The 56,171-nt window shown below is 65.8% G+C and carries 53 protein-coding genes (2 of these 53 cut by a window edge); 23 read left to right on the top strand and 30 right to left on the bottom strand.

What is annotated here, in order from left to right; all coding sequences use genetic code 11:
• The 4 genes from M2650_RS06620 to M2650_RS06605 all read left to right on the top strand — a co-directional run.
• Positions 1–333, top strand: the final stretch of a protein-coding gene (locus tag M2650_RS06620) for a bifunctional folylpolyglutamate synthase/dihydrofolate synthase (RefSeq protein ID WP_249472669.1). Its footprint begins 1,068 nt before the window's first position; 333 of the gene's 1,401 nt are visible here — the last part of the coding sequence; its start codon lies beyond the left edge, outside the window; its stop codon occupies positions 331–333.
• 62 nt (positions 334–395) lie between these two features.
• Positions 396–1,382 carry an SPOR domain-containing protein gene (locus M2650_RS06615; protein ID WP_249472666.1) on the top strand — a complete coding sequence of 329 codons (987 nt, stop codon included), beginning with the start codon at positions 396–398 and terminating at the stop codon, positions 1,380–1,382.
• Between the two features lie 47 nt (positions 1,383–1,429).
• Positions 1,430–2,902, top strand: coding sequence for an amidophosphoribosyltransferase (gene purF, locus M2650_RS06610; protein ID WP_249472664.1), 1,473 nt, complete (start codon positions 1,430–1,432; stop codon positions 2,900–2,902).
• A gap of 159 nt (positions 2,903–3,061) precedes the next feature.
• Complete coding sequence (locus M2650_RS06605; protein ID WP_425602505.1) at positions 3,062–3,865, top strand: ferritin-like domain-containing protein; 804 nt, start codon at positions 3,062–3,064, stop codon at positions 3,863–3,865.
• A 144-nt stretch (positions 3,866–4,009) separates the two neighbouring features.
• Here M2650_RS06605 and lpxH read toward each other — a convergent pair whose 3' ends face one another.
• The gene (gene lpxH / locus M2650_RS06600) at positions 4,010–4,747 is read right to left on the bottom strand and encodes a UDP-2,3-diacylglucosamine diphosphatase (RefSeq protein ID WP_249472662.1); all 738 of its coding nucleotides are present in this window, start codon (positions 4,745–4,747) and stop codon (positions 4,010–4,012) included.
• A 185-nt stretch (positions 4,748–4,932) separates the two neighbouring features.
• Here lpxH and gltX point away from each other — a divergent pair, with 185 nt between their 5' ends.
• The gene (gene gltX / locus M2650_RS06595) at positions 4,933–6,348 is read left to right on the top strand and encodes a glutamate--tRNA ligase (RefSeq protein ID WP_249472661.1); all 1,416 of its coding nucleotides are present in this window, start codon (positions 4,933–4,935) and stop codon (positions 6,346–6,348) included.
• Between the two features lie 31 nt (positions 6,349–6,379).
• A complete protein-coding gene (locus M2650_RS06590; protein ID WP_249472659.1) occupies positions 6,380–6,868 on the top strand; it encodes a Fur family transcriptional regulator in 489 nt (162 codons plus the stop codon).
• A gap of 102 nt (positions 6,869–6,970) precedes the next feature.
• Here the strand turns inward: M2650_RS06590 and M2650_RS06585 are convergent, their stop codons facing one another.
• The 3 genes from M2650_RS06585 to M2650_RS06575 form a co-directional block, all read right to left on the bottom strand.
• Positions 6,971–8,212, bottom strand: a complete 1,242-nt coding sequence (locus M2650_RS06585; protein ID WP_249472657.1) for an MFS transporter — start codon at positions 8,210–8,212, stop codon at positions 6,971–6,973.
• A complete protein-coding gene (locus tag M2650_RS06580) occupies positions 8,209–8,607 on the bottom strand; it encodes a MarR family winged helix-turn-helix transcriptional regulator (RefSeq protein WP_249472655.1) in 399 nt (132 codons plus the stop codon). Before M2650_RS06580 ends, M2650_RS06585 begins: the two co-directional genes overlap by 4 nt.
• A 327-nt stretch (positions 8,608–8,934) precedes the next feature.
• On the bottom strand, positions 8,935–11,106 hold the full coding sequence (locus M2650_RS06575; protein WP_345779843.1) for a TonB-dependent receptor: 2,172 nt from the start codon (positions 11,104–11,106) through the stop codon (positions 8,935–8,937).
• Positions 11,107–11,178: 72 nt separating this feature from the next.
• On the opposite strand from M2650_RS06575, the gene M2650_RS06570 reads away from it, so the two are divergent.
• Complete coding sequence (locus M2650_RS06570; protein WP_249472651.1) at positions 11,179–11,586, top strand: MerC domain-containing protein; 408 nt, start codon at positions 11,179–11,181, stop codon at positions 11,584–11,586.
• A 92-nt stretch (positions 11,587–11,678) separates the two neighbouring features.
• Positions 11,679–11,873 (top strand): 30S ribosomal protein THX, encoded by a 195-nt coding sequence (locus M2650_RS06565; RefSeq protein ID WP_249472650.1) that lies wholly within the window; start codon positions 11,679–11,681, stop codon positions 11,871–11,873.
• Positions 11,874–12,948: 1,075 nt separating this feature from the next.
• Here the strand turns inward: M2650_RS06565 and M2650_RS06560 are convergent.
• Entirely contained in the window at positions 12,949–14,142 is a 1,194-nt protein-coding gene (locus M2650_RS06560) for a dipeptidase (protein ID WP_249472648.1), read from the bottom strand.
• Between the two features lie 34 nt (positions 14,143–14,176).
• Positions 14,177–15,409, bottom strand: a complete 1,233-nt coding sequence (gene hutI / locus M2650_RS06555) for an imidazolonepropionase (protein WP_249472646.1) — start codon at positions 15,407–15,409, stop codon at positions 14,177–14,179.
• Positions 15,410–15,575: 166 nt separating this feature from the next.
• On the opposite strand from hutI, the gene M2650_RS06550 reads away from it, so the two are divergent.
• Positions 15,576–16,835: a formimidoylglutamate deiminase gene (locus tag M2650_RS06550; protein ID WP_249472644.1), complete on the top strand. Its 1,260-nt coding sequence runs from the start codon at positions 15,576–15,578 to the stop codon at positions 16,833–16,835.
• Positions 16,836–16,918: 83 nt separating this feature from the next.
• Here M2650_RS06550 and M2650_RS06545 read toward each other — a convergent pair whose 3' ends face one another.
• Together M2650_RS06545 and M2650_RS06540 are read right to left on the bottom strand one after the other, a co-directional pair.
• Positions 16,919–17,347: a hypothetical protein gene (locus M2650_RS06545; protein ID WP_249472642.1), complete on the bottom strand. Its 429-nt coding sequence runs from the start codon at positions 17,345–17,347 to the stop codon at positions 16,919–16,921.
• 34 nt (positions 17,348–17,381) lie between these two features.
• Positions 17,382–18,626 (bottom strand): alkaline phosphatase family protein, encoded by a 1,245-nt coding sequence (locus M2650_RS06540; RefSeq protein WP_249472640.1) that lies wholly within the window; start codon positions 18,624–18,626, stop codon positions 17,382–17,384.
• Between the two features lie 55 nt (positions 18,627–18,681).
• On the opposite strand from M2650_RS06540, the gene M2650_RS06535 reads away from it, so the two are divergent.
• The gene (locus M2650_RS06535) at positions 18,682–19,236 is read left to right on the top strand and encodes a DUF4440 domain-containing protein (protein ID WP_249472638.1); all 555 of its coding nucleotides are present in this window, start codon (positions 18,682–18,684) and stop codon (positions 19,234–19,236) included.
• A gap of 187 nt (positions 19,237–19,423) precedes the next feature.
• Here M2650_RS06535 and M2650_RS06530 read toward each other — a convergent pair whose 3' ends face one another.
• The 3 genes from M2650_RS06530 to M2650_RS06520 all read right to left on the bottom strand — a co-directional run bounded on the left by M2650_RS06530 (position 19,424) and on the right by M2650_RS06520 (position 22,373).
• A complete protein-coding gene (locus M2650_RS06530) occupies positions 19,424–19,975 on the bottom strand; it encodes a methylated-DNA--[protein]-cysteine S-methyltransferase (RefSeq protein WP_249472635.1) in 552 nt (183 codons plus the stop codon).
• The gene (locus M2650_RS06525) at positions 19,926–21,431 is read right to left on the bottom strand and encodes a DNA-3-methyladenine glycosylase 2 (protein ID WP_249472633.1); all 1,506 of its coding nucleotides are present in this window, start codon (positions 21,429–21,431) and stop codon (positions 19,926–19,928) included. The genes M2650_RS06530 and M2650_RS06525 overlap by 50 nt, the downstream gene beginning before the upstream one ends.
• Positions 21,432–21,605: 174 nt before the next feature.
• A complete protein-coding gene (locus tag M2650_RS06520; RefSeq protein ID WP_249472631.1) occupies positions 21,606–22,373 on the bottom strand; it encodes a ThuA domain-containing protein in 768 nt (255 codons plus the stop codon).
• A gap of 62 nt (positions 22,374–22,435) precedes the next feature.
• On the opposite strand from M2650_RS06520, the gene hutU reads away from it, so the two are divergent.
• Together hutU and M2650_RS06510 are read left to right on the top strand one after the other, a co-directional pair.
• Positions 22,436–24,100, top strand: coding sequence for a urocanate hydratase (hutU, locus tag M2650_RS06515; RefSeq protein ID WP_249472629.1), 1,665 nt, complete (start codon positions 22,436–22,438; stop codon positions 24,098–24,100).
• Positions 24,101–24,186: 86 nt separating this feature from the next.
• Entirely contained in the window at positions 24,187–25,323 is a 1,137-nt protein-coding gene (locus M2650_RS06510; RefSeq protein ID WP_249472627.1) for a TIR domain-containing protein, read from the top strand.
• A 417-nt stretch (positions 25,324–25,740) separates the two neighbouring features.
• On the opposite strand, the gene M2650_RS06505 is transcribed toward M2650_RS06510, so the two are convergent.
• Entirely contained in the window at positions 25,741–26,385 is a 645-nt protein-coding gene (locus tag M2650_RS06505; RefSeq protein ID WP_249472625.1) for a hypothetical protein, read from the bottom strand.
• A 385-nt stretch (positions 26,386–26,770) separates the two neighbouring features.
• Between M2650_RS06505 and M2650_RS06500 the strand changes: the two genes are divergently transcribed.
• Positions 26,771–29,902, top strand: a complete 3,132-nt coding sequence (locus tag M2650_RS06500; protein ID WP_249472623.1) for a LysM peptidoglycan-binding domain-containing protein — start codon at positions 26,771–26,773, stop codon at positions 29,900–29,902.
• 195 nt (positions 29,903–30,097) lie between these two features.
• Here the strand turns inward: M2650_RS06500 and M2650_RS06495 are convergent, their stop codons facing one another.
• The 3 genes from M2650_RS06495 to M2650_RS06485 all read right to left on the bottom strand — a co-directional run bounded on the left by M2650_RS06495 (position 30,098) and on the right by M2650_RS06485 (position 31,998).
• Positions 30,098–30,553 carry an SRPBCC family protein gene (locus M2650_RS06495; RefSeq protein ID WP_249472622.1) on the bottom strand — a complete coding sequence of 152 codons (456 nt, stop codon included), beginning with the start codon at positions 30,551–30,553 and terminating at the stop codon, positions 30,098–30,100.
• A 93-nt stretch (positions 30,554–30,646) separates the two neighbouring features.
• On the bottom strand, positions 30,647–31,096 hold the full coding sequence (locus tag M2650_RS06490; RefSeq protein WP_249472621.1) for a GFA family protein: 450 nt from the start codon (positions 31,094–31,096) through the stop codon (positions 30,647–30,649).
• 146 nt (positions 31,097–31,242) lie between these two features.
• Positions 31,243–31,998 (bottom strand): nuclear transport factor 2 family protein, encoded by a 756-nt coding sequence (locus tag M2650_RS06485; RefSeq protein ID WP_249472620.1) that lies wholly within the window; start codon positions 31,996–31,998, stop codon positions 31,243–31,245.
• A gap of 364 nt (positions 31,999–32,362) precedes the next feature.
• On the opposite strand from M2650_RS06485, the gene M2650_RS06480 reads away from it, so the two are divergent.
• Positions 32,363–33,805, top strand: coding sequence for an MATE family efflux transporter (locus tag M2650_RS06480; protein WP_249472618.1), 1,443 nt, complete (start codon positions 32,363–32,365; stop codon positions 33,803–33,805).
• A 196-nt stretch (positions 33,806–34,001) separates the two neighbouring features.
• On the top strand, positions 34,002–34,766 hold the full coding sequence (locus M2650_RS06475; RefSeq protein WP_249472616.1) for a TorF family putative porin: 765 nt from the start codon (positions 34,002–34,004) through the stop codon (positions 34,764–34,766).
• 242 nt (positions 34,767–35,008) lie between these two features.
• On the opposite strand, the gene M2650_RS06470 is transcribed toward M2650_RS06475, so the two are convergent.
• Together M2650_RS06470 and M2650_RS06465 are read right to left on the bottom strand one after the other, a co-directional pair.
• A complete protein-coding gene (locus M2650_RS06470) occupies positions 35,009–35,374 on the bottom strand; it encodes a DUF1428 domain-containing protein (protein ID WP_249472614.1) in 366 nt (121 codons plus the stop codon).
• Between the two features lie 193 nt (positions 35,375–35,567).
• Positions 35,568–36,158 carry an NADPH-dependent FMN reductase gene (locus M2650_RS06465; protein WP_249472612.1) on the bottom strand — a complete coding sequence of 197 codons (591 nt, stop codon included), beginning with the start codon at positions 36,156–36,158 and terminating at the stop codon, positions 35,568–35,570.
• 82 nt (positions 36,159–36,240) lie between these two features.
• Between M2650_RS06465 and M2650_RS06460 the strand changes: the two genes are divergently transcribed.
• The 4 genes from M2650_RS06460 to M2650_RS06445 all read left to right on the top strand — a co-directional run bounded on the left by M2650_RS06460 (position 36,241) and on the right by M2650_RS06445 (position 38,930).
• Entirely contained in the window at positions 36,241–36,612 is a 372-nt protein-coding gene (locus M2650_RS06460; RefSeq protein WP_249472610.1) for a winged helix-turn-helix transcriptional regulator, read from the top strand.
• A 9-nt stretch (positions 36,613–36,621) separates the two neighbouring features.
• The gene (locus tag M2650_RS06455) at positions 36,622–37,299 is read left to right on the top strand and encodes a GNAT family N-acetyltransferase (RefSeq protein WP_249472608.1); all 678 of its coding nucleotides are present in this window, start codon (positions 36,622–36,624) and stop codon (positions 37,297–37,299) included.
• A gap of 215 nt (positions 37,300–37,514) precedes the next feature.
• Positions 37,515–38,579 (top strand): COG3904 family protein, encoded by a 1,065-nt coding sequence (locus M2650_RS06450; protein ID WP_249472606.1) that lies wholly within the window; start codon positions 37,515–37,517, stop codon positions 38,577–38,579.
• A 78-nt stretch (positions 38,580–38,657) separates the two neighbouring features.
• On the top strand, positions 38,658–38,930 hold the full coding sequence (locus M2650_RS06445; RefSeq protein ID WP_249472605.1) for a hypothetical protein: 273 nt from the start codon (positions 38,658–38,660) through the stop codon (positions 38,928–38,930).
• A gap of 120 nt (positions 38,931–39,050) precedes the next feature.
• On the opposite strand, the gene M2650_RS06440 is transcribed toward M2650_RS06445, so the two are convergent.
• Positions 39,051–39,467 (bottom strand): nuclear transport factor 2 family protein, encoded by a 417-nt coding sequence (locus M2650_RS06440; RefSeq protein ID WP_249472603.1) that lies wholly within the window; start codon positions 39,465–39,467, stop codon positions 39,051–39,053.
• Between the two features lie 243 nt (positions 39,468–39,710).
• On the opposite strand from M2650_RS06440, the gene M2650_RS06435 reads away from it, so the two are divergent.
• Complete coding sequence (locus M2650_RS06435) at positions 39,711–40,871, top strand: AAA family ATPase (protein ID WP_249472601.1); 1,161 nt, start codon at positions 39,711–39,713, stop codon at positions 40,869–40,871.
• Positions 40,872–41,016: 145 nt separating this feature from the next.
• On the opposite strand, the gene M2650_RS06430 is transcribed toward M2650_RS06435, so the two are convergent.
• From M2650_RS06430 to M2650_RS06415, 4 genes are read right to left on the bottom strand one after another with little or no spacing between them, the layout of a single operon-like run.
• Entirely contained in the window at positions 41,017–42,390 is a 1,374-nt protein-coding gene (locus M2650_RS06430) for a matrixin family metalloprotease (protein WP_249472599.1), read from the bottom strand.
• Positions 42,387–43,013 carry a hypothetical protein gene (locus M2650_RS06425; protein ID WP_249472597.1) on the bottom strand — a complete coding sequence of 209 codons (627 nt, stop codon included), beginning with the start codon at positions 43,011–43,013 and terminating at the stop codon, positions 42,387–42,389. Before M2650_RS06425 ends, M2650_RS06430 begins: the two co-directional genes overlap by 4 nt.
• The gene (locus M2650_RS06420) at positions 43,010–44,734 is read right to left on the bottom strand and encodes a S8 family peptidase (protein ID WP_249472595.1); all 1,725 of its coding nucleotides are present in this window, start codon (positions 44,732–44,734) and stop codon (positions 43,010–43,012) included. Before M2650_RS06420 ends, M2650_RS06425 begins: the two co-directional genes overlap by 4 nt.
• Before the next feature lie 10 nt (positions 44,735–44,744).
• Complete coding sequence (locus M2650_RS06415) at positions 44,745–46,265, bottom strand: trypsin-like serine peptidase (RefSeq protein WP_249472593.1); 1,521 nt, start codon at positions 46,263–46,265, stop codon at positions 44,745–44,747.
• Positions 46,266–46,539: 274 nt separating this feature from the next.
• On the opposite strand from M2650_RS06415, the gene M2650_RS06410 reads away from it, so the two are divergent.
• Positions 46,540–48,117 carry a hypothetical protein gene (locus M2650_RS06410; RefSeq protein WP_249472591.1) on the top strand — a complete coding sequence of 526 codons (1,578 nt, stop codon included), beginning with the start codon at positions 46,540–46,542 and terminating at the stop codon, positions 48,115–48,117.
• Between the two features lie 155 nt (positions 48,118–48,272).
• Here M2650_RS06410 and M2650_RS06405 read toward each other — a convergent pair whose 3' ends face one another.
• Positions 48,273–50,609 carry a TonB-dependent receptor plug domain-containing protein gene (locus M2650_RS06405; RefSeq protein ID WP_249472589.1) on the bottom strand — a complete coding sequence of 779 codons (2,337 nt, stop codon included), beginning with the start codon at positions 50,607–50,609 and terminating at the stop codon, positions 48,273–48,275.
• Positions 50,610–50,809: 200 nt separating this feature from the next.
• Here M2650_RS06405 and M2650_RS06400 point away from each other — a divergent pair, with 200 nt between their 5' ends.
• Positions 50,810–51,940, top strand: a complete 1,131-nt coding sequence (locus M2650_RS06400) for a phytase (protein WP_249474251.1) — start codon at positions 50,810–50,812, stop codon at positions 51,938–51,940.
• On the opposite strand, the gene arsH is transcribed toward M2650_RS06400, so the two are convergent.
• The 7 genes from arsH to M2650_RS06365 form a co-directional block, all read right to left on the bottom strand.
• A complete protein-coding gene (arsH, locus tag M2650_RS06395; RefSeq protein ID WP_345779842.1) occupies positions 51,937–52,650 on the bottom strand; it encodes an arsenical resistance protein ArsH in 714 nt (237 codons plus the stop codon). The genes M2650_RS06400 and arsH overlap by 4 nt on opposite strands.
• 1 nt (position 52,651) lies before the next feature.
• Positions 52,652–53,095 carry an arsenate reductase (glutaredoxin) gene (gene arsC / locus M2650_RS06390; RefSeq protein WP_249472587.1) on the bottom strand — a complete coding sequence of 148 codons (444 nt, stop codon included), beginning with the start codon at positions 53,093–53,095 and terminating at the stop codon, positions 52,652–52,654.
• Positions 53,092–53,763 carry an aquaporin gene (locus M2650_RS06385; protein ID WP_249472585.1) on the bottom strand — a complete coding sequence of 224 codons (672 nt, stop codon included), beginning with the start codon at positions 53,761–53,763 and terminating at the stop codon, positions 53,092–53,094. The genes arsC and M2650_RS06385 overlap by 4 nt, the downstream gene beginning before the upstream one ends.
• Entirely contained in the window at positions 53,760–54,263 is a 504-nt protein-coding gene (locus M2650_RS06380) for an arsenate reductase ArsC (RefSeq protein WP_249472583.1), read from the bottom strand. The genes M2650_RS06385 and M2650_RS06380 overlap by 4 nt, the downstream gene beginning before the upstream one ends.
• A 37-nt stretch (positions 54,264–54,300) precedes the next feature.
• The gene (locus M2650_RS06375) at positions 54,301–54,645 is read right to left on the bottom strand and encodes an ArsR/SmtB family transcription factor (RefSeq protein ID WP_249472581.1); all 345 of its coding nucleotides are present in this window, start codon (positions 54,643–54,645) and stop codon (positions 54,301–54,303) included.
• A gap of 195 nt (positions 54,646–54,840) precedes the next feature.
• Positions 54,841–55,209 (bottom strand): YkgJ family cysteine cluster protein, encoded by a 369-nt coding sequence (locus M2650_RS06370; protein ID WP_249472579.1) that lies wholly within the window; start codon positions 55,207–55,209, stop codon positions 54,841–54,843.
• Positions 55,206–55,856, bottom strand: a complete 651-nt coding sequence (locus M2650_RS06365) for a class I SAM-dependent methyltransferase (protein ID WP_249472577.1) — start codon at positions 55,854–55,856, stop codon at positions 55,206–55,208. The genes M2650_RS06370 and M2650_RS06365 overlap by 4 nt, the downstream gene beginning before the upstream one ends.
• A gap of 239 nt (positions 55,857–56,095) precedes the next feature.
• Between M2650_RS06365 and M2650_RS06360 the strand changes: the two genes are divergently transcribed.
• On the top strand, positions 56,096–56,171 hold the 5' end (the start) of the coding sequence (locus M2650_RS06360) for a hypothetical protein (RefSeq protein WP_249472576.1). It continues 194 nt past the right edge of the window; only the first 76 of its 270 coding nucleotides appear in the window; it begins with the start codon at positions 56,096–56,098; its stop codon lies beyond the right edge, outside the window.

Raw genomic sequence — 56,171 nt, 5'->3', positions numbered from 1 at the left:
TGGCTGCGCTCGCCGCCGCATGCCGGCCGCACGCTCGCCGTATTCGCCGCCTTGGGCGATAAGGACGTGGCCGGCGTCGCCGCCGCGATCGGCGGAGGCATAGACGGCTGGTTCCTGGCCGGTTTGGCTGACGTCAACCCGCGCGGTCTGGACGTCGATGCGTTCGCGCAACGCCTGCAGGCCACCGCAGCCGGTGCCGGGGCGCGGCACGCGACCGTGCCGGAGGCGTTGGCGGCGGCGATGGCGCGGGCGCGACCGGGCGACCGCATCTTGGTCTTCGGTTCTTTCCACACCGCCGCCGCGGCGATCCTCGCGCTCGAACCGCGCGGTTAATTCGGGACTCGGCCGGCGCAGGTATAATTCGCGCGGCGATCCGCCGTTCCTTGCGAGCCCCGATGGAACCTGCCCTGAAACAGCGCCTGTGGGGCGCCGTGATCCTGGTCGCGCTGGCGGTGATCTTCCTGCCGATGCTGATCCAAGGGCCGGCACCCGACAGCGGCGTATCGGACGTGCCGCTGACCATGCCCGATGCGCCCGCAGGCCAGTACGAAACCCGCGAGTTGCCGCTGGTGACGCCCGGCGAGGCGCCCGAAGGCGGCGCTGTCGGTTTGACGACGACCACCCCCCATCCCGATGCCGCCGATCCGGCGACGCCAGCCGCGCCTGGCAGCGCAGCCTCGACGGCCCAGTCGGCTGCTGCCGAATCCGTCAGCAAGCCCGTGCCGCTGGGCGCCGACGGCGTGTCCGAGCCTGCCGCGCTGCCCGCGGAAACCACATCGGCTCCCGCCGCAGCGCAGCTGCCTGCGCCTTCGGCCAGCGGCGATTACGCCGTGAACCTGGGCAGCTTCGCCAGCGCCGCCAACGCCGAAGGCGTGGTACGCGCGCTCAAGCAGTCGCAACTGCCCGGTTATAGCGAGCCGTCCACGGTCAACGGCCGCAGCGGCTATCGCGTCCGCGTCGGGCCTTATGCCACCCGCGCCGATGCCGAGGCCGCGCGCCTGCGCGCGCAACAGTCGCGCGGCGACCTGCGCGGCAGCGTGGTCGTCCTGGACGCCGAACCCTTGGCAAGCAAGCCTTCGCCCCCATCTACGGTGCAGCCTGCAGCGGCCAAGCCGGTCGCGAGCGCGCCTGCGCCGGCCGCCGCGGGCACCGGATACGCGGTCCAATTGGGCGCGTTCAGCAAGGCGGCCGAAGCCAATGCCATGCGCGACCGCCTGCGTGCGGCCGGCTTCAGCGCCTTCGTCGAACAGGTCAATACCGACAAGGGCATGCTGTCGCGCGTCCGCGTCGGGCCGGTAGTCGGCCGCGGCGAGGCCGACCAGCTCAAATCGCAAGTGAAAGCCAAAACCGGTATGGACGGCATCGTCCGCCCGCATCCTTAATCGTCATTCGGCAGTGGCGGCGCGTCGGCGCCGCGGAGAAACGGAACATGTGCGGCATCGTCGGTATCGTCGGGACCAGTGAAGTCGCCGCTGCGCTTTACGACGGCTTGACCGTGCTCCAGCACCGCGGCCAGGACGCCGCCGGCATCGCCACCGCCGACGGCTCGCACCTGCGCGTGCACAAGGGCAACGGACTGGTGCGCGACGTGTTCGACGCCAAGGCCATGCGCCTGCTCGAAGGCCGCGTCGGCATCGCCCATTGCCGTTATCCGACCGCCGGCAGCGAAGGCCTGGACGAGGCGCAGCCGTTCTACGTCAACTCGCCCTACGGCATCGCGCTGGCGCACAACGGCAACCTGGTCAATACCGACGCGCTGCGGCGCGAGGTGTTCGAGCAGGACCGCCGAAACGTCAATACCGAATCCGATTCGGAAGTGCTGTTGAACGTGTTCGCGCACGAGTTGGACACGCAGAAGGCGCTGACGCCCGAATCGGTCTTCAAGGCCATCGAAGGCGTCAATCGCCGCGCCAAGGGCGGTTACGCCGTGGTCGCGACCGTGCTCGGCCTGGGCCTGGTCGGGTTCCGCGATCCGCACGGCATCCGTCCGCTCGTGCTGGGCAAGCGCAATACGGAGAACGGGACCGAATACGCCATCGCCTCCGAATCGGTGGCGCTGGACATCCTCGGTTTCGAGCGCATGCGCGATGTCGCCCCGGGCGAAGCCGTGGTGGTCACCGCGCGCGGAGAATTGCACACGCGGATCTGCGCCGAGAATCCGCAGCACACGCCGTGCATCTTCGAATACGTCTATTTCGCGCGGCCCGACTCGATGATGGACGAGATCTCCGTGCACAAGGCGCGCATGCGCATGGGCGTGACCCTGGGCGAGAAGATCCTGCGCGAGCGGCCCGACCACGACATCGACGTGGTGATCCCGATCCCGGACACCTCGCGCGACGCGGCGCTGGAAATCTCCAACCTGCTGAACGTGAAGTACCGCGAGGGCTTCATCAAGAACCGCTACGTCGGCCGCACCTTCATCATGCCGGGGCAGGGCGAGCGCGCCAAATCGGTCAAGCGCAAGCTCAACCCGATCCCGCTGGAATTCCGCAACCGCGTCGTGCTGCTGGTCGACGATTCCATCGTCCGCGGCACCACGTCGAAACAGATCGTGCAGATGGCGCGCGATGCCGGCGCGCGCAAGGTGTATCTGGCTTCCGCGGCGCCGCCGGTGCGCTATCCGAACATCTACGGCATCGACATGCCCTCGTCGGAAGAACTGGTGGCGCACGGCCGCAGCGAGAAGGAAATCGAAGAACTGCTCGGCTGCGATTGGTTGATCTACCAGGACTTGTCGGATCTGGAATCCGCGGTCGCCGGGCCCAAGTTCCCGGGGCGCAAGTTCGACAGTTCCTGCTTCAGCGGCGAGTACGTGACCGGCATCGAGCCGGGGTATTTCGAGCGGATCCAGCAGTTGCGCTCGGACGAGGCGAAGAAGAAGCGGCGGGTCGCCTCGTAACTTCCATTTCCTTCATCCCAGCGAAAGCTGGGATCCCTTTTGCTTCTTTGCTTTGCTTTAGCCGTCATCCCCGCGAAGGCGGGGATCCAGCGACTTTGCACTTGATGAAACCAAGATCAAAATGGGCCCCAGCTTTCGCTGGGATGACGGGATAGGGAAGTGGCGCCCATTTTTGAGGTTGCAGCTGAATGCCTGGATTCGGCGACATGCGAAAGCAAGGCCGCCGCGACCTTCGCTGCGGCAGCTTCTTTCGCTAACGGGGAATTGGCGATTCCGGCGGATTCCCCCTCGCCGAACCCGATATGCATGCCCGGCCGCCCGCCGAAACCGGCGCTGGTGCACCCTCGCGACCTCCCCAAACGTGGCCTGGGCACGCCCGAAGGCCGCGCCGCGTTCATCCACGCCATCGCGCATATCGAATTCAACGCCATCGATCTGGCCTGGGACGCGGTCTACCGTTTCCGAGGCATGCCGCAAGCGTACTACGCCGACTGGGTAAGCGTGGCCAACGACGAAGCGCGCCATTTCGTCATGCTGCGCGATCGCTTGCGGCAACTCGGCTACGACTACGGCGATTTCGATGCCCACAACGGGCTGTGGGAAATGGCGGAGAAGACCGCCCACGACGGCCTGGCGCGGATGGCGCTGGTGCCGCGGGTGCTGGAAGCGCGCGGTCTGGACGTGACGCCTGGCATGATCGTCAAGCTGCGCGCGCTCGGCGACGATGCGACCGTCGCCATCCTGGAAACGATCCTGCGCGAGGAAGTCGCGCACGTCGCCGCAGGCTCGCGCTGGTTCCGCTGGTTCTGCGAGCGCGCCGGCGTCGAGCCTGAAACGCGCTTCCGCGAATTGCTGGCCGAGTACGCGCGCGGCGTGCTGCGTGCGCCGTTCAATATCGAAGCGCGCAGCGCGGCAGGTTTCGGCGAGGATGAGCTGAAGGCCCTGCAGCAACTTTCCGGCTGACCGTTGTGTCGGCTTCGCAGAGCGGAGCTTGCTCCGCTGCTCTCGCTTTCGTAGGTGCGAATTTATTCGCACGCTTTTCCGGGCATGAATCAAGAGCGTGCGAATAAATTCGCACCTACAAAAAAGCAGCGGGCCAGCTCAGCTCTAAAAAGCTAGGGCGCTCAACGCGGCGCCCGCGGCATCGACCCGCAACACCGATCCTTGCGTATACCAATCGCCGAGCACGATGCGGCGATACGGTTTTCCTGCGATGTCGAGCTCATGCACCGCCGGCCGATGCGTATGCCCATGGATCAGCGTGTCGATGCCGTAGCGCGCGAACGTGTCGGCGACGGTGCGCGGCGAGACATCGGTGATCGTTTCCATCGTGCCCGCGTCGCGCAGTTCGCCCTGGCGCGCCTTGCTTGCGGCGCGCGCCTGTTCGGCGAATGCGAGCCGCGCGGCCAAAGGCTGCGCCATGAACTGCGCCTGCCAGGCCGGATCGCGCGTCTGCGCGCGGAATTGCTGATAGGCGGTGTCGTCGGTGCAGAGCAGATCGCCGTGCATCAGCAGGGTAGGGCGGCCGTACAGCATGATCACGGCCGGATCGGGCAGGATCGCCATGCCGGCGCGGCGCGCGTAGCCGTCGCCGATCAGGAAATCGCGGTTGCCGCGGATGAAGCTCGCCGGCACGCCGCTTTCGACGAGCGCCGCGAGCTTATCGGCGACGAAAGTGCCGGCCTCCGAAGGGTCGTCGTCGCCGACCCAGGCCTCGAACAGGTCGCCCAGGATGTACAGCGCGTCGGCTTGGCGGGCTTCGCCGTCGACGAATTCGCCGAAGAGTCGGGCGATGTCTGGGCGCGCGGGGTCGAGGTGAAGGTCGGAAATGAACAGAGTGGTCATCTGTCCATTGTAGGGCGGAGCTTGCGCCGCTGCTTTCGCTCTTGTGGGAGCGGCTTTAGCCGCGAGCTTTCTTCCTGCATGTCGCTGCGATCCGTGGAAAGCTCGCGGCCAAAGCCGCTCCCACAAGAGCACCAGCTCGGGCCGGGTCCGGTAAAATGGGCGCAATCCGCACTTCTGGCCTCTGCATGACCTGCCGCACCCGCTTCGCCCCCAGCCCCACCGGCTACCTGCACATCGGCGGCGCGCGCACCGCGCTGTATTGCTGGTTGGAAGCGCGCCGCCGCGGCGGGCAGTTCATCCTGCGCATCGAGGACACCGACCGCGAGCGCAGCACGCAGGCGGCGATCGATGCGATCCTGCAGGCAATGGACTGGCTGGGCCTGGATTACGACGAAGGCCCCATCTACCAGACCCAGCGTCTGGACCGTTACCGCGAAGTGGCCGAGCAGCTGGTCGCTTCCGGCCACGCCTATTACGCCTACGAGACCAAGGAAGAGCTCGAAGCGATGCGCGAGAAAGCGATGGCCGCGGGCGAGAAGCCGCGCTACAACGGCGCTTATCGCGACCGAAACGAACCGTATCGGGAGGATCCGAACCGCGTGATCCGCTTCAAGAACCCGGTCGGCGGCACCGTCGCGTTCGAGGACAAGGTCAAGGGCCGCATCGAGTGGAGCAACGACGAGCTCGACGACCTGGTGATCTTCCGTTCCGACGGCTATCCCACGTACAACTTCGCGGTGGTAGTCGACGATCTGGACATGAAGATCACCGACGTCGTGCGCGGCGACGACCACGTCAACAACACGCCGCGCCAGGTCAACATCTATCAGGCGCTCGGCGCGCCGGTGCCGTATTTCGCGCACCTGCCGATGATCCTCGACCCGGAAGGCGCCAAGCTGTCCAAGCGCACCGGCGCGGCGGATGTGATGCAATATCGCGACGAGGGCTATCTGCCGCATGCGCTGCTGAATTACCTGGTGCGGCTGGGCTGGTCGCACGGCGATCAGGAAATCTTCTCGATCGATGAGATGACCGCGCTGTTCAAACTGGAAGACGTCAATTCCAAGGCTTCGCGCCTGGATCCGGCCAAGCTCGGCTGGCTCAACCAGCAATACCTGAAGAACGACGATCCGAACGACGTCGCCAGGCATCTGGAATGGCATCTGCGCAACGAAGGCTACGACCTGGCGCAAGGCCCGGCGCCGGCCGATGTCGTTGTCGCGCTTCGCGACCGCGTGCAGACGCTGAAGGAAATGGCGGCGCGCGCGGCGGTCTGGTACCGGCCGCTGGAGCAGTACGACGATGCCGCCGTCGCCAAGCACCTCACGTCGGCCGCGACCACGGCGCTGGCCGATGCGCGCGATCGCCTGTCGAAACTGCCGGCCTGGACCGCCGAAGCCGTCGGCGCCGCTTTGCACGCGACCGCCGAGGCGTTGGGCGTCGGCATGGGCAAGATCGCGCAACCGTTGCGCGTGGCCATCACCGGCACCCAGGTCAGCCCCGATATTTCGCACACGGTTTATCTGGCCGGGCAGGCCGAGGCGGTGAAACGCATCGACGCGGCCCTGAAACGCATCGTCCCGGCCGCCGGAACGGCTTGAGTCCGGGCGTCGACGCCACCATTATTCCGATATGGCCAGCCACGCCTGCATCGATCCCAAGCATCACGTCCACGACGCCTCCGGCTTCGTGCACGCGGTCGAGCGCGCCTGCCACGAGCGCGGGCTGCGCCTGACGCCGATCCGCGCGCGCGTGCTGGGCCTGATAGCCGACGGCGGAAAGCCGCTGAAAGCCTACGACCTGCTCGAACAGGTCCGCAGCGGCGAAGGCGCCGGCGCCGCCGCGCCGCCTACCGTGTATCGGGCATTGGATTTCCTGTTGGCCAACGGCTTCATCCACAAGCTGGAATCGGTCAACGCCTTCGTCGCCTGCCATCATCCGAACACGGCGCAGCATTCGGTGCCGTTCCTGATTTGCGACCAATGCCACAACGCGGTGGAACTGGAAGACGAACACGTCGTCGCCCAGCTCGACGAGCGCGCCCGTGCGCTGGGCTTCATGCCGCAGGCGCAAACGCTGGAAGTGCACGGCTTGTGCGCCGATTGCGCCCGCGCCGCCTGAAACCCGGCTTTTCGTAGGAGCGGCTTCAGCCGCGAGCTCTTTCCATCAGATCGCGGAATCTTGAAAGAAAGAGCTCGCGGCTGAAGCCGCTCCTACGAAAAGCTATGCCGTTGCGACGGCGCTGCGCACGATCCGCGTCTCGCGTATCGGCAGGTTCGCCACCGCCGCCAGCAGCGCCAGCACCATGTCGGCGTACCACATCCAGGTGTAGTCGCCGAAGCGCTCGATCACCAGGCCGCCGACCCAAGCGCCGAAGAAGCCGCCGATCTGGTGCGAGAACAGCGTCAGCCCGAACAGCGTGCCCAGGTAACGCGGCCCGAACAGCTTGCCGACCAGGCCCGCGGTCGGCGGCACCGTCGCCAGCCAGGTCAGGCCCAGGCCCGCGGCGAACACGTAGAACACGACCGGCGTCGGCGGCGACACGAGGTAGATCGCGATCATCGCCGCACGGCTGGCGTACATCAGCGCCAGCAGCGACTTCATCCGGTAGCGCTGGCCGAGCCAACCGGCGGCGAGGCTGCCGCCGACGTTGAACAGGCCGATCAGCGCGAGCGCCGTGGCCGATACGCCTTCGGACAATCCGCATAGCGCGATCTCGCTGGGCAAGTGCGTCACCAGGAAAGCGATGTGCACGCCGCAGGTGAAGAAACCCAGATGCAGCAGCCAATAGCTGCGGTCGCGCGCAGCGACGCGCAGTTGCTCGCGCAATCCGATGTGGCTTGCGTCCGTGGCAGCGGCGGCCGCTGCAGCGGGCGAGGGCGGTGCCTTGCGCGAGCGCAACGGCCATGCCAGCGGCAGCGTGGCGAGCGCGGAGACCGCCAGCGCCCACATGCCGGCCGCCCAGCCTGCGGCGCTGATCACCGCTTGCGCGAACGGCGCGAACAGGAACTGGCCGAAGGAGCCGCCGGCATTGATTACGCCGGCCGCCATCGAACGTTTCTCCGCGGGAATGCGCTGCGCGGTGGCGCCGATGAGTATCGAGAAACTGCCCGCGCCTGCGCCGGCTGCGCCAAGCAGGCCCAACGTGACCAGCAGACCCCACGACGAAGCGAACGCCGGCGTCAGCGCCATGCCCGCAGCCAGCAGGACGCCGCCGGCGACAAGCACGCGTCCGGAACCGCGCTGGTCGGCCAGCGCGCCGAACACGGGCTGTACGGCGCCCCAGACGAACTGGCCTACGGCCAGCGCGAAACTGATGTCGACGATGCTGAGCCCGGTGCTCTCGCCGATCGGTTTCACGAACAGCCCGAGCGATTGGCGCACGCCCATGGTGATCATCAGCATGGCGCCGGCGGCCAGCACCAGCGGCCAGACGGAGGCGCTGCGTTGTATCGACGCGTTCATCGTGCGTCTCCGGATTGCAGCCGGCGCAGGGCGGAATCGAGCTGCGCATGGAGTCTTTGCGTGCCTGCGCTGCCGATCAGGCCTTCGATCTCGTCCTGCGCCTCGCGCCACAACGGTTTGGCCTTGGCGATCGCGCGCCGGCCGGCGGCGGTGACCTTGATCACGCGCCGCCGCGCATCCTCGCCGGCCGCGATATCCACCCAGCCGGCCGCGGCGAGCGGTTTCAGGTCGCGGGTGAGGGTGGTGCGGTCCATGCCCATTTCCCGCGCCAGTTCGCCGATGGCGCGCGGTTCGATGCCGGCGCGGCGCAGCAGCGAGTACTGGTTGATGTTCAGGCCGGCGGCCGCGAGCGCGCGGTCGTAGCGCTGCGTCATCAGCCGGGTCAGCTTGCGCATGCGGAAGCAAGTGCAGGGGGTCGGGGCGAGGGTAGGTTGGGGCATGTTCCAGGCCAGCCGCAGGTTATATGTGCATATACACCTATATAGCATGAACCACAAGAACTGCCGGAACGGCGTTCGCTTTTCGTAAGAGCGGCTTTAGCCGCGAGCTCTTAACTGACCGCGGGCGTCTCCCAAGAGCTCGCGGCTAAAGCCGCTCCTACGAAGAGCCGCATCCAAAAAAAGAAACCGGGCGAAGCCCGGCTCGTGAATCCATCAAGAGGTCCGCGACGACATCCGGACGCGCATGAGGTCGCGCCCGGATGCCGCCGCGGTGGGGGAAGGTCAGAAGAAGATGCGTACTCCCGCGCCGACATTGCGTCCGGGCAGCGGGGCCACATCCTTGAGGAACGATGTATGCGCCCGCGCCTCCTTGTCCAGCAGGTTGCTGCCGTCGACGAACACTTCCCAGGCGTTGCCGCCCGAGGTGTCGCCATGCCAGGCCAAATGCGCGTCGACCAGCGTATAACCGGGCGTCTCGCTCTCGAATTGCGCGACGCGATCCTGTTCGGCGTAACGCACCGCGCCCAGCGACGCGCGCAGCGGTCCGCGTTCCCAGCGCAGCTCGCCGCCGACTCGCCAAGGCGCGATGCGCGGCAGGTTGCCGCCCCGCGCCAGTTCGATGCTGTAATCGTGCGTGTGGTCGCCGTGCGGCACCGAGAAGTCGACCGGGCGGGTGCCGCTGCCGGTCAATTCTGCGCGGACGACGTCGCCGAAGATGCGCAGGTTCCAGCTGCCGCTGCCGTTCTCGGCGAAATTCCAGTCGGCCTCGCCTTCGGCGCCGTTGAAACGCGCATCGTCCTGCGTCCACAGGCGCACCGGGCCGTCGTGTTCTTCCACGCCGGTGTCGGCCAGGTAGATGAAATCGTCGTAGCGCACGTGGTACAGCGACGCGCCCAACTTCAGCGCGCCCAGATGCCAATGCAGGCCCAGTTCGGCGCGGTTGGCGGTTTCCGCATCCAGGCCGGGCTGGCCGAGTTCGACGCTGCCGGTGGCCACGTGCAGGCCGTTGGAATAGAGCTCTTCGGCGGTCGGCGAGCGCTGTGCGCGATCCAGGCCGAACGACAGGTGGAACGCGTCGCTGATGTCCCATTTCAATGCCGCCGACACGCTGGTGGTGTCGAAATCCCGGTCCGGGCCGATGGCGGTGCTCTCGTCGATATCGATCTTGTTCTGGTCGTGGCGCGCGCCGAGTTCGAGCTTCACGTCGCCGAACTGCCGCTGGCCGATCCAGAACAGGCCGGCGTCGCGCGACTTAGAAGCGGGCACGAAGGCTTCGTCGCCGATCGCCTTGAAATCGCGCTGCGCCCACTGCAGGCCGAAGGCGCCTTCGAAACCGCCGAACGGCTGGTGCACCAATTCGACGCGGCCTTCGGTGCTGTCGTTGTCGAACACGGTGCCGACTTCTTCGCCTTCGAATTCGGTATGCGTGTACTCGGTGCGCGCCACCCGGGCGCGCAGCGATTTGAACGGGCCGATATCGTTCAGGCCCGCGCGCGCTTCGGCGCGGCGCTGGTCCATGACGATGTGCACCGGTCCTTCTTCTTCGTGTGCTTCTTCGCCTTCTTCGCCCTCGTGTTCCTCGCCGTGTTCGTGCGAATGGCCGGGCACGCCGTAGCGCGTGGAATACAGGCTGTAGCCGCCGCCGAAGAAGCCGCGTTCGCCGACCCAGGACACGCCCAGCGCGGCGCTGTCGGTGCGCACGGCGCTATTGGACAGGATGCCGCGCGTAGACGGATCCGGAGTTTCGCCTTCCTCCGCCAGCTGCCGCGCGCTCTCGGCGAAACCGGGGATCTCGTAGTCGTCGGTCTCGCGGTGCAGGCCGTCGAAATGGAACACCAGGCCGTTGCCGGTGCCGCCGTCGAGGCGGAGCATGCCGGTGCGGCCGTCGTTGACGCTGTCCGCACGCAGCTCGGCGCGGCCTTGGAACGGCTCGTCGGGCGCCGATTCGGGCACGCGGCCGTCGACCACATTGACCGCGCCGCCGATCGCGCCGCTGCCGTAGAGCAAGGTCGCCGGTCCCTTCAGCACTTCGATCTGGTCGGCCAGGAACGGTTCGAGCGTGACCGCGTGGTCGACGCTGACCGTGGACACGTCGCCCGAACCGAGGCCGTCGCTCAGCACCTGCACGCGGGCGCCGTCGAAACCGCGGATGATGGGACGGCCGACGCCGGGCCCGAAATACGAGGACTGCACGCCCGGCAGCTTGCTCACCGTCTCGCCGAGCGAATTGGCCTTGGCTTCGTCCAGCTTCTCGCCCGCCAGCACTTCGACCGGTCGCGCCAGGCTTTCGGCAGTGTCGGCCAGCGGGGTGGCCTTCACCTCGACCGCATCCAGGGTCTTGGGCTCGGTGTGGCGCGGATCGGTCTGGTCGATGGGGTCGGCGGCCCAGGCCAGGGCGGAGGTCAGGCTCAGGGCCAGGAAGAGCGGGGTGCGGCGCAACAAAGAGTTGGTCATCATGCAGGTCGGTGGATGGGCCAGGATTGAGATGTTATAATGTTCCAAAATCGGCCGCATCCCACAAAAGTCATGTCCAGCACGCCATCCGCCCTGCACCGAGCCGACCGGTTCGGTTTCGCCGCCTCATTCCTCTGCGCGATCCATTGCGCGCTGTTGCCGATCCTGGTCGCGCTATTGCCGGCTTTCGGCCTGAATATCGGCGGCTGGATCGACCTGGATCAGGCCTTCGTGATCTTCGCGACGCTGTTGGCCGCCACCACGCTGACTTTGGGTTACCGCCGCCACCGTGTGTTCCGTGCCTGGGCGTTGCTGCTGCCGGCGCTGGCCCTGGTCTGGCTGGCTACGTTCAGTCCGCTGCACCACCACGATCTGACCCATGCCGCGCTGATGACCATCGGCGGTCTGATGCTGGCGGCCGCGCACTTCGTCAATCTGCGCCTCACCCACGCGGCCGCTGCCGCGGCGGAAAGCGCCTGACCGGCGCTACGTGCTAGCATTCGCGGTCCTGCGCGGCTATACCGGCGCACGCGAATTCAACGAAGCACGTCAACAAGATCAGGAGCACTACGATGGGCAAGGGCGACCGCAAGACCGCCAAGGGCAAGCGCTACAACTCCAGCTACGGCAATGCGCGCTCGCACGCCACGGCCAAGGCCTCCGGCGCCAGCGCGTCGCCGGTAGCCAAGAAGGCTGCGACCAAGACGGCTGCCAAGGCGCCGGCCAAGAAGGCCGTGGCCAAAAAGGTTGCCGGCAAGTCCGAATAATCCGGCGCTGGCGACCATAGAAAGCCCCGCATCGCGGGGCTTTTTGCTTTGCAGAGCGGGGCTTTGCCTCGCTGTTGCTCAAAGCCGTCATCCCCGCGAAGGCCGGGATCCATCGCCTTGGCTTGTCTCCCCTCTTTGGAAAAAGAGGGGCCGGAGAAATTTGTTGTTGCTCTGTAGAGCGGAGCTTGCTCCGCTGCCTTTGCTGGTGGGTTTGTCGGCTCTGCCGGCCCTCTGGGCCGGGGTTTCGTCCGCTCAAACCGCGGCCGAGTTACTTTCTTTTTGTGGGGCCCAAAAAGAGAAGTAACCAAAGAAAGGGCCTTTGGAAGGGATCCCGGCGATGGGGTTACCTCGTGTTCTTGGCCACCGTTCGCCGGCCCTCGGGATTCCTCCGTCGCTTCGACATTCAGATTCGGGGCGATCGACCAGAACGCCTCCTTAGCGCAAACCCGCAAAAGCCACGTCACCCATACGCTGCGAATCAAAATCTAGTACCTGCGTAAGAAGGTCACCTGCGACGAAAGCAGGTCCGCTGGCGGACTTTCAGGTGCGACGCATCGCACCGCAGTTCAGGCCCTTTCTTGGGTTACTTTCTTTGGGCCAACAAAGAAAGTGACCCGGGCGCAGCCCGGAAGCCTTTTTCCATGGCGCGAGTCGCAGCGCAAGCCGCCAGGACGCGGGCCTGGATCCCGGCCTTCGCCGGGATGACGGCTTAGGGGCAAGGGCAAGCGCGAGAGCAAGAGCAAGATGGGTCCCAGCGTTCGCTGGGATGACGGCTTAAAAGCAAACGACATAAGAGCGAACGGCTTAAGAGCGAACGGCATAAGAGCGAACGGCTTAAGAGCGAACGGCATAAGAGCGAACGGCATAAGAGCGAACGGCATAAGAGCGAACGGCATAAGAGCGAACGGCTTAAGAGCGAACGGCTTAAGAGCGAACGGCTTAAGAGCAAGAGCAACGGGGGCAAGTCTCGCCCTACAAAGGCGGAGCAAGAGCAGCGGAGCGAGCTCCGCTACAGAGCCAAGAGCCAAGCAACTTCCCTCCTTAGAGGGAGTGGCGGAGCCTGTTCCGCTGCGAATTATCGGGCCGCTGCTTCTACTGCGGTCCAAACCCGCAGCAGATTGCCGCCGAGGATCTTGCGGATGTCTTCGTCCTTGTAGCCGCGCGCCTGCAAGCCCGCGACCAGGTTCGGAAAATCGGCCACGGTGCGCAGGCCGTCGGGCAGTTCGCCGCCGACGCCGTCGAAGTCCGAGCCGATGCCGACGTGGTCGACGCCGATCAGCTTCACCGCATAATCGATCTGGTCCAGCACCGCATCGATCTTGGTCGGCGGCGCCGGATGCGCCTTTGCCCAGGCCTCGTCGAAGGCGTCCTTGCTCTCCAGCGGCTTGCCCGCGGCCTTCAGTGCTTCGTTGCGCTTGTTGAGCTCGTCGATGGCGCGGAAATGCGCCTGCGTATCGGCGGCGCTCTTCGGATTGACGAAGGCGATGCCGAACGGAATCTGCACCACCCCGCCTTTTTCCGCGACGGCCTTGGCCAGCTCGTCGCTGATGTTGCGCTCGAAATCCGGCGTGAAATGGCGGAAGGCGGAGTGGCTGGCGATCACCGGCGCGCGGCTGGCGGCGATCGTGTCGCGCGCCGATTCGTCCGAGATGTGCGAGACGTCGACCATGATGCCGAGCCGGTTCATCTCGGCGACGACCTTCTTGCCGAACGGGCTCAGCCCATGCCATTTGCGTTCCACGCCGTAGGACGAATCCGCGATCCGGTTCGCCGCGCTGTGGGCGAGGGTGATATAGCGCACGCCGCGGTCGAAGAAGAACTGCACTTGCGACAGGTCGTCGCCGATCGGCGCGCCGTTCTCCATGCCCAGCGGCAGCAGCACGCGGCCGCCCTGGCGCAGGCGTTCGACGTCCTTGGGCGAGCGCAGCAGCGCGAACTTGTCCGGATTGCGCGCGGCCAGCGCTTCGACCGCGTCGATCATCTCGTTGGCCACCTGCCACGCGCTGCCGTCGTCGTCCTGCTTGGCCGAGGTGTAGATCGACATGAAGGCCACATCCAGCCCGCCTTTGCGCGCCTTCGGATAGTCGAATTCGAACTTCAGCGCATCCTTGCCGAGTTCCGCCCAGTGGTCCGTCAGGCCGCCGGGCGCGTCGATGTGGGTGTCGACGATGACCGCGTCCTGCGCAAGCTTCTGCGCGGCGGCGTCGGCGGCAACCGCGGGCGCGGACAGGGCGAACAAGATGGAAACGGCGATGGCTTTCGAACGCATTGCATGCTCCCCAACAGGAATGAAAACGAATGGATCAGACGAGTTTGCGCCCGCCTGCGTAAACGGACCGCGCCAGCCCGCCGCCTAGCCAATAGCAAAGCTCGGCTGGCCGCGAAACCGCCCAATGCACGAAGTCGGCCCTGGCGCCGACGCGCAACGCGCCGCGGTCGCTCAGGCCGAGCGCGCGCGCGCCATGGACCGTCGCGCCGCGCAGCGCTTCTTCCGGCGTCAGCTTGAAATGCGTACAGGCCAGCGACATCGCCAGGCGCAGCGATTGCAGCGGCGAGGTGCCCGGATTGCAGTCGGTCGCCACCGCCATCGGCACGTGCTGGGCGCGGAACTCGTCGAGCGGCGGGAGTTTCGTCTCCCGCAGAACATGGAAAGCGCCGGGCAGCAGCACCGCGGCGGTGCCGTGCTCGGCCATCGCGCGCACGCCGTCGAGCGAAGTGTGTTCTACGTGGTCGGCCGACAACCCGCCGAACTCGGCCACCAGCGCCGCACCCTGGCCGTCGCTCAGCTGGTCGGCGTGAAGTTTCACCGGCAAGCCGAGCGTGCGGGCGGTTTCGAATACGCGCCGCGTCTGCACGGCGTCGAAGCCGATGCGCTCGCAGAACGCGTCCACCGCATCGACCAGCCCTTCGCCATGCAGGCGCGGCAGCCATTCGCAAACACGATCGATATAGCCGTCCGGATCGCCCGCGAATTCGGGCGGCAACGCATGCGCGCCGAGGAACGTGGCGCGCACGCCGACGCCGAGCGCTTCGCCGATGCGGCGCGCGACGCGCAGCATCTTGCGTTCGTTGTCGTAGTCCAGGCCGTAGCCCGATTTGATCTCGAGCGTGGTGACGCCGTCGGCGAGCAGCGCCTGCGCGCGCGGCAACGATTGCGCCAGCAGTTGTTGCTCGTCCGCGGCGCGGGTGGCGCGGACGGTCGAGACGATGCCGCCGCCGGCGCGCGCGATCTGCTCGTAGCTGGCGCCCTGCAGACGCTGCTCGAATTCGCCGGCGCGATCGCCGGCGAAGACCAGGTGGGTATGGCAATCGACCAGCCCGGGCGTGATCCAGCCGCCGTCGGCGTCGACGACTTGTTCGGCGAGCGCCGCCGGCGAATCGGGCAGGGCGGCGCGCGGGCCGACGTAGCTCAGCATGCCGTCGCGCCAGCCGAGCGCGCCGTCTTCGATGGCGCCGTAACCGGCGTCGGCGTCCAGCGTCGCTAGCGAGGCGCCGACGATCAGTCCATCCCAGCGGGTGTCGGCGGAGGAGACCATGTTCCGGATTGTACGGGCCACCCGGCCATTCTGTGGGAGGCGGCTTCAGCCGCGAGCTCTTGAGCCGTCTATGGCTCATGGTGGAAAAGCTCGCGGCTAAAGCCGCTCCCACAAAGGCAGAGCGGCGCTGCTCGCCATCAGGATGCGATCGGGCGAGAATGCAGCCATGAGCGAAGGCAAGACCTGGACACCGCAAGGCTGGCGCGACGGCGCCGCCCAGCCCGGCTGGACGCTGCCTGGCATCGCCAATCTGCATTCGCATGCCTTCCAGCGCGCCATGGCCGGCATGGCCGAGCGGCAGACGCATCCGGAAGATTCGTTCTGGACCTGGCGCGAAACCATGTACCGCATGGCCGCCCGCTTCGGGCCGGAAACGCTGCACGCCGTGGCCGCGCAGCTTTACGCGGAAATGCTGGAGGCCGGCTACACGACCGTCTGCGAATTCCACTATCTGCACCACGCGCCCGATGGCCGGCCTTACGACGATCCGGCGGCGATGTCGCGCGCGCTGATCGCCGCCGCCCGCGACACCGGCATCCGCATGACGCTGTTGCCGGTGCTGTACATGACCGGCGGCTTCGACGGCCGCGCGCTCAGCGAAAGGCAGCGCCGCTTCGGCCATTCGATCGAAGGCTACCTGCGCCTGTTCGAAACGCTGAGCGCGGAGCAGGGCCCGGCGCTGCGCATCGGTTGCGCATTGCACAGCCTGCGCGCGGTGCCGCCCGAAGCGATGCGCGAAGTGCTGCAGGCGTTGCCGCAGGACACGCGCGTGCACATCCATATCGCCGAGCAGATCGGCGAAGTGCAGGACTGCACCGCGATCCGCGGCGGCCGGCCGGTGGAATGGCTGCTGGCGAACGCGCAGGTCGATCCGCGCTGGACGCTGGTGCACGCCACCCACCTGACGCCGGCCGAAGTGCGCGGCATCGCCCGCAGCGGCGCCACGGTGGCGATCTGCCCTACGACCGAAGCGAATCTCGGCGACGGCCTGTTCCCGCTGCGCGATTACCTGGCCGCGAACGGCGCCTGGGGCATCGGCTCGGACTCGCACATCTCGGTATCGCCGGTGGAAGAGTTGCGCTGGCTGGAATACGGCCAGCGCTTGGACACACGCCATCGCAACATCGCCGTGCGCGCGGATTCGCCCAGCGTCGGCCGCACGCTGCTGCACGACGTCGTCGCCAGCGCACCGGCATCGACCGGGTTCGACGTGTCCGACCGGGTGATGCTGGATCCGCATGCGCCGCAGCTGGCCGGCGCGAACGAAGACGACGCGATCGACCGTTGGATATTCAGCGGCAACCGCAATCTGGTCGATGTCGTGGAAGTCGCGGGCGGGCGCGTGGTCGAAACCGGCCGCCATATCGATGGCGAACGCATCGCTGCGCGATTCCGGTTGGCGATGCGGGAATTGCTGGAGCGTTGAAGCATGCCGCCGGGATGTTTCCGGCGGCGATGCATTCCGATGGGAAGAGCTCGCGGCTGAAGCCGCTCCTACAAAAGCCGCGGTTATTTCTTCGCGGCAGCCGGCGCTGGTGCGGGCTTGGCGCCCGGAGCCCTCGGCAACTCGTCGCCGGCCAGATAGCCGTCCTTGTTCTTGTCCAGGTTGTCGAAGCCGGGGCGCAGGTCTTTTTCGAATTGCTCGCGGCTCAGCCGCTGGCCGGGCTTGGGCGGCGGATTTTGCGGCAGCTCGGCGCTTTCCAGCACGTTGTCCTGGTTCTTGTCCAGGCGAGCGAAGTTGTCTTTCATCGCCTTCTGGTATTCGTCCCAGCTGGCGCGATGGTCGCCGTCCGTATCGCGGGGATCCCTGCGCTCCTGGGCGGGCGCGGCAGCCGGTTTCGCGGCCGGCGCCGGCGCGGCGGTGGTCTGCGCCCAGGCGGCGGCGATGAAAGCGCTTGCGAACAGCGCGGAAGTGACGATCAACGAAAATTTACGCACGGGCGGGCTCCTTCTTGGGATGCCAATACCAACGTCAACGCGGCGGGTCTGCGGCCAAGGCCGGCAGCAGCCGGTCGGAATCGCCGTCGTTGGCCGCCGGCGGCAGGCCCAGCAGGCGCATCAGCAACGGATACACATCGACGTTGTCGAACGGCGGCAGCACCGCGCCACGGCGGAACGCCGGGCCGCGCGCGATGAACAGGGCGCGCATCGAAGGCAATGCCGGATCGTAGCCATGCGAGCCGCGCGTCGCATCCTTGGGCCGCTGCAGCGCTTTTTCGCGTTCCAGCGCGTCCCAGCCCTCGTGCATCTGGCAGACGATCGGCGGAATGCGCGGATTGCTGCCGTAACGCCAGCGCGCCGGCAGCTCGGATTTGCGCCAGCAGTCGTATTGCGGATGCGCGCCGAGCAGCCGCGCTTCCGCTTTCGCTTCCCGGCCGGGGCGCGGCGCGATGCCGATCGATTGCCCGATCGACACGACCACCGCATCCTCCACCGGCACCATGTCCTCCACCGCGATCGCATGGCCCGGCCCGACTTCGGCCATGCCGTGGTCCGACACCACGATCAGGTTGATGCCGTCCAGCAGGCCGCGTTGCGCGAGCGTCCGCGTCAGCCGCCCGATCGCGGCATCGGCTTCGGCGACGGCCTCGCGCACCTGCGGGGAATTCGGGCCGTAGTCGTGGCCTTTCTTGTCGACCTTTTCGAAATACAAAGTCGCCAGCCGCGGCCTTTGCGCGGCGGGCACGTCCAGCCACGCCACGACCTGGTCGACGCGCTCGTCGTAAGCGGATTTGTCGTCGAACTTGCGCCATTGCGAGGGCCGCACGCCGTCGATCGCCGCTTCGCTGCCGGGCCAGTACATCGTCACGCTGCGCAGGCCCGCTTTCTCCGCGCTCACCCAGACCGGCTCGCCGCCCCACCAGTGGCCGTTGCCGACCGCCTCGCGATCGGACTGCTTGAAGCCGCCGAGCGATTCGTCGCGCATCGTGTTGTGGATGATGCCGTGATGGTCGGGCCGCAAGCCGGTGACGAGGGTGTAATGGTTCGGGAACGTCAGCGACGGGTACGAAGGATTCATCCACTGCGCACGCACGCCTTCGCGCGCCAGCCGGTCCAGGTTCGGCGTGAGGCCGAGGCCGAGATAATCCGGACGGAAGGCGTCGATCGACACCAGCAGCACGGTTTGCGGCGGGCCCGGCGGCGGCGCGACGCTGGCGCAAGCGGCCAGGCACAGGCACAGCAATAGGGTGCGGAGGATGACCAACGGCAGGTGCATGCGTTCTCGGATCGGCTAGCCTGCGCGAAGGATGTCAGAGCTGGAGGGAATTTTCATGACGGTCCGGTATCGCAACGCCTGCGCCGCGGTTTTCCTCCTGCTGCTCTCTGCGGCGGCACAGGCGGCCGAACCGGCGGTGCCCGATCCGCTGCCGAAGCTCAGTGCGGACGAGTGCGCGGTCTGGGCGCGCGAATTGAGCTTCGCGCAATCGGTCGCCGACCACGATGCTGCCGCTTTCGCCGCGCATCTGCATGACGGCGCCGTCTTCGGCGCCAAGAGCGCGCAGCCGCAACGCGGCCGCGAGGCCGTCGCGCAAGGCTGGGCGGGCATCGTCGCCGGCAAGCGCATGAAACTGTCGTGGTATCCGACGATGGTGGCGATAGGCGGCGAACCCGGCATCGCCTATTCCAGCGGTCCGGCGCTGTACGAAAGCCTGGCGCCGGAGGCGAAGCAACGGTTTTCGCTGGGCGCGTTCCAATCGGTGTGGCACAAGGGTGCGGACGGCGTGTGGCGCGTGTTGTTCGACGATGGCGTGCAGCCGGTGCGGGCGACCGAAGCGCAGGTGGCGGCGTTCCGCGAAGGGCGCAGGCAAGCCTGTCCGCAAGGTTGATGCATGGCTCTCAAGCCGTCATTCCCGCGAAGGCGGGAATCCAGTGACTTGGCTTGAGCCCTCTCCCGCTTGCGGGAGAGGGTTGGGTGAGGGCGCGCGGAATGTCAGGTCACCTCGTCGCGATCTGGAGAGGTCTTAAAGTCACTGGATTCCCGCCTTCGCGGGAATGACGGCTTAAAACCAAACCTCAACCGAACAGATCGCCCGTCACCGGCTTCTTCTCTTCGACAAGCAGTGCGCCTTCCAACCGCAACAACGTCGCCTTCTTGTCGAGCCCGCCGCCGAACCCCGTCAAACTGCCATCCGCCCCGATCACCCGATGGCACGGCAACACGATCGGTATCGGATTGCGCCCGTTCGCCGCGCCCACCGCGCGCGCCGATTCCGGCTCGCCGATCACTTTCGCCAGCTGCCCATAACTCCAGGTCTCGCCGTACGGAATCGTCGCCAGCGTATGCCACACCAGCACCTGGAACGGCGTGCCTATCGGCATCAGCGGCAGGTCGAATCGACGGCGTTCGCCTTCGAAATATTCTTCCAACTGCTTGCGTGCATGCACCACGCGCGGCGGTGAACGCAACCATGCGCTGCGGCCGCTCGGCAGCCCATGGCGGTTGCGGTCGAACAGGATGTGGCGCACGCCTTCTTCGTCCGCCGCTACCACCAGCCGGCCGATCGGCGATGCGAAATCATCGAACCACACGGGCCTTCTTCCTCTGTTCGGTCTTGGCCACCGCATGGTCGCCGGCCAGATGCCACAGCTGCAACACCGCATAAGCGCGCCACGGACGCCAGGCTTCGGCGCGCGCGGCGGTGGCGCGTTCGGTCAGGCGCAGGCCGTCGCCGCTCGTGGCGCCGCCCAGCACTTGTTGCAGCACCAGATCGCCGGCCGGGAACGCGTCCGGCTGGCTCAATGCGCGCATCGCCACGTATTGCGCCGTCCACGGGCCGATGCCGGGCAGGGCGGTGAAGCGTTCGACGAAATCGTCCAGGCGCTGGCCTGCGCCGAAATCGATGCGGCCATCGGCCATCGCGCGCGCCAACGAGCGCAGTGTCGTCGCGCGCGATTTCGGCAGGCCGAGCAGTTCCAGTGGCGCACCGATCAGGCGTTCCGGTTGCGGGAAGACGCGGTCCAGTCCCGGTTGTCCGCCTTTGCACGGCTCGCCATACGCATCGACCAGCCGCCGCGCCAGCGTGGTCGCGCCGGCCACGCTCACCTGCTGGCCCAGCACGGCGCGCACGGCAAGTTCGAAGCCGTCCCAGCCGCCCGGCACACGCAGGCCCGGCCGTTTCTTGATCGCCTGCGCCAGCAGCGGTTCGCTGCGCAGCACCGCATGCACGGCGCGCAGGTCCGCGTCCAGGTCGAAGATGCGGCGTACGCGGCGCACGATGTCCGGGATCACGCGCGGGTCCGGTCCTTCGATGCGCAACAGCAGTTCGGGCTTGGCCGCATCCGCGCTGACATGGATCAGCGTCGGCGCTTCCGCCGGGCCGACGATGCGTTCGTAGCTGCTGTCCGTGACGCGTTCGATGCCCGGCAGCGCGCGTTTGGACAGGAACGCCAGCATCGCCGGGAAATCCAGCGGCGGCCGATAGCCCAATCGCAACGTCAGCGCGCCGCCCGGCGCTTCTGCGCGTTGCCGGCGGATCGCAGTCGGCGGCATGCCGCAACCTTCGCGGAATGCGGCGTTGAAGCGGCGCAGGCTGTTGAATCCGGCCGCGAGCGCGACTTGCGTCACCGGCAGCGAGGTTTCCGTCAGCAACTGCTTCGCCAGCAACATGCGCCGCGTCGTGTGCACCACGATCGGCGTCGCGCCGGTGCGCGCCACGAACAGGCGCCGCAACTGCCGGCTGCACACGCCGACGCGTTCGGCGAGCTGTTCGACGGAGCCGTCCTGCAGCGCGCCTTCCGCGATCAACCCGAGCGCACGCTGCACGGTCTCCTCGCCGATCCGCGCGAACGCTTCCGGCGACAGTTCCGGCCGACAGCGCAAGCACGGCCGGTAGCCCATCGCGACTGCGGCCGCGGCCGTGGGGTAGAACACCACGTTCTCGCGTTTCGCGGTCGGCGCGGGGCACACCGGCCGGCAATAGATGCCGGTGCTGCGCACCGCGATGAAGAACAGGCCATCGAAGCGCGGATCGTGGGCGATCCGCGCGCGGTTGCATATTTCGGGGGTGGGCATGCCGTGCATGGGGCCATTCTAGGCCTTCATAGGGGCAAAACTGGCCGTTTTCGGACATCAATCCGGATAGAGCCAATTACGCGAGCCAAGCGGGCTCTTCGTAGGAGCGGCTTTAGCCGCGAGCTCTTGCCAGAGGTGGAAAAGCTCGCGGCTAAAGCCGCTCCTACGAAAGGCAGAAGCCGCTCAACAAGTCCCGGAAACCCCCGCTGCGAACCGCAATCCACGCAACAGGTGCGCCCGGAACGTCGCATCCGCATACATCTCCACCCGATGCCCGAGCCCCGTGTACCAAGCCCGCCCCGCACCCATCCGCCGGCACCACGCGATCGGATGGTCCGCACCCATCGTGCCGCCTTCGTACCCTTGTTCGTCCACGGTGGCGACGACGCGCACCTCGTCGCGCGGATTTCGCCGATAGTTGTACAACTCGTCCGTCGCGCGCCAGCGCCGCTTGAGCAGCGGCCGTTCGCCTTCGAAAACAACATCTGCCGTCTGCAAGCCGGGTGGATGGCTCTTGAACCATGCACCGACGAGCTCGCCATACCACGGCCATTCGTATTCCGTATCCGCGGCCGAGTGGATGCCGACGAACCCGCCGCCGCCTTCCACGAACGCACGCAGCGCATCCTGCTGCGCATCGTCCAGCACATCGCCGGTCGTGTTCGCGAACACCACCACGCGATAGCGCGCCAGATTCTGCGGCGTGAACGCTCCCGCCTGCTCGCCATGCTCCACCTGCCAACCCAGCTGCGCGCCAAGCTCGCGCACGGCGGCCGCCGCAGCGGGGATCGAATCGTGGCGATAACCCTCGGTGCGCGTAAATACCAGCGCCCGTTCTGCTTTTTGTGGGAGCGGCTTCAGCCGCGAGCTCTCCGATCCGGCGCCATGCCCCGGCGCCGTTTGCACCCAGCACAGCAGCGAAATCAACAGAAAGGCAGCCAGGATTCGCATCGCCTGCATCCTACCGCGCCGTGGGGGATAATCGCGTCCTTCCCGCACCACGGCCCTCGCGCATGTCCAACCGCAAAGACCCGTCCCGCACCATCCGCGCCCCGCGCGGCACCGAGCTGAGCTGCAAGAGCTGGCTCACCGAAGCGCCGTTCCGCATGATCCAGAACAACCTGGATCCGGACGTGGCCGAAAACCCCGCGGAACTCGTCGTCTACGGCGGCATCGGCCGCGCCGCGCGCGACTGGGATTGCTACGACGCCATCCTCAAGTCGCTGAAGGAACTGCGCGACGACGAAACGCTGCTGATCCAATCCGGCAAGCCCGTGGGGATTTTCCCGACGCACGCCGACGCGCCGCGCGTACTGCTCGCCAACTCCAACCTGGTGCCGCACTGGGCCACGTGGGAACACTTCAACGCGCTCGATAAGAAAGGCCTGATGATGTACGGCCAGATGACCGCCGGCAGCTGGATCTACATCGGCAGCCAGGGCATCGTGCAGGGCACGTACGAAACCTTCGTCGAAATGGGCCGCCAGCACTACCACGGCGACCTCGCCGGCAAATGGATCCTCACCGCGGGCCTGGGCGGCATGGGCGGCGCGCAGCCGTTGGCCGCGTCGCTGGCCGGCGCCTGCAGTTTGAACATCGAATGCCAGCAGTCGCGCATCGACATGCGCCTGCGCACGCGTTACGTGGACGAGCAGGCGAGCGACCTGGACGACGCGCTGGCGCGCATCGACAAATACACGAAGGCCGGCCAGGCGAAATCGATCGCGCTGCTCGGCAACGCCAGCGAGATCCTGCCGCAGCTCGTCGAGCGCGGCGTGCGCCCCGATGCGGTGACCGACCAGACCAGCGCGCACGACCCGGTGCACGGTTATCTGCCGATCGGCTGGACGGTGGAGCAATGGCTCGCCGATCAGGCGCAGCATCCGGAAAAAGTGCGCGACGCGGCCAAGAAGTCGATGCGCGTGCATGTGGAAGCGATGCTCGCGTTCCAGAAAATGGGCATCCCCACGTTCGACTACGGCAACAACATCCGCCAGATGGCCAAGGACGAAGGCTGCGCGAACGCGTTCGATTTCCCCGGTTTCGTGCCGGCCTACGTGCGCCCGCTGTTCTGTCGCGGCGTCGGCCCGTTCCGCTGGGTGGCGCTGTCCGGCGATCCGGAAGACATCTACAAGACGGATGCGAAGGTCAAGGAGCTGATCCCCGACGACAAGCATCTGCACAACTGGCTGGACATGGCGCGCGAACGCATCAGCTTCCAGGGCCTGCCGGCCCGCATCTGCTGGGTCGGCCTGGGCCAACGCCACAAGCTCGGCCTGGCGTTCAACGAGATGGTCCGCAACGGCGAGCTGAAGGCGCCGGTCGTGATCGGCCGCGACCACCTCGACAGCGGCAGCGTCGCCTCGCCCAACCGCGAAACCGAAGCGATGAAGGACGGCAGCGACGCCGTCTCCGACTGGCCCCTGCTCAACGCGATGTTGAACGTCGCCGGCGGCGCCACCTGGGTGTCGCTACACCACGGCGGCGGGGTGGGCATGGGCTATTCGCAGCATTCCGGCGTGGTGATCGTCTGCGACGGCACCGAAGCCGCGGACAAGCGTATTGCGCGGGTGTTGTGGAACGATCCGGGGACCGGGGTTATGCGGCATGCGGATGCGGGGTATGGGGTTGCGCAGGAGTGCGCGGAAAAGCAGGGATTGAAACTACCTATGCTTTGATAGAACAAAGTGCACATCATAGATTGGTAAAGGTGTGTAGTCGTGCGAGATGTTGTCATACAGAATTTCAACTAGTGGGGCTGAAAATGCTCAAGGTCTTCATCAGCTACGCATCGGAGGACGAAGAGGTCGTTCTCACGTATTGGCAGCGACTGCGCGACGCCGGTTTCGAGCCTTGGATCTCTTGTAGGGCGGTCTCGCCGGGAGCCGTGTGGCCTCGCGTAATTCCGGACGCTCTCAAGATGTCAGATGTGGTATTGCTCTTCATGAGCCCGAGGAGCGTTAATAAGCCCGGAATGGTGCAGTTAGAAATGCGTCAGGCGATGGCTAAGCAGCAATCTGCACCAGAAGGCCAGATTACCGTCATTCCTCTTGTGCTCGAACCCTGCACGGTACCTGGAGAAGTCGCTGATCTTCTACAGTTCGTCCGTCTTAGTGATGTGGGCGAATGGGACAGAGTTATTCCCCAGCTCGAGATTGCTGCTCAACAACGCAATGTCAAGATCGTATCAGGCAGTTCACATGGCCCTTTTCGCGTAAAGGAGGGAGTCATCGAGGACAGCTGGCATGGCGGTTCCGCAAGATTTGAATACTTGACCTTTGAATCGGAAACACACGCTGAAGCTGCCATCGAGCTAAGTGACTATTTTCGTGGGGGCGCGCGGCAAAGCATGATCGCAGCCCGGCCGCTCCCGTGGGTTGCCAATCGCCGAGAACTTAGGCATGACGGTTCCGAGTGGCCTGAAGATGAAGAGCAGGGAGCCGCAGTGGTAGTGTTTGCCAACAGTGCAATCGTTAGCGTCGAAAGTTCGCGCTGGCAGTACTCCTCTGGCGCCGCTCATGGTAATGGAGTGCTTATCACACATAATTTTTTGGTGACCGAACGTGTTACTGAGTTCACGCTCGAGTCGCTTTTCGAGAGGCAAGAAGAAGCGCTTCAGCTTATCAGCGATTCCTGTCGTACTGCTTTGGCTCAACAGCATTGGGAGATATGGGGCTCTATGCCTGATGAGGCTGCCTCTGAGTGGATCAACTCTGGGACAGAACCAGAATGGAGTAATTTCCAAGCATTCACGATGAGCGATGACGGAATTCTTATCAGGTTCCAGTCCTATCAAGTTGCGCCATACGCTTCCGGAACTCCTCAAGTTGCGATTTCCTTCTTCACGTTGCGGGACGTGGTCAGATCGACAGGGCCGGTTGCGTTGGCGCGGGTGGAATAGAGTCGCGTAGCCCGGATAACTCCGCCCTTCGCCGGCTCTAACACCGCTTCTCGCATTTGACGGGTTAAACCCGTCCTACGAGTTGTGGTGGAATGTAAGGCGGGTTTCAACCCGTCGTTTACCGGTCGAAGTGGGTAGCCTTCGAGGGCCGTAGGCTGGGTTGGCTCCATCAACCCAGCACATCGCGACTTAGGATTCTGAGTTAGGGCCGTAGGCTGGGCTGGCTTCATCAACCTAACTCATCACGGCCTGCAGGCTGGGTTGATATAGCTAACCCAGCCTACACAAGCTTGCAGTCACAAGCTTGCAGTTGTCGCGAAATGGCAGAAGAAACGAAAGCAAGCTACGCCATCATGGTCCGAGCTTCCGCGATTCCCTCACAGTAGCCGTAGGCTGGGTTGGCCTCACCAACCCAGCCTACGGTTTCGCAGGCGAACGGCACTCGTTACCGTAAGCCACGTCGTAGGGCTTGTCGAAGCAGCGGATCAGGCCATCGACCACATCCAGGTTCGGCGGCCAACGCATCTTCATCTTCTGCCCGTCGGGCAACGATAGTTCCATGAAACCGTCTTTCGATATCTTTTCGCCGGGCGGCGGTGCCACTTTGGACAGCTGCTCCCTTGCGGCGCCGATCGCAGCCCGATCCTTGCGCAGGAAAGCGAGAGTCGCGTCCACATAGGGATTCCAGCCGCCGCGATCCTGATCCGCAGGCTTGCGCGAGCGTTCCATCAATGGGATTGTCTGCGCGTACTCCCCGGCGGAAGCGCGCAGTTGCGCCTCATGCCAGAAGAGTATGCCCGCTTCGTTGTTGTGCGCCTGCCGATAGTCGCGGATCAGGTCCGCGGCGACCGTTTCGCATCCTGGCTTCGAAGCCAGCGCCCGCCAACCGCCGCCGCCATTGGAAAGATCCTGGTCGAAAGCGTCTTCGTCCAGCGACAACAGGTGCGTCCGGTCATGAGGACAGGCCTCGGCATCGGCAGGGGCGGCGTGCGCAGAAACGCGCCAAACCAGCAACAGCAGTATCGTCACTGCCGTGAAAGCATGAATGGCCCGCAATGTCATCTAGACTCACCTCGATATCGACAGAGCGTAATCCTAGATTTCGATCGGCGGCAAGGACAATCACGCTGGAATGGAGCCAACCTCGCCCTGCCAACGTAGCCCGGGTAAGCGAAGCGCACCCGGGATGCGCGCAGCGGCGTGGCCCCGGGTGCGCTTCGCTTACCCGGGCTACATGTGCCGCGTATCGCAGATTTCGCATCGCCCGCCCTATGGCATTCCCTAGCTTGTATTCCGCCAGCGTCGCCTGCGCATCGTTAATGTGGGCGCCGGGCGCACTATGTTTCAACACGATGTCATGCGCATGTCCGATGCGCTAAAGCGCGGTAGAAAGCGTCTGCAACGCCATGGAATCATCGCGGCCTCCCCCACGCCAGGACATGCCGCCATGGTCGATCCGTTACGGGCCGAATACACGCCGCCGCCTCCGCCGCCCGTAGTCGAAAAGCCGGGCGAGAAGCAGCACACGGTGCAGGAAGGCGAAAACCTGCAGCAGATTGCGGAAGACCATCGCACCACGTCCGAGGCGATCCTGGACATCAATCCGCAGGTGCGCGATCCGAACCGGCTCAGCACCGGCGAAGTGCTGAACATGCCCGATGCGAAGGTCGATCCGGCGGTGTCCGGCACCGTCGACGCCGTGCTCGGCCAGAACGCGACGGCCGCTCAGAAGAACGAAGCCAATGTGCGCGTGCAGGATTACGTCGACCAGAACGGCGGCATCGGCGATAGCGGCATCGCGCCGGACGCATTGCCGGCGCAAGCGGTGAACCTGCTCGCGGATGCCGGCTTGCCGACCGTCGACAAGCGCGTGGTTGCGTCGGTGGATCAGGTCATCGGGCCGGATGCGTCCACGCAGCAACGCTTGCAGGCTTACAAGGACGTCGCGGCCTACGTCGACCAGGTCGGCGGCATCAGCGACCAGGGCATCACCGCGGAAGCGCTGCCGGCGCGCGCCAGCCAATTGCTGCGCGAGGACGGCGTGTCCGTCCGCCTGCGCGAAGAAGTCATCAACGCCGTCAACCCGTTGTTGTCGCCGGACGCGACGCCGCAGCAGCGCGCGCAGGCCTACGACACCGTGCAGCAGTACGTCGACCGGGTCGGCGGCGTGGGCGATGCCGGGATCACGGCCGAAGCGCTGCCCGGCCGTGCGGCGCAGTTGCTGATCGATGCGCAAAATCCGGGGCTGCGTTTCGACCCGCAAGTCGTGGCCGCCGTCGACAACGTGATCTCACCGTCCGCATTCGACCAGGACAAGCTGGCCGGCTACCAGGCGCTGCAGTCTTACGTCGACCAGGTCGGCGGCATCGGCGATACCGGCATCGAAGCCGACTCCCTGCCCGCGAAGGCGGCGGAGTTGTTGCGCGAGCGCGATATCGGCGTGACCCTGGACACGCCCGCCAACGCGTCGGTGGACGATATCGTCGCGGTGATGGAAGCCGGCGCCACGCCGGCCGAGCAAGTGCGCGTCCTCAACGATGCGTACGTGAAGGCCGACCCGCAGACGCAACGCGATCTGCTGGCGAATTCCCAGGTGCAGCAGGCTCTTCGCTCAGCGGCGTTCGCCGCAGCGGATCCGCTGACCAAGCCGCCCAAGGACGGTTCCGGCGATGCGGTACCGTTCCTGGATGCGGCCAACAATCTCGACGCGCTCACCAAAGACCTGGATCCGGCGATCGTCGGCAAGCTGCTCGAGAACACCGCCAGCCTGTACAACCGTTACGCGTTGAACGATACCGGCGGCCAGACCGGCATCGAAGGCACCGCGACCTTCCTGAAAGTGCTCGATCGCGCCGCCGGCACGCCCGAGGGCGATGCCGCGCTGCGCGCGCTGGCGGATAGCGGCATCGGCCTGGATCGCAACGGCGTATTCCAGCATCTGTCCGCGGGCGGCACGCCGGCGTTCGTCGCCCAGGTCGGCGGCCGCGATGCGGTGATCGAGGGCGTGAACACCTTCTCCAGCTCGACGGTGAAGAGCAGCGTCGAGGCGTATACCCAACATACCTCCGAGTTGAACTGGCTGATCACCAACCAGGGTGGCACGATGACGCCCGAGCAACTCGAACGCGCGATCGACGATTACATTGGGCGTCAAGGCCCGGGCTGGGAAGACAAAGCCAACGAGTTGAAGGAACAAGTCGCGCAAGACGGGCTGAAGCTGCAAAACCAGATCGAAGCGATGCTGGCCGCCGGCGGCTATGAAGGCGAAGTGGAAAAGCTGCTCGACGATCCGAACAACCAGTTCGCGCTGCAGACCGCATGGGGCAATCACCCCGAAGCGGCCACCGACCGCACGCTGAGCCTGCTCTCAGGCTTGGGCAAGACCACCGAAAGCGGGCGCCGTGCGCTCGACATCGCGGCCAATGCCTACATCAAGGGCCAGGTGCTGGGGCCGATGTCGAACTACAACCCCGCCGACGCGCGTTCGGTCGCGCAGGTGCAGGCCGCATTGGACAGACTCAAAGCGCCGGGCATGTCGACCGCGTTCGGCATCGACCAGCCCAAGCTGGATAAGGCCGTGCAGGCGCTGCAGGATTCGCTGCAAGGCCCGAACGCGAGCCAGGCGGATCTCGACAGGGCGTTGGCCAAACTCAATCAGGATCTGGACGGCGCCGCGCTGTCCAAGACCACGCCGGCTGGGCAATTGTTCCGTGCCATCGGCGTGGGTTTGGCGGGCGTCAATCTGGCATCGTCGCTGCAACGCGCGGGACGCGATCCTGCCGAGCTGGCGAACTGGGGCAAGGTCGCCACCGACGCGCTCGGCGTGAGCCAGAAGACCGCCGAGATATTGTTCGCACGCGGCGTCGGCGGGCAAGGCACCGAACTGCTCGCGAGCCGGGTGGCCGGACGCATCGTCGGCGGCCTGAGCGCGGCGGCGGACGGCTGGTTGGCCGCGTCCTCTTTCGCGAAGGGCGATTACGCCGTGGGCACGTTGTATTCCGTGGCGGCGGCGGGCGGTGCGTTGGCCGCGGCGTCCGGCTTGGGCGCGATCGGCGTCTGGGGCGGGCCGGTCGGCATCGGCCTGACCGCGATCGCCGCGCTCGGCATCTACGCGATCCAGAGCACGCGCGATTCGAATATCCACATGGACGATCCGGATACCGCGCCGTTCCTCGAATTCGCCGGTTTCTCGCCGGATGCGGCCAAGGCGTTGACGGATCAGAGCGGCGACGGCCACAGCCCGGTGCCGATCCTGACGCAGTATGCCGAACTCAAGGGCTACGACATGAAGGATCCCGGGCAGCGCCAGGCGTTCGTTGATTGGGTGAACGGTTTGAGCCCGGAGTTGCTGTCGGATCTGCGCGACGCCTTGCACCACACGATCGACGATTACGACGGCGACCCGACCCAACTCGGCAGCGACGCGGTCGAACCGGAGACGAACTTCAACGTCAATCCGAGCACCGGTTCGGCCACGCCGATCGTGTCGGTGTACGAGGTGCACACGGTCGGCGAGATCGATGCCTTCCTGCGCCAGCACGGCAACTACGCCGGCGGCAGCATCCTTCCGAACGTGTAGCCCGGATAAGGCCAAAGGCCGCACCCGGGATCACGGCATGGTGCGATCTCCCGGGTGCGCTTCGCTTACCCGGGCTACGGGCGTCGCATGCTGGCGTAGCCCGGGTAAGGCCGAAGGCCGCACCCGGGATCTCGACATGGTGCAATCTCCCGGGTGCGCTTCGCTTACCTGGGCTACGGGCGTCGCATGCCGGACTCAGTTATCCGGAATCTCCGGCGTCACCACCAACGCCAGCAGGTTCAGAGAATCCTGCCAGCCCAGATAGCAGCCTTCCACCGGGATCGCATCCGGCAGGTTTTCCTGGGTGATGTGCACTTCGGTGCCGACGGACACTTTCTTCAGCACGATGGTGGTGACCATCACGCCGGGCAGGTTCGGGTCGTCGAAGCTGTCGGTGTGGACGATCTTCTCGTTAGGCACCAGTTCCAGATATTCGCCGCCGAAGCCGTGGCTGTTGCCGGTGGAGAAATTGGTGAAGCTCATCTTGTACTTGCCGCCGACCTTCGCGTCGATTTCGTGGACGGTGCAGGTGAAGCCGTTCGGCGGCAGCCATTTGCACAGCGCCGCGGCATCGAGGAAGGCCTTGTAGACGCGCTCGGGCGGCGCGGCGAAGACGCGATGGAGACGGACGGTATTCTCTTTGTTGGCCATGGTGGTTTCCTTGGATGGAGGAGGAGCCCTCATTACGGCGACGAACGGGGTATTGCGGAATCGACAAAGCCCATCAATACGGACAGAACGGGTTCACATATGGCCGGTAACCCGCGGCGACCGGCCCCATTCATCGTTCGCGCCGTCTTCATACCGGATCGGCGCGGCCGCGAGCTCGTCGTCGCCCACGTCGTCCAGGCAGGCGACGTTGACGCAATAGAAATCGCCGCCCATCGCAGGCTCGCTGGCGCTGACGAAAGCGTAGACGCCGCAGGTCTTGCAGAAGGTGTGATCGATGGAGCCTTCCCCGAAACGGTAGTGGGTCAGATGGTCGGCGCCCTGCAGCAGACGGAACGATTCGGACGGGACGTGGTTCTTCCACATGCGGGTCTTGCCACAGAACGAGCAGTTGCAGCGCAGGGTCGTGGCGTACCACGGGCCTGGGCGCAGTTGCGGGGAGCGTTGGCCTTCGGGGGCGAGGTCGATATCGACGGCGAATTTCACCGCGCCGCAATGGCAGCTGCCGTGCCGGGTCTGGATCATGGGGAGGTCCTTCTATCGCGATCCCGCAGAGCAGGGTAGCGCAGGTTGCGACCGGTTTGACCGTGCCGCATCGTCAAACCGCAACGCCGGCGCTTGCGGATATCCTTTCGTCACGCCGTCGCGACGGTTCGTCACACCCCAGTTCGTTATCGCGCGGTAGCGGTCTCGACGGCAGCGCCTTTCTCGTAAACGGTCAGCGTGCGGATCCCGCCCGCTTCGGACGGCGCGACGAATTCGAAGCGCAAATCGCGCTCCAGCGCGAAGAAGCGGGTTTGAGATTCGGCCCGCAGCGTGACGGCGAGCGGGCCGGCGGTCAGGCGAAGATGGTCGCCTTCCACCGCGACGACGATGTCGCCCACGCTTTTGCCCCGGTAATCGCCGGCATAGCGCGCCAGCAAGGCGGGCGGCAAAACGACGTGGGTCGCGGGCGGGACGTAAGGCACCGGACCGTGCGCATAGCTCAGGATGCGGCGCATGCGCCATTGTCCGTCGATGGATTGCCAGACATTGGTGAATTCGGCTTGGCCGTCCAGCCGTTCGGGTTGGCCGTCCCGCCGCACGTAGAAACGATGCGCGCCCGACAACAAGGCGAAACCGCCGGCGAGAGGATGGAATCGGATGCTGTCGCCGACCGCTTCGCGCCGCAGGCGCATGTCCGGGCCGGCGCAGGGGCCTTTGCGCAGCGAATCCAGTACGGCGGCTTTCGTGGCCGTCAGCCCGGTTTTGTCGTGGTAGAACTCGACGTCGTCGGTCAGCAACGAACCCATCGTACGTATGTCGCAGGCGTTGTACGCCTGCCAGTAGCGCGCATCGGCCGCGCGGACGGCTTGTTCGTCGTCGGCCGCAGCTGCGGCGAACGCCAGGCAGGACAGCATCAGCGGCAAGAGACGTCGGTAGGCCATAGCGCGCGTCCGCAAGCGGGAATTGCGATTGCAGCGAATAACGGCTCCGCATGCGCGTGCAACAAGTCATGCGGCGCGCGCGTCGCGGGCCTGCGCTTGCGGTCGGCCAGATCGCACGGTGCTTGCTCGGCACGCTATGTCGCACGGGACGAGTCGAAGGGATGGCGCGAAAAGCCGGACCCTCTCCCTGGCCCTTTGGGCCTGTCCCTCTCCCGTAAACGGGAGAGGGTAGAAGCGGCTTGTCGCGCTGAGGAGGGAGAAAGCCGATGTCGATCCGGCCGTCGCTGATTCGTCATAAGGGCATGCGGTGGCGGCCCAGGGGCGCCAGACCGCTACACTTCCCCAAAACGCATGGCCCGCGAACATGACCCAAGATAATTCCTCCGCCCCCGAAGCCACGCTCGAAGCCCCGCCGCCACCGGCCGGTTCGACCTGGGCCGCCATCCGCGACGCGATCCGCGGCACCAACGCGGACTACACCAAGATCCCGATGCGCCGTGCGGTGTTCCTGCTTGCGGTGCCGATGGTGCTGGAACTGGTGCTGGAATCCACGTTCGCGGTGGTGGACATCTTCTTCGTCGCCAAGCTCGGCCCGTCCGCGGTGGCGACGGTGGGGCTGACCGAAAGCCTGCTGTTCCTGCTGTATGCGGTCGGCATGGGCCTGGCGATGGCGGTGACGGCGGTCGTCGCGCGGCGCATCGGCGAAGGCAAGCGCGAGGAGGCCGCGGTCACCGCTGTGCAGGCGATCCTGGTCGCGCTATTGGTGTCGGTGCCGTTCGCGCTGGCCGGCATTTTCTTCGCGCCGGAGCTGCTGCGCCTGATGGGCGCGGACGCGTGGACGCTGGAGCACGGCTATCCCTACATGCAGTGGATGCTCGGCGCGAACGCCGTGATCATGCTGCTGTTCGTGATCAATGCGATCTTCCGCGGCGCGGGCGATGCGGCCATCGCGATGCGCGTGCTGTGGCTGGCCAACGGCCTGAACATCGTGCTGTGCCCGATTCTGATCTTCGGCCTCGGCCCGATCCCGGCCATGGGCATCGAGGGCGCGGCGATGGCCACCGTCATCGGCCGCGGCACGGGCGTGCTGTACCAGTTGTGGGTGCTGTTCCGCGGCGGCCAGCACATCCGCGTGGCGGCGTCGCAGGTGGCCGTGCACGGCGCGATCATGTGGAACATCGTGCGCACTTCGCTGGGCGGCATGGGCCAGATGATCGTGGCGATGACGTCGTGGATCTTCCTGATGCGCATCCTGGCCGGCATCGGCAGCGAGGCGGTCGCCGGTGCGACCATCGCGATCCGGATCATGATGTTCACGCTGATGCCGGCCTGGGGCATGTCCAACGCCGCGGCGACGCTGGTGGGGCAGAACCTGGGCGCCGGCCAGCCGGACCGCGCAGAAGCGTCGGTGTGGCATATCGGCTGGTACAACATGGCGTTCACCGTCGTGATCTCGGTGCTGTTCTTCTTCTTCCACGAACAGCTGATGGGCATCTTCACCGACGACGCCGCGGTGATCGCCGTCGGCGGCGAATGGCTGCGGATCCTGTCGTATTCCTTCTTCGTCTACGGCTGGTGGATGGTCGCGGTGCAGGCCTTCAACGGCGCCGGCGATACGGTCACGCCGACCAAGATCAACATCGTCTTTTTCTGGCTGATCCAGATTCCGCTGTCGTATGCGCTGGCGATTTCGTTGGGTTGGCAGCAGACCGGCGTGTTCTGGGCCGTATTCGTGTCCGAGACGTCGGTGGGGCTGTTCACGCTGTGGCTGTTCAGCCGCGGCAAGTGGAAGGGCGCGAAGGTGTAAGCGTCGCGGTTGCGGCCGGGCCCGGCAAGTGGCCTGGCCGGCGGGGCGAGAATGGACCTGGACTTCGATCGCGCGGAACGAACAATGAGCGCTTGTGCGCCGCAGCGGTCCGGTGCGGCGCGCCTCTTACGTTCGTTATCCCATGAGGTCGGTCATGAAACCAGCGCGTTTGCGGCGGAATCCTCCACGATGGCCGTTGCGTACCGCTTTGGCCTTCGCCGCCGTTTGCGCCTTCGGTTCGAGTGCGGCGGCGCGCGCCGCATCGGATCTCGACCGGCCGAGCGGTTATGTCGCGTTGATGAGCAACTATGTCGGGCGCGGGCTCTCGCAGAGCGTCGGCAATCCTTCCGTGCAAATCGAAGTGAACTACTACGACTCCAGCGGTTGGTACGCAGGCCTGGACGTAACCACGATCAACTGGGTCGACAAGGTCTACGCCGGCAGCAGCGTTCACTTCGAGCTGGACGCTTATGCGGGCTATCGCTGGATAAGCGGCGACTGGATGGTAAGAGGCTATGCGATGCGGGTCGAATTCCCGGGACATTACGCGCCGCAGAATCCGCCGGCGCAGGAGCCGAACACGAACGAGTTGGTGGGCTTCGTCGGCTGGCGCGGGTTGAGCGCCAAATTGAATTACTCCGTCAGCGACTCGTACGGTACGCCCAACTCGAAGGGATCCTATTACTTCGACCTGGGCGCGGGACGCGGGTTCGGCGAGAAGTGGTATTTGGGCGCGCACGTGGCGCGCAAGCAGCCGCGCGGGCGCAATCCGCAGACCGGTGTTCCGAACGACCGCACTGCGTATACCGCGTACAAGATCGGGCTGACCCGCGCGCTCCCGCGCGATTTTGCGTTATCGCTGGAGCAGACCTGGACCACGGCCGAGCCCGAGCTTTACACCTTGAACGGATACCGTGTTGCCGGCAGCCATTTTGCGGTGGTTGTGCAGAAGAACTTCTGAAAATCTCGGGCTTTGGAAAAACCGTCATTCCCGCGAAGGCGGGGATCCAGTGACTTGAGCTTAGCCCTCTCCTGTTTGCGGGAGAGGGTTGGGTGAGGGTGCGCGACATCTCGGACGCATCGTGGCTTCTTACAGAAGCAAAGTCGCTGGATTCCCGCCTTCGCGGGAATGACGGCTTAAAGGCGAGCGCCCCACCCGAGGCGGGTTGAACCCACCCCGCGGCCTGCCACGAACGATCAGTATCAGTGCTTGGTTTCCAACTCGACCACAGGCGAAAAACCGCCGAAAATCATCCGCATGCCGTCGAACGGCATCGGATTCTTTTCCGGCATCATGCGCGGGTCCTTCATCACTTTTTCCATGCCGGTGTCGCGGGTGGCCTTGTCGGGCCATTCGACCCACGAGAACACCACGGTTTCGTCGTCCTTGGCGTTCACCGCGCGCATGAAGTCGGTCTGCTTGCCGGATTTCACGTCGTCGCCCCAGCATTCCAGGACGCGGGTCGCGCCGTTCTCCATGAAGACCGAGTCGCCTTCGTTGGCATGCTTGATGAACTTGTCTTTGTTGGCAGTGGGCACCGCCATCACGAATCCGTCGACGTAGGACATGACTGGCCTCGCTCCGTTCGAAGGGAGGTTCAAGATGCCTGAAACGGCGTTAATTCCCAGTCACCGCTTCGTTGCGGAAGCTTGTGGGAGCGGCTTCAGCAGCAAGCTCTTCGACGGGCGGCAATGCCGTCAAAAGCTCGCGGCTGAAGCCGCTCCCACAGAGCCCAGAGCCTCCAGACTCCGCAAAGCGGGCTTACGCCGCCTCCGCCAGGCTTTCCCGCGCCGCCTTGAGCGCGTTGCCCCACCAGGCCAGCTGGTCGAACATCGTCTCGCGCGCCTTCGCCAGGTGCTCGTAGTCGTCCGGCGCTTTGCCCTGCATCAGCATCCCGATGAACGGTTCCATGCCGATGTTCACTTCGGCCTTGATCGGCGCCATCTGCAGCTCCACCGCCACGCCGCGCAGGTGTTCGATGGCGCGCACGCCGCCGGCGCCGCCGTAGCCGACGAAGGCGATCGGCTTGCGGTTCCATTCGTAGAACGCGGAGTCCAGCGCGTTCTTCAGTACCGCGGTCGGACCGTGGTTGTATTCGGCCACGGTGGCGATATAGCCGTCGAACTCGCCGATCTTGCGGCGCCAGGCCTCCGCGGCCGCATCGGTGTAAACGCCGTTGGAAGCCAGCGGCGACATCGGCTCCCGGTAGAACGGCAGGGCGTAGTCGCGCAGGTCCAGCGTTTCCAGCCGCAAATCCGGCCTGGCCGCGGCGCCTTGCGCGATCCAGCGGGCCGGCACGTCCGCGAAACGCTGCGGACGGGTGCTGCCGACGATGAGTGCGATCTTGATCATGACTTTTAGTCCTTCATGGGTTACAAAAGGGAACTAGGGTCACATTAGTGACTACGGTCCGCGTCCACAAGAAGGCACAAACTTGAAACCAAGGCACACACAGGCGTCCTGCGCGCCGGTCCGCGAGATCCTGTCCCGCATCGGCGACAAGTGGAGCATCCTGGTCATCGTGGTGTTGAGCGAAGGCCCTTGGCGCTTCAATGCGCTCAAGCACTCGATCGAGGGCATGTCGCAACGCATGCTGACGTTGACCTTGCGCAACCTGGAACGCGACGGCCTGGTCACGCGCACGGTATACCCCACAGTACCGCCGAGCGTGGAGTACGCGCTCACGCCGCTCGGACAATCGTTGGTCGGGCCGGTCACCTCGCTGGGGCGTTGGGCGCTCGAGAACAGCGAGCAGATCGACGATGCTCGCCGCCGTTTCGATGCTGCGGCCAAACGCAAACGCTGAGCGAAACGCATGGCTACGACGGAACTGGACAATCCCTTCTGGTCTTCGCTGCATACCCGCCACCGCGCCATCGCGACGACGGCCGGCGACGCGGCGCGCTACCCGGCGGATTTCGCGCCTTTCCTGGGCGTGGCCGGCGCCGATGCGGATGTGGCCGAAGCGCTCGAAACGCTGGTCGCGCCCGGCGAAAGCGTCTATCTGTTGGGCGTGGCGCCGGGCGTTCCGGATGGGTGGCGGCTCGAAGCGTTCCGTCCGCTTGCGCAGATGATCTGCACCGAGCCGTTGGCCATGACCGAAGGGCCGGAGATAGTCGCGTTGAACGAGGCGCATCGCGCCGACGTGCTGGCGCTGACCGCGCTGGTGTATCCGCACTACTTCCGCACGCGCACCATGGAGATGGGCCGCTACTTCGGCATCTACCAGGACGGAAGGCTGGCGGCGATGATCGGCGAGCGGCTGGGCACCGATGCGTATCAGGAGATCAGTGCGATCTGCACCCATCCCGATTTCAACGGCCGCGGCTATGCGCGGCGGCTGACCGCGATGCTGTCCAACGACACGCTAGAATGCGGCCGCACGCCGTTCCTGCATGTGAGCCACGACAACGCCCGCGCGAAATCCCTGTATGAGCGGATGGGCTACCGCCACCGGCGCGACATCGGCTTCTGGTCGCTGAGCCGGCCCTAGCCCGCCAAGCCGAACGTCCATGCCGCTGCGGCGTGCAGCGGGCGTGCGGGTCGAAGCCACGCTCGTGGCCGCCGTTTAGGCGCTTTATTCGACGAGATTCATCGCGGGTTCTGCACTCGGGCCCGCCCGCGGCCTAGACTATCGTCTTGTATCGCCGCTGCCGCATCGGGGACGAGCGGCACGGCATACCCACCTTCAGCGACTTGGTCCTAAGCATGTTCAAGCCTTGGCTGCCGCTGGCGCTTTGTTTTGCGTTGACGGCTTGCAACCAGAAACCTCCTGCCGACGAAACCCCCAAAACCTCGGGCCAGGTGGCGACGCGCGAGGACGACAGCGGCGCGCTGGGCGGTGCCGTGGTCGAGAAGATGCCGATCAAGACCGAAGCGCGGCGCGAGGCGGAAGCGCCGCCGCGCGAGACGGACTGGACGCCGATGCAGCTGGCCTCAGGCAAGGCGTACGTCAGCTGCGAATCGGATTACGTAGAGAAAGGCGACGGCGAGCCTCTGCTCTCGCTCGGGTTTTCCAGCGTGCGCAATGCGCTGGAAGCGTGCGCGGACCGCGGCCTGGTGCGGCTGCGCTACCAGGGCAAGATCACCGCCGAGTTCACCGCGCTGGTGGAACGGGTGGCCGAGATCGCGAACAATCTCGGCATCGACAAGCGCATTCTCGATCTCGATTCCAGCGGCGGCCTGATCGAAGACGCGATCAAAGCGGGAGACGCCATCGCCGAATCGGACTGGACGATCTGGGTGCGCGAAGGCGCCATCTGCCACAGCGCCTGCGTGCTGGTGCTGGCGGCGGGCGACATGCGGTTGGTCGCGGGCAAGGTCGGCATCCATCGCATGGTGCGGGTCGGTTCCTCGGCGACGTCGCGCGCGGAATTGAGCAAGGAACTGCGCGAGGTGTACGCGCAGATCAAGGATTACCTGGAGCGCAACGGCGCCGCGGTCGCCGTGGCCGACCTGATGATGACGGTGCCCAACCGCAGCCTGCGCATCCTCACCGAGGCCGAACTGGAGGAGTACGGCCTGGACGGCACCAACGCCGCCGAGGACGATCTGCAACGCATCGTGCTGGCGCGCAAGTGCGGCGAGGGCTTCGTCAGGCGCAAGGACGATTTCGCGCGCGCCTTCGACGACGAATGCCGAGCGGTAGGCAAGGAGGTGGAGGCGATCAACGCCTGCGGCCTGGCGCTGCGGCAGCGCTTCGACTTTCCGGACCGGAAATGCCCCGCGGAAAGCCCACTCTCCGAGCACGACTTGCGGCCGACGGGCGGGTAACTCGTTCAGGTTCGGCCGTATTCGCAAGGGCCGGCGGCAGGTGTCATCATTTCCGCCCCGCCTGCCCTGGAATGCGCGATGGATCCGATGAGTCTCGAAGAATTGGCCCTGCTCGATGTCCTGGATCGCATCGACCAGAGGCTCGAACCGGCGCCCAATTCGGGCGCGTTGCGGCAGCGGTTGATCGACAGCGGACTGGCGCTGGTGGAAGACGGCATCGTCAGGCTCAGCGACGCCGGCATCGAGCGTTGCAAGTCGCTGCACCATCGCGTGATTTCCGATGCCGAAGCCGCGGCCTTGTTGGCCGAGCGGGAAGAGGGCAATGCGGAGTCCCAGGCGAACGCCGCTTAGTGCATCCATTTTGTGGGAGCGGCTTCAGTCGCGAGCTCTGCCGACATGCTTGCGCGAACATGAGGGAAGGAGCTCGCGGCTGAAGCCGCTCCCACGAAGAGCAACCGCAGCGATAAACTTTCAGGCGCCGGCGACCGTAGTGGCATGCGCCAGCAAGGCCTGCCAGCGCCCGTCGCGGCCCACCCAAATGTCGGTGTGCAGGCTTTGCCCGTGCGTGCCGTCGGCCTTCTCGTAAACGGCGCGCGCCTGCACGATCGCGGTGTCGCCTTCGAATTGCACCGTCACGTCCTCGACGTCGAAACGCTTCATCGCCGCCGGCTGCGCCGTGTCCGCCAGGAAACGCGCGCGATCGATCATGGTGCCGTCGGACAGGATGCAGCGAAAATCCTCGGCGAGGTGGCGCTCGTACCAGTCCGCATCCGATTTCAGGAAGGCTTCCACATATTCGGCGTTGAGCCGCTGCAGCTTGACTTCGGAATGGCGCGAAGGGGCCGGGAAATTGGGCTGAGATTGAGAGGATTGAGGGTAGGCGGACATTTCGGTGGACTCCTAGCTGCAATACAGGAAAAAGCCGCCGGACCAACGATCGTCCGGCGGTGTGCGGAGAACGCCGCACGCCCAGCGTAGGGCGCGGGCCGCTTGCGTTGCTCGCCATTTCCGGACACGGTCGCCCTAATGGATGCAACGCGCTGGCGTCGCGCGAGCGGTCAGCGCCGCCGGATCGCAGCCTTCGCGACGGACGGCGGTTAACCTGCCGCCGATCGACTCCCGGATCTCCGCATGCTGACCACGCTCGCCATCGCCAATTACCGCTCGCTGCGCGACCTGGTCGTGCCGATGGGTCCTCTGAATCTGGTGACCGGCGCCAACGGAAGCGGCAAATCCAATCTCTACCGCGCCCTGCGCCTGCTCGCCGAGACCGCGCAGGGCGGGGTGGTGCCGGCCTTGGCGCGCGAAGGCGGCCTGCGTTCCACGTTGTGGGCCGGACCGGAGAACATCACCCGGCGCATGCGCAGCGGCGAGGTGCCGGTGCAGGGCGGGCCGCGGCAGGAATCGGTGTCGCTGCGGATGGGTTTCGCCGGCGACGATTTCGGTTACGCGATCGATCTGGGGTTGCCGATCCCGTCGATGTCGGCGTTCGCATTGGATCCGGAAATAAAGCGCGAAACGATCTGGAATGGCCCCTTCCTGCGCGGCGCGAATGCGCTGGTCGACCGGCGCGGACCGATGGCGCGCATTCGCGACGGCCGCGGCTGGCGCGTGGTCGCCGAGCACCTGAACGGGTTCGAGAGCCTCTTCGGCCAGCTCGCCGATCCGGAGCGCGCGCCGGAAGTGCTGACCTTGCGCGAGACGATCCGCGGTTGGCGCTTCTACGACCATTTCCGCAGCGATGCCGAATCGCCGGCGCGCCTGCCGCAACTGGGCACGCGCACGCCGGTGCTGAGCCACGACGGCCGCGACCTGGCCGCGGCCTGGCAGACGATCCGCGAGATCGGCGACGCCCGCGCGCTCGATGCCGCCGTTGCCGATGCGTTCCCCGGCGCTGTGGTCGAGGTGGTCGAGAACGAAGGCCGGTTCTCGCTGCAGTTCTCGCAGCATGGCTTGCTGCGTCCGTTGTCGGCCGCGGAACTGTCCGACGGCACCTTGCGCTATCTGCTGTGGATCGCCGCATTGCACACGCCGCGGCCGCCGCCGCTGATGGTGCTCAACGAACCGGAAACCAGCCTGCATCCCGACCTGCTGCCGCCGCTGGCGCGCCTGATCGCGCACGCTTCGCGGCGCAGCCAGGTGTGGGTGGTGTCGCATGCCTCGCGCCTGATCGCCGCGCTGGAAGAGGCGCCGGAGTGCAACGCGGTCCGGCTGGAAAAGGAGCTCAGCCAAACCAGCATCGTCGGGCAGGGCACGCTCGATGCGCCGCCTTGGCACTGGCCCGCTCGCTGACTCCCTGCCTTTGTAGAGCGGGGCTCGCCCCGCTGCTTTTCGTAGGTGCGAATTCATTCGCACGCTTATATGCGGCCGACAAGAGCGTGCGAATGAATTCGCACCTACAAAAGCGGAGCGGAGCAAGCTCCGCTCTACAGAGCGGTCAGGGTTTGGTGTAGCGGATCTCCAGCTTGTACGCGCCGGCCGCATAACCGCGCACCATCACGAAGACCTTGTTGCGGTTCGTCGGCACTTCCAGCTCGCAGGTCTCGTTGGCATGGCTCAGATACGGGCGGCAGATCCAGCGCGTCAGGTCGGGCTTGTCGACGTAACGCACGTACAGGTCCGGATCGCCGGCGCCGCTGCCGGCGCCGGTCATCTTCACTTCGACGATCGAGCCGGGTTTCACCGAATACGGACCGTAATGCTTCTTTTCCCCCTTGGCGACGGTTTGGTTGTCGATCGCCTCGGTGGTTTCGGCGCCGCTTGCCGGAGCATCGGGCACCCGGAACACGCACTGGCCGAGATCTTCCGCGTTGTTCGTGCCTTTGCCATACACGCAGGCGGCGCCGGCGCGGTCCAAGGCAGTGAGCGTCAGCGACCAGTCGCCGCCGCCGTTGCATTGCGGGTAATGCATGACCGAGAAGCGATCGTACGAAGTGATCGGCTTGAATTCGTCGTCCTCGAAACACGCGCCCGCCTCGGGCCGGGTGTGCTCGTGGCGCCAGCCCAGCGCGTGGCCCAGCTCGTGCCGCAGGATGCCGACCAGTTGCAGTTTCTCGCCGGGCTCCAGCCCGAACGAAGATTCGTCGATCAGCACGTTGCGCTCGGCACGCTGGTCGTTGGGGAAGAATGCGCGCGCGAGATATTCGCCCTCGACATCCACCGGGTTCACGTCGAACACCACATTCTGGTTGCTCGCGTTGCAGTTGGCGTCCTGGCCGGCGGAGTGGATGAAATCGACATTGGCCGCCTGTTCCCACGCCAGCGTGGCCGCATTCATATCGGCGACGACCTGCGCTTTGCGCGTGCCGAAGCCGTCGCTGATGCAGTAGGTCAACTGCTTCTTCTTGGCGCTGGTCCAGACGTCGTCCGCGCCGTTCACCTGGTTCAGCACCAGCTTCCCGTGCGCGGTGCCGTCGATGTCGTCCTGGATCTGCTCGAAGAATTCCTGCAGCAGCTTGCGATCGGGAATGGCGATGTCGCCGTTGACGATGTATTTACCGTTCTCGCCCGGCTCTTTGAACACCGAGGCCTCGAATTCTTCGAACGTCTTGCCGCGCCATTTCTCGCGCGCGGCCTTGGCCGCTTCGCTCAAGTGCTGGCGCGTGGCGGCGATGCTCTCGTCGGTGGCCTCGATGGCGCCGCTCGCGGGCTTGATCGCATCCGGCGGCGAGGCCGGCGGCGGTTCGGTGGCCGCGGGCGGCGGTGGCGAGGCATCGCTTGCGGTGGGGGGCTCTTGCTTGCAGGCGGCGAAAGCCAGCGGCATCGCCATGGCGATCAGCAACGGGGAAAGCGGTGAGCGGTGGGAGTTCATGGCTTGGCACTCTGGGTGGGCGGGCAGGGTCCTTCGACGACATTGAGCAACTCGACCTCGGCCGAGATCTTGCGGATCTGTTCGAGCGTGTATTCGGCCTGGGCGCGGTCGCGGAACTCGGCGCACATCCGCATTTCCCCTTCGATGCCAATGCGCTGGGTTTCGATGTTGGTGACGGCCGACTGGTTCTTCTGTTCCTCGAGCAGGCCGCGGATCTGTTTGTAGGCGTCGCGCGTGGGGGCGGGCACGCCACGGCCTTTGGACAATGTCGTGATCGTCACGGTGGTGGGCTCAGGCTCTTTGCCGCCAGCGGCGGACGGCGTTTTCTCGGGCGCCGCCTGTTCGTCGTTCTCGGTCTGCGGCGCCTGCTGCTGAGGAAGCTGCTCTTGAAGAGGTGGCTCCGCAGGCGCTTGCGGTACCGTTGCCTGCTCGGGATAAACCGGAGCGGTTGGCGTTTTCGCAACTGGTTCTGGCGGTGGAGCGGGGGATTGCGTGGCTTCTTCCGCGATAGGCGCGGTAGCGGATTCCGGCGTATTCGCCGCGCCGCATGCGGCAAGCGACCCCGCCGCGGCGAACGCAAACGTCGCCGCCTGCAAACCATGCAGAACGCGCCTGGCGCTCACGGCGCGCCATCCATGCGCACGATGAGCGCGCGCGATGCGATGGGTTTCAGCGCGGCGTTCGGCGCCTGCAGCGCGCCGGGCTGCGGCGGTTGCATGGCGCGCACGAAAGCCTCCGAATCGCGCGCGGCCAGGTCCAGCAATTCCGGACCGTATTGCTGCAACGCCGCATCCAAGTCTTGAGGCTGGTTCAACATGCGCTTCACGCCTTCTCGGATATCGGCCGGATCGCGGTCCAAGGTGCGCGAAAGCAGATCGATGGTGTCGTCGCGCGGCGGCGCGCGCAGCTCGTTCACCGGCGCGCCCAGCGGCTGCCGCAGCAGGCCGTCGAGGTTGAGGATGCCCGCGCCGTAACGTTGCGCGTCCCAGCCCGGCGGCACGCGCGCGCTGGCCTGCATCGCTTTCAGGAACACATCGCGGCGCGTGCGGCTGCCTTGCGCGGCCTTGATGCGGGCCGGGCCATGGAAAGCGATCCAATCGGCCGCAGCGCCGGCCACCGCCGCGGTGGCGAACGAAGTGCCGTTGCCGGGGCTGGATCGCGTGCCCTGTTGCCCCTGCACCGCATCGGCGACGTACACGTCCTCGCCCGGCGCGGCGATATCGACGGCACGGCCTTTCGACGAACCCTTCCACGGTTTGTTGTCGACGTTGGTGGCGGCGACCGCGATCGCATTGTCGTAACTGGCCGGCGCGACCACGATGCCGATGCAGTTGCCGGCCGCGTTGACCACGATCACGTCGCGGCGCACCGCATCGTTGATCGCGCGCTCCAGGCCGAAGAACATGCGTCCGCCCAGGCTCATCGACAGCACGTCGCACTTCGCGGTCGTGGCGTGGCGCACCGCGCGAGCCACGTTGGAATCCAGGATGCGGACCACGCTGTTGAAGGTGCGGATCGGCACCAGCGTCGCCTTCGGCGCCAGCCCGACCACGGTGCCCGGCGCTGTGGTGCCGCTGGACGCGCCGAAGCCGCCGTCGCTGATCAGCACACTGCCGGTCTTGGTGCCGTGGCCGGGATTGCCGGAATAGCCGAGCGGATCGCGCGCGTCGTTGCCGCCTTCCATCAGGTTGAGCGTGGCGCTGCGGTCGATGCGGACGCCGTCGAGATCGATGTGATCGGTCCAGCCGCTGTCGGGATGGCAGATGCGCACGCCTTCGCCCAGCCGCTTGCCGCCCGGCGGCGGTGCGATCTGGCGTGCGCTGCGCACGGCCATGTGGTCGGCATCCAGCGACCAGGCCGGATCGGTCGGCGCGGGCACGCCTTCGTCGCCGAAGCAGGCGGTGGCGGCCGAGCGCTTCTGCGCTTCGATCAGGGTGTCGTCGGTATCGGGTTCCACCTGCAGGAAGCCGCCGCGTTCGCGCAATGCGTAGGCGTTGTCCCACGGCCGCTGCTCGGGCATGGGCGGATCGGCTACGCGCAAACGATAGATGCGCGAAAGGTTTTCCGGATCGTCGGCCGGGTTCGCATCAGGAAATAACGGTTCCACCGAGACGACCGCATCGAAAACTTCGTCGGCTGCGGTGCGGATGTCGGCGGGGGTCTGGCCCGGCGCCAGTTCGATCACGTAGCCCTGCGTGTAGGGCTTTTCCGCAGGCGGCGTCGCCGGCGTTTCCGCCACAGGCGGTGTCGCCGGCGGTTTGGCCGCCTCAGGCGACGGGCCGCGATCGCAGGCCGCGATCCCGACCAGCAACAACAGCATCCACAACGGCCGTGCTCGCAGCATGGTGCGCTCCTCAGTTCGATTGGACGCAGACGCGAGGGTCTTCGCGCCAGGCCGGTGCCGCGTTGTCCAGGCGCTCGACGACCTGAGTGATCGGCAGCACCGCTTCGTGCGCGCGCCAGCCCGCGGCCCAAGGTTCGGACAGGTCTTCCTGGCCGTCGAACAGCAGCCCGATCACTGCGTGCGTGCGCCGGTTGTAGACCGGCGAGCCGGAATTGCCATGGTAGGTGTCGCTGTCGGCGCCGATGGTCGGCTGCTGGTCGAAGCGCATGCTGATGTATTCGTAGTAGGGCTGTCCGCCGTTCTCGCGCAGCTGGTAGCTGTCGACGAATTCCTTCAATTTGCCTTCGCGGTAGGACTGCTCTTCGGCCTCGATCGAATCGAATTCTGCGCTGACCAGCATCTTGATCTCGGCGTACTCGTCGGGCGTCACCCGGAACGGGAAATAGACGAAGGCGTTGTCGTGCACGGTGCGCGGTTCGCCGAGCGGGAAGCCGACCACGTACAGCGGGTCGTCGCGCTTCACCGGTTTCAACGACAGGCATTGCACCGGATAAACCCGGCCGGGCAGGGCGCCGTCGGCATTGGCGCCCAGTTCCAACAGCACGAAATCCAGTTTGCCGCGCTCGTCTTCGTCGGTCAGCCGGATATTGGAAAGCGGAAACACCTTGCTCGTCATGTGCTGGCCCGACAGGTCGTCTTCGTAGTCGAAAACCGCTTCCAGCTCTTCAGGCGCCTCTTCCAGGATGCAGTGGTTGTTGGTCAGCGCCAGTTTCTCGCCGATCAGCACCGCGCTGCAGCGCGGCTTGTCCTGGCCTTTCACGCGCAGCGCGAAGGCGCCGCGCGAATTGGCGTAGATGCGTTCGTAGGCCTGCGGCGGGTAGCGATCGTCGCGATCGATGCCGTACAGGGATTTGTTGAGCCGGCGCAGCTCGGCATGCTGCTCGACCAGGGCGCGCTGCTCCTGGCGCTGGCTTTCCGGCAGGGCCCGGTAGGCCTTGATGACCTGCTGCTCGGTGTCTTCCACGCTTTGCTTGAGCTGCTTGAGGTCCGAATCGGTCGCTTCGGCGCTCAAGGCTTTCTCGGCGATGCCGCTGAGCTTCTTCTGCGCGGCGTCGACGTTGCCGTAGCGCGCGCGCCAGGCCGGCGAGCGATCGTTCCAGCGCTTGGTCGCCTGCAGTTCGACAGCCTTGATTTCGACCGAATCGCCCGGGCCTTCGGTCACTGTCGCTTGCACCGGCATCTGCCGGACCTGCTGGCCCAGATAGTCGGCGTTGTTCACTTTCACCGCGGAATCGGCGGTCTGCAGCACCATGCTGTTGCCCTGCTTGGTGATCTGCGCCGGCACCGTCGCGCCTTGCGGCTGCGCGCGCATGCGTTGCTTCACTTCGCCGGTGCTGATGCGCTGCGCCTTGGGCGCGTTCTGCGCCTGCGTAGCCGTCGGCGGCAGCGACAGCATCAACGCCAGCGATATCCCCGTCAGCGGTGTTCCGGCAGACAGCCACGCCGGCATACGGTAAGCGCGGTGATTCATGGGTCCATCCTCAAAAGAACCAGCCCCGGCCCGCCTACGGGGACACCTGGAGTCAACGCGCTTCCGCATCGGGGACGGACAATATTCGGGCCAGAGGCCCGCAGAACGGCGTTGGAAGGGGTTAACCGGTGCGCGCGCCGCATTCGGCGTTCCGTGTTGTCCGGTGCCGCCGATCCGCTGCGTTCACCGATTTAGCGCAATCGAAAGAAAAGACCGCCGGTAGCGGCGGCGGCGTTGCGCACAGGGGACCGACGAACAAGGAAAGGAAGGGCCCATGTCGACCGGATACGTACGTCTCGCCGCTTTATGGCTGATACCCCTGGCGATCGTCAGCTGCAGCAGCGATTCGCCGCAACGCGATAGCGCCATGCCCGCGGGAGCGTCCGAGGCGGAGCCGGCGGACGTGCCCGACGCCGCAGCGCCGGCTGCAGCGCCCAGCGCAGCCTTGTTGCCCGAAGCCACCGGTTGCGCGCCCGGCGCGCGTTGCCTGTCGGTGACCAGCAGCGGGCGGCCGAGCGCCAGCGGCAATTACGTCGCGCAGTGCCGCGGCAAGTTCGCAGACTTCATCGTGCCCAAGGATACGATCCCGTCGTCGTACGACGGTCCCTGGTTCCAGCCGTCGTTGCTGGAGAAAGCGGCGACCGGCGTGCCGAGCGGTTCGCGTCCCTGGCAGGCCTTCGATCCGCGCGATCCCGACGAGCGCTTGGCCTATGCCTTGGCGCTGCGCAATTACGCGTTGACCAGCAAGGTCGCGAAAAGCCTGACGCCGCAACTGACCGCCGACTCGAACTACCGCGATCCCGCCGGCGGCCCGGTGCCCGCATCGCAGCGCAACCAGGCCTGGTATCCGGCGCCGCGCATGTTCTACGGCCCGACCGACTCGCCGGGCACGCGCGAGGCCGCGCACGGCATGACGCTCGAGCGCACCGTGCGCGTCGGCGAACTCGGCGGCAACACCGCCGCTTTCCAGAACTACGCCGTCGCCTATTACGATGCGCGCGGCGGCCGCGTGTTCCAGCAATTGTGGAAAACGACAACGCCGGGCGTCGACAGTCCTAAGTTGAGCGGCATGCGCTTCACCGAAGGCAGCTTCGTCTTCAAGCTGCTTTACAGTGCGGCCAAGCCGTCGAACTTCCCGGACGACTTGCTGGCCGGTTCCTTGAAGCTGGACATCCTGCCGAATCCGGACGGACCGAAGGTGTCGGTACGGTTGATGCAGATCGATATCGCGGTGAAGGACAAGCGAGCCGGCCCTACCGGCTGGTACTTCGCGACCTACGCCTACGACGCCGAGCAATCCGGCGCGTCGCCCTGGCGCAAGATGGTGCCGGTGGGGTTGATGTGGGGCAACGATCCCGGCGGCGCGCCGATCGACGAGTCGTGGATCAATACGGATGCGCCCGCTTATGCATTGGCGCATCTGGGCGTCGACGGCCGTCTCAACGGCCCTGTCGACAATCCCGCTTCGGCCTGCATGAGCTGCCACAGCACCGCGCAGGCGCCGTCGGTGGCGCCGATGCTGCCGACCGGCGCCTGCAACCAGCCGCCGCATCGCGACAAGTGGTTCCGCAACCTGAAAGGAACCACCGCTTTCGGCCGCTTCCAGCCGTCGGGCCAGACCTGCGTTACGGCCTCGCCGGGCGTGACGCTCACCGCTGCGGACTATTCGCTGCAGCTGTCGGCGACCGTGGCGCGCGCGCTGCCCACGGCGACGGGCGGACAAACCTTCAACCCCTGCACCTGGGACGAAGACGATCCGCCGACCGCGCTGGTGGCGCCGACGCGCGCATCGGAACTGACCGTGCGCGACGTGAAGCAGTTCGAAGTCACGCGCGACCCCCAGCAGGAGTAAGCGCCGGTTCTCTCAACGCAATCCCTCTTGAAAAAGGGGATTGGTTTCGCTCTTCGTAGGAGCGGCTTCAGCCGCGAGCTCTTTCCATCGGTTCGCCGCGATCTGGTCGGAAGAGCTCGCGGCTAAAGCCGCTCCTACGAAGAGCAGGGCGACGCTCAGAACGCATAACGCGCGATCAGCTGGTAGACCGGGCCGGATTTTTCGCGCTCTAGTTCGTATTCGTCGAAATCGCGCTCGAGCTGGTCGGCCGCGTTGTCGAACTTGTTGAACGCCTCGTCCTTGGCCAGGTCCAGCAGGTTCGACCCGGTGAGCCGGATCGAGAAGCGGTCGCCGAAGCGCTTCTCGACGAAGACTTCGAGATCGGCGCCGTAGCGCGTGGTGACTTCTTCGGCGAGCAGACGGTCGAATGCGTCGCCCTGGCGGCGGTAGCTGGCGCCGAAGGCCATGCCGACCGACGGCAGGTCCTGGATGAAGCCGACGTTGTATACGTAGTGGGCCTGGCCGTTGAACCGGCGTTCGCCGAAGGCGTCGTCGACCTTGCTGTCCAGCCACGAGTAGTTCACGAACACGCCGGTGTCGGGCATGCCCAGCGCGGTCAGCGGTGTCGAGAAATCGAACTCGATGCCGTAAACGTGGCCGTCGCCGACGTTGGCGGCGGTGTAGACGAAGCTGTCCGGATCGAATTCGGGGAAACCGGGCGTGCTGGGGTCGGCGCCTGGGTTTTCGTCCAGAAATTCCTCGACTTCGTCTTCGAAATCGCCGAGCGCGGTCGCGCTGGGCGCGCCGGTGTTGACGATCTCGATCAGGTCGCGCACGTCGCGGTAGAAGACGTTGATGCCTACCACGCCCTGGCGGCCGAGGCGCCGCTCGAAGCCAAAGTCCACGCCCCAGGCGGTTTCGGGATCGAGCAGCGGATTGCCGACGAAATCGTTGTCGCCGTATTCCTCTTCCAGCGTCAGCGGCAGCAGATAATTGAAATTCGGCCGGCGCACGGTGCGGCCCAGCGAGAAATTGATACGGTTGGCATCGCTCAGATCCCAGCGCAGGTGCGCGGAAGGAAGCAGTTCTGAATATTCGTTGGAACGTTTCACGCCATCCGCGGAAATGTCGGCGTCGGTGGTTTCGTAGCGCAACCCCGCTTCCCAGGCCAGGTTGCCGCCGCGCCCGGAGAACATCAGGTATGGGTCGAGCCGGCGCTCGTCGATGCCGCTGGAGGCGCGTTCGAACTCGGCGTAAGGCGGCAAGGGATCGCCTTCGTCCTCGGCCTGAACCTCGCTGACCCGCAGCACGGTGGCGCGCTTCTTGTCGTTGTAGTCGACGCCGAATTCCATCTGCGCGGTGCCGACTTCGCGCTTGTGCGCCAGTTTGACGCTGAATTCCTTGTCGCGGACGTCGGTCAGCGTGCGGGTGCCTTCGAAACCGTCGAAGGACGGCGGCGTGTCTTCGTCGTCGAAACCGGTTTCTTCCTCGGTGGTGACGGTGTTGTCGTCGAAACGCGCGTAATCCAGGTCCAGCTCGGTGCGGCCGCCGGCCATGTCGAATTCGTAGCCCGCGCCGAACGCCCAATTGTCCTGCTCGATGTCTTCGCGCTGGTCGTTGACCGACAGCAGATGGTCGCGGCTGGTGCTGGAAGGGTGGTTGTATTCCAGCGAATGCTCGGTCTCGGTGCGCTCGGTGCGGACGAAGAAGCCGTCCAACGTCAGCCGGCCGGTGCCGATGTCGCGGGTATAGGACAGGTTGGCGCTGGAATCGGTGCCGTCGCGGGTGTCGGACTGGTCTTCGCGGTCGGTGAATGCGCCGCCGGGTTCTTCGAAGCGGTCGCTGCGCTTCCGCTTGGGGTTGTAGCGACCCTGCACGTTGACGCCGCCGAGCAGGCGCCCGCCGCCGACTTCGCCGCCGGCGACCGCGCCGAACGTGCCCTTGGTCTCGCCGTCGTCGAAGCGCAAGCCGCCGGCGCGCAGGTATTTTCCGTCGAATTCGTAGGCGTCGCGCAGCACGATGTTCAGCGCGCCGGCGACCGCGTCGCCGGAGCGGTTGGCGCTGGGGCTGCGCACGATCTCGATGCGCTCGACCAGTTCGGCCGGGATGCGGTCGACGAAGAAAGAGCGGTCGTCGCCGGCGCCGGGCACCTTCTTGCCGTTGATCAGGATCTGCGTATAGCCCGGGTCCAGGCCGCGCAGGCGCGCGCCGTCGTATTCCAGCACGTCGGAAACGAACGCCACGCTGGGCACGCGCTTGAGCATGTCGCCTACCGTCAGCGGCTCGAAGCGCTGGAAATATTCCAGGTCGTAGGACAGCGTCGGCGCGATCGCGTCGGTGCGGTCGCGGTAGATGATCTCGCCCGGCACCACGATCTTGTCCAGGTCTTTGGCGCCGGCGTCGCCCGGCGCGGCTTGCGGCGCGTCCTGGGCCATGGCCGGCGCGCCGGCCGCGGCCAGCAACGCGATCGCCAATGCCTGCGGCAGCGCAGCCGCCCTGTTGCGCTTGATCATCTCGATGGATCCCCGGCTGGTGTCAGCCGGACTGTGTACGCGAGCCCCGTGGCGGAAATATGACATCGCCGATGCTGTCTCGCCGCGGTCGCGATGCCGTAGCGGAAACGAAATACAAGACATCAAACCTTCGCCGGCGTCGTGTATAAGGCTTGCCCACCGCGACTTAACTTGCAGAAACCACGAGGGGATCCGTCATGATGCGTCGAGCCATGCTGTTGGCCGTGTTGCTGTTGCTTTACGGTTGCGCGTCCACGCCTGTCGCGCGCGAGCCCGACGAGACCGATGCCGATCCGATGCTGGCCGCAGCCGGCGTGCCGCACGAAGTCGTTCGGGAGGCTTTCCTCACCTCCGCCACGCCCGACGAGAACATCGATTCGCCCGCCGCATGGACCGCGGCCGATGGCAGCACCTTGCTGCTGGCGACGTCCAAGGCGACCGACCGGCTGATGGTCTACGACGGCGATACCGGCGCCGACGTGAGGCGCATGGGATCCAAAGGCGGCGGCGACGGCCAGTTCGACCGGCCCAACGGCATCTTCGTGTTCGAAGACCTCGTATTCGTGGTCGAACGCGACAACCATCGCGTGCAAGTGCTGGCGTTGCCGGACTTGCGGTCGGTCGGCGTGTTCGGCGCCGAGCAATTGCAGCAGCCTTACGGCCTCTGGCTGCGCGAAACCGGCCCTGGCGAAGTCGAAGCGCTGGTCAGCGACGCCTATATGGCCGGCAAGGACGAGAACGGCGACGACATCGTGCCGCCGCTGCCGGCCTTGGACGCGCGGATCAAGCGCTATGCGGTGAAGCGGGTGGGCAAGTCCATCGAAACGCGTTATGTCGGCGCCTTCGGCGACATCACCGAGGCCGGCGCGATCCGCATCCCCGAATCGCTGTGGGGCGACCCCGCGCAGGACCGGTTGCTGATCGCCGAAGAAGACACCGCCACCGGCACCGCGGTGCGCGAATACGGCATGGATGGCAAATTCCGCGGCCGCACCCTCGGCCTGGGCCTTTTCAGAGCGCAGGCCGAAGGCATCGCCCTATGGCAATGCCCGGACGGCAGCGGCTATTGGCTCGCGACCGACCAATTCAAGGATCGCAGCCTGTTCCACGTTTTCGACCGCAAGACGCTGCGGCATATCGGCGCGTTTTCCGGCGAAATCGTCGGCAATACCGATGGCGTGTGGCTGCATGCGGGCGCGACCAAGCGCTTCCCGAATGGCGTCTTCTATGCGGTGCACGACGACATGGCGGTGGCCGCGTTCGACTGGCGCGACATCGCCGCGGCCTTGTCGCTGCGCAAGACCTGCGGCGAATCCGCGACAGGCGGTTAGATCGCGGTTTGACCGACGCGCCGCGACATTTCCGCGGCGCTCTCTTTGCGTTCGCTGTAGCGGTCGACAAGATACGGGGCGATGTCGCGCGTCAGCAGCGTGAACTTCATCAGCTCTTCCATCACGTCGACCACGCGGTCGTAGTAGGGCGACGGCTTCATGCGGCCGGCCTCGTCGAATTCCTGGTAGGCCTTGGGCACCGAAGACTGGTTCGGAATGGTCAGCATGCGCATCCAGCGTCCCAGGATGCGCAGCTGGTTGACGGCGTTGAAGCTCTGCGAGCCGCCGGATACCTGCATCACCGCCAGCGTTTTCCCCTGGGTCGGCCGCACTGCGCCCTGGCTGAGCGGAATCCAATCGATTTGGGCTTTCATGATGCCGGTCATGGCGCCATGCCGCTCGGGCGAGCACCAGACCATGCCTTCGGCCCAGCGCGCGAGCTCGCGCAATTCGCGCACTTTCGGATGCGTGTCGGGCGCATCGTCGGGCAAGGGCAGCCCGGCGGGGTCGAACGATCGCGTTTCGCCGCCCATGGCCTCGAGCAGGCGGGCCGCTTCCATCGCCAGCAACTTGCTGTAGGAACGTTTGCGCAGCGATCCGTACAGCAGCAGGAAACGCGGCTTGTGCGCGGCGGCGCCGATAGCCTGCAGGCGATCCAGCGAAGGGGATTCGAACGGCGTGCCGTCCAAGTTGGGCAGCGGGTCGAACACGTCAGACCACCCGGCGTCCGGCTTCGTCGATGACCACTTCGCCGTCTTCCTTGACGAAAGGCCCGAGTTGCGGCGACGGCAGCAGGTCGAGCACCGCTTCGGACGGGCGGCACAATTTCGCGCCGAGCGGGGTGACGACGATCGGGCGATTGATCAGGATCGGATGCGCGAGCATGGCATCGATCAATGCGTCGTCGGACAGCGCAGCGTCGCCCAAGCCGAGTTCGGCGTAGGGCGTGCCTTTTTCGCGCAGCAGCGCGCGCACCGGCATGCCCATTGCGGCGATCAGGCCCGTCAGGGTGGCGCGGTCCGGCGGCGTCTTGAGGTATTCGACCACCACCGGCTCCACGCCGCTATTCCGGATCAACGCCAAGGTATTGCGCGACGTGCCGCAATCGGGGTTGTGGTAGATCGTGAATCGCGGATCGGGCGAAGTTGCGTTCATATCGTCTCGCTTGCGGTTTTCGGTTCGGCGCGGCCGAGCAACCGGTGCAACGCAAGGCCGAGTCCGGCGCCTGCGAATTGCGCGATCACGAAGCCGGGCACGCTGGCGGGCGCGATGCCGGCGAAGCTGTCGCTGAGCATGCGCCCGAATGCGGCAGCAGGGTTGGCGAAGGACGTCGATGCGGTGAACCAGTAGGCCGCGCCGATGTAGGCCGCGACCATCGCGGCCACGCGCGCGGCAGGCGCGCGCAGCACCACCAGCAGCAAACCGGCCGTCGCCACGGCTTCGGCGATCCATTGGCCCGCGCCGCTGCGCACCTTGGCCGAAAGTTGCAATATCGGCAGATCGAACATCGCGTGCGCCAGCCAGGCTCCGCAAGCCGCGCCGAGCAGTTGTGCGGCGACGTATGCGGACAGCATCGGCCATGCGAGTTCGCCGCGCAGCGCCATCGCCGCGCTGACTGCCGGATTCATGTGCGCGCCGCTGACCGGGCCGAATACTTCGATCAGGATGTAGAGCGCGCCGACGGTGGCGAGCGTGTTGGCCAGCAAGGCGATGCCCGCATTGCCGCCCGAGAGCCGTTCGGCCATGATCCCCGAACCGATCACCGCCGCCAGCAGCCATGCGGTCGCGAGGAATTCCCCCAGCAGGCGATGCGAGGCGGTCACTCGTTGCCGGCCTGTCCGATGGCCTGCAGCTTGGCCTGCGCGGCCAGGCGGTCGAGCTTGTCCAACGGCAGCGCCAGCAGCAGCTCGATGCGCCTGCGCAGCGTCGCGAACGCGGATACGAAGGCGCGCTTGCGCGCGTCTTCGTCGCCGTTCTCGGCGACGGGGTCGGGTACGCCCCAATGCGCGAGGGTAGGTTGACCCAGCCACACCGGACAGGCTTCGCCCGCGGCGTTGTCGCAGACGGTGATCACCATGTCCATTTCCGGGGCGTCGGCGGCCGCGAATTCGTCCCAGCTTTTGCTGCGCAGGTCTTCACCCGAGTAGCCGACCGATCGCGCCAGCTCGATGGCCATGGGCTGCACCTGTCCGCTCGGGTGGCTGCCCGCGCTGTACGCGCGGAAGCGGCCGTCGCCCAGGGTATTGAGTATCGCTTCGGCCATGATGCTGCGCGCCGAATTCCCCGTGCACAGGAACAACACGTTGTAGATGCGTTCTTTCATCGGTTCACTCCGGACATCGGCTATGGAATGGCGATGCTTATCGCGCGTTTGTTGCAACGGTATTGGCGCGCGAGGCTTTTTTCGCCGGGACGCAGGGCGCGCCGCCGCAGCAGTTCTCGGTGAGGTAATCGAGCAGGTCGTTCATGTGCGGGTAGTGGGCGCGGACGCGGATCACGCGGCCTTCGCGGGTATCGGCGACGAGCCCGGCGCTGCGCAGCGTATTCAGGTGCGCGGAAAGCGTGGCCGCGGGCACATCGACCCGCTCGCGCAGTTCGCCGACGGACATGCCGTCGGGGCCCGCCGCCACCAGTGCGCGGAAGGCCGCCAGGCGGTGCTCCTGGCCGAGGGCGCGCAGGGCGGAAAGGGCGGTGTCGGTTTCCATAGTTCCATAATTCTGGAAATATGGAACTATGTCAAGGCCGGGAGGTTTCCCCGGCCGTCATCCCGAGCGCAGCGAGGGACCCGTTTTTGTCGATGGCACAGCAAACAACAGGTCCCTCGCTGCGCTCGGGATGACGGCTGAAGGAGATCGCGGCTGAGGATGCCTCTGCATAAAACCAGCCTCGTGCCACATGCGCTACCGCAGCGACAGAGGGATCACTTTGGCGTCTCCGCGCAGATATTTTTCCCGCTCGTCGCGGCAATAGGCGCTGCCCATCGCGAATTTGCGGCAGATGCCGGGGCGCCGGTCGTAGATCGTGCAGCGCATGCGAAGCGGATCGACCGCCGCGCACCAGCCGTCTTCGCCGCGCGCCATTACGTTCAATCCTTGCGAGCTGCGGTCGACGAGATGCTCGGGGACGTCGTCCTCAGGCATGACCACCACCGTCAGGCGGCAGCACACGGCGTCGCAACGGCTGCATGAAACGGTCGGATCGACGCGCAAGTCGTCCGGCGACGATGCGAGCGATGCGGGGGCTTTCGCGAATGCGCGCGATTCGCTCATCGGCGGTAACTCAGCAGCCGGCCGCGGAACGGCGCAGTATCGGTCTCTTCGAACCTGCAGCGCCGCTCGTCGATGCTATAGCCTTGCGAGGCCAGCGCTTTCGACAACGAATTGGCGTTGCCGCGGCCTATGTCGGCGATCAGGACTTCGCATTCGCGCCGCGCATGCCGCTGCATCATGCCGGAGAGCAATTCCGCGTGGCCGCGTTCGTAGAGCAGATCGCTGCCGATGATCATGTCGAAATGGCCGAGCGCGCCGTCGGCTTCGGCCCATGGCAGGTGGCGATACGCGATCTGCGGCAGGCCGTTCAACGCCGCGTTGTAGGCGAGAAAGGATTCGGCCAGCGGATGGTGGTCGCTGGCGACGACGTCGGCGAGGCGGCGCTGCAGCACCAGGCTGGACAGGCCCAGTCCGCAGCCCAGTTCCAGGATGCGCTTGCCGGCGATGTCGAACACGCACATCTCTTCGGCCAGCACGCGTCCGGAAGGCCAGATATGTCCGAACAGGCTCCATAACGCAGACGAGATGCCAGCCTGTTCGGCGTGGCCGTCGGGATCGGCGAACTGCTGCAGGTCGCGCAATGCGCGGATGCGATAGTCGTGACCGCCCAACTGCACGGTGTGCTGTCGGGTGAGATAACCCGGCATGGGACGCTCCGTGAGGACGCTGCCGCGCGTGGGCGACGCGAAAAGGAGCGAAACGGCGACGGAAGACCGGCCGGGCGAGACGCGCTCTAAGGACGTAGTACCGATCTCATCGTACGCCGATCGGCGCATAAGTCGAGGAATATCGCGACAATCGGGTCGTTATCGCCACAAAAACATCGAAACGTGCCGTTTTCGCCTCGAAATAAGCGCATACTCGGGGTTTGATGCGGAACCCGCACATGCAAAACCATGTCGCGCTGTTCAAGTTCAACCTGGGCAGCGGTCAGAGCATCGGTCCGAGCGCCTTGCGCACCT

Source organism: Luteimonas galliterrae, from assembly GCF_023374055.1.
GTDB lineage: Bacteria > Pseudomonadota > Gammaproteobacteria > Xanthomonadales > Xanthomonadaceae > Luteimonas_C > Luteimonas_C galliterrae.
Note: the sequence above shows the minus strand (reverse complement) of the source record. Positions and strands in the feature narration are given on the sequence as shown.

Bases quoted from the DNA above. Each gene is read 5' to 3' on its own strand.
- M2650_RS06375 (WP_249472581.1), bottom strand. From the start codon at position 54,645: ATGGAAACCGACACCGCCCTTTCCGCCCTGCGCGCCCTCGGCCAGGAG.
- M2650_RS06510 (WP_249472627.1), top strand. From the start codon at position 24,187: ATGCTCAAGGTCTTCATCAGCTACGCATCGGAGGACGAAGAGGTCGTT.
- M2650_RS06410 (WP_249472591.1), top strand. From the start codon at position 46,540: ATGTCGACCGGATACGTACGTCTCGCCGCTTTATGGCTGATACCCCTG.
- purF (WP_249472664.1), top strand. From the start codon at position 1,430: ATGTGCGGCATCGTCGGTATCGTCGGGACCAGTGAAGTCGCCGCTGCG.
- M2650_RS06575 (WP_345779843.1), bottom strand. From the start codon at position 11,106: ATGACCAACTCTTTGTTGCGCCGCACCCCGCTCTTCCTGGCCCTGAGC.
- arsC (WP_249472587.1), bottom strand. From the start codon at position 53,095: ATGAACGCAACTTCGCCCGATCCGCGATTCACGATCTACCACAACCCC.
- M2650_RS06370 (WP_249472579.1), bottom strand. From the start codon at position 55,209: ATGAGCGAATCGCGCGCATTCGCGAAAGCCCCCGCATCGCTCGCATCG.
- M2650_RS06535 (WP_249472638.1), top strand. From the start codon at position 18,682: ATGACGGTCCGGTATCGCAACGCCTGCGCCGCGGTTTTCCTCCTGCTG.
- M2650_RS06445 (WP_249472605.1), top strand. From the start codon at position 38,658: ATGGATCCGATGAGTCTCGAAGAATTGGCCCTGCTCGATGTCCTGGAT.
- M2650_RS06585 (WP_249472657.1), bottom strand. From the start codon at position 8,212: ATGAACGCGTCGATACAACGCAGCGCCTCCGTCTGGCCGCTGGTGCTG.
- M2650_RS06455 (WP_249472608.1), top strand. From the start codon at position 36,622: ATGGCTACGACGGAACTGGACAATCCCTTCTGGTCTTCGCTGCATACC.
- M2650_RS06490 (WP_249472621.1), bottom strand. From the start codon at position 31,096: ATGATCCAGACCCGGCACGGCAGCTGCCATTGCGGCGCGGTGAAATTC.
- M2650_RS06525 (WP_249472633.1), bottom strand. From the start codon at position 21,431: ATGCACGGCATGCCCACCCCCGAAATATGCAACCGCGCGCGGATCGCC.
- M2650_RS06365 (WP_249472577.1), bottom strand. From the start codon at position 55,856: ATGCCGGGTTATCTCACCCGACAGCACACCGTGCAGTTGGGCGGTCAC.
- M2650_RS06615 (WP_249472666.1), top strand. From the start codon at position 396: ATGGAACCTGCCCTGAAACAGCGCCTGTGGGGCGCCGTGATCCTGGTC.
- M2650_RS06400 (WP_249474251.1), top strand. From the start codon at position 50,810: ATGCGTCGAGCCATGCTGTTGGCCGTGTTGCTGTTGCTTTACGGTTGC.
- M2650_RS06440 (WP_249472603.1), bottom strand. From the start codon at position 39,467: ATGTCCGCCTACCCTCAATCCTCTCAATCTCAGCCCAATTTCCCGGCC.
- M2650_RS06570 (WP_249472651.1), top strand. From the start codon at position 11,179: ATGTCCAGCACGCCATCCGCCCTGCACCGAGCCGACCGGTTCGGTTTC.
- M2650_RS06435 (WP_249472601.1), top strand. From the start codon at position 39,711: ATGCTGACCACGCTCGCCATCGCCAATTACCGCTCGCTGCGCGACCTG.
- lpxH (WP_249472662.1), bottom strand. From the start codon at position 4,747: ATGACCACTCTGTTCATTTCCGACCTTCACCTCGACCCCGCGCGCCCA.
- M2650_RS06480 (WP_249472618.1), top strand. From the start codon at position 32,363: ATGACCCAAGATAATTCCTCCGCCCCCGAAGCCACGCTCGAAGCCCCG.
- M2650_RS06560 (WP_249472648.1), bottom strand. From the start codon at position 14,142: ATGCGTTCGAAAGCCATCGCCGTTTCCATCTTGTTCGCCCTGTCCGCG.
- M2650_RS06520 (WP_249472631.1), bottom strand. From the start codon at position 22,373: ATGCGAATCCTGGCTGCCTTTCTGTTGATTTCGCTGCTGTGCTGGGTG.
- M2650_RS06550 (WP_249472644.1), top strand. From the start codon at position 15,576: ATGAGCGAAGGCAAGACCTGGACACCGCAAGGCTGGCGCGACGGCGCC.
- M2650_RS06495 (WP_249472622.1), bottom strand. From the start codon at position 30,553: ATGGCCAACAAAGAGAATACCGTCCGTCTCCATCGCGTCTTCGCCGCG.
- M2650_RS06420 (WP_249472595.1), bottom strand. From the start codon at position 44,734: ATGCTGCGAGCACGGCCGTTGTGGATGCTGTTGTTGCTGGTCGGGATC.
- M2650_RS06500 (WP_249472623.1), top strand. From the start codon at position 26,771: ATGGTCGATCCGTTACGGGCCGAATACACGCCGCCGCCTCCGCCGCCC.
- M2650_RS06465 (WP_249472612.1), bottom strand. From the start codon at position 36,158: ATGATCAAGATCGCACTCATCGTCGGCAGCACCCGTCCGCAGCGTTTC.
- M2650_RS06380 (WP_249472583.1), bottom strand. From the start codon at position 54,263: ATGAAAGAACGCATCTACAACGTGTTGTTCCTGTGCACGGGGAATTCG.
- M2650_RS06540 (WP_249472640.1), bottom strand. From the start codon at position 18,626: ATGCACCTGCCGTTGGTCATCCTCCGCACCCTATTGCTGTGCCTGTGC.
- hutU (WP_249472629.1), top strand. From the start codon at position 22,436: ATGTCCAACCGCAAAGACCCGTCCCGCACCATCCGCGCCCCGCGCGGC.
- M2650_RS06405 (WP_249472589.1), bottom strand. From the start codon at position 50,609: ATGATCAAGCGCAACAGGGCGGCTGCGCTGCCGCAGGCATTGGCGATC.
- M2650_RS06450 (WP_249472606.1), top strand. From the start codon at position 37,515: ATGTTCAAGCCTTGGCTGCCGCTGGCGCTTTGTTTTGCGTTGACGGCT.
- hutI (WP_249472646.1), bottom strand. From the start codon at position 15,409: ATGGTCTCCTCCGCCGACACCCGCTGGGATGGACTGATCGTCGGCGCC.
- M2650_RS06590 (WP_249472659.1), top strand. From the start codon at position 6,380: ATGGCCAGCCACGCCTGCATCGATCCCAAGCATCACGTCCACGACGCC.
- M2650_RS06430 (WP_249472599.1), bottom strand. From the start codon at position 42,390: ATGAACTCCCACCGCTCACCGCTTTCCCCGTTGCTGATCGCCATGGCG.
- gltX (WP_249472661.1), top strand. From the start codon at position 4,933: ATGACCTGCCGCACCCGCTTCGCCCCCAGCCCCACCGGCTACCTGCAC.
- M2650_RS06565 (WP_249472650.1), top strand. From the start codon at position 11,679: ATGGGCAAGGGCGACCGCAAGACCGCCAAGGGCAAGCGCTACAACTCC.
- M2650_RS06505 (WP_249472625.1), bottom strand. From the start codon at position 26,385: ATGACATTGCGGGCCATTCATGCTTTCACGGCAGTGACGATACTGCTG.
- M2650_RS06415 (WP_249472593.1), bottom strand. From the start codon at position 46,265: ATGAATCACCGCGCTTACCGTATGCCGGCGTGGCTGTCTGCCGGAACA.
- M2650_RS06470 (WP_249472614.1), bottom strand. From the start codon at position 35,374: ATGTCCTACGTCGACGGATTCGTGATGGCGGTGCCCACTGCCAACAAA.
- M2650_RS06580 (WP_249472655.1), bottom strand. From the start codon at position 8,607: ATGCGCAAGCTGACCCGGCTGATGACGCAGCGCTACGACCGCGCGCTC.
- M2650_RS06530 (WP_249472635.1), bottom strand. From the start codon at position 19,975: ATGCGGTGGCCAAGACCGAACAGAGGAAGAAGGCCCGTGTGGTTCGAT.
- M2650_RS06485 (WP_249472620.1), bottom strand. From the start codon at position 31,998: ATGGCCTACCGACGTCTCTTGCCGCTGATGCTGTCCTGCCTGGCGTTC.